47 protein-coding genes and 1 pseudogene (2 of these 48 running past the window's edge) are annotated in these 57,671 nt (G+C 71.3%); 20 read left to right on the top strand and 28 right to left on the bottom strand.

Annotation, left to right across the window (positions count from 1 at the left end):
* Positions 1–832 carry the 5' portion of a Fe-S cluster assembly protein SufB gene (gene sufB, locus KBX50_RS18915; RefSeq protein ID WP_210938466.1) on the bottom strand. It extends 599 nt beyond the left edge of the window, so only the first 832 of its 1,431 coding nucleotides appear in the window; its start codon is at positions 830–832; its stop codon lies off the left edge, out of view.
* Positions 829–1,566, bottom strand: coding sequence for an HTH domain-containing protein (locus tag KBX50_RS18920; RefSeq protein ID WP_247674008.1), 738 nt, complete (start codon positions 1,564–1,566; stop codon positions 829–831). The genes sufB and KBX50_RS18920 overlap by 4 nt, the downstream gene beginning before the upstream one ends.
* A 178-nt stretch (positions 1,567–1,744) precedes the next feature.
* Here KBX50_RS18920 and KBX50_RS18925 point away from each other — a divergent pair, with 178 nt between their 5' ends.
* Positions 1,745–2,716, top strand: a complete 972-nt coding sequence (locus tag KBX50_RS18925) for a heme A synthase (RefSeq protein WP_210938468.1) — start codon at positions 1,745–1,747, stop codon at positions 2,714–2,716.
* A gap of 60 nt (positions 2,717–2,776) precedes the next feature.
* On the opposite strand, the gene KBX50_RS18930 is transcribed toward KBX50_RS18925, so the two are convergent.
* From KBX50_RS18930 to KBX50_RS18940, 3 genes are all read right to left on the bottom strand, one after another.
* Entirely contained in the window at positions 2,777–3,712 is a 936-nt protein-coding gene (locus KBX50_RS18930; RefSeq protein ID WP_210938470.1) for a RimK family alpha-L-glutamate ligase, read from the bottom strand.
* Positions 3,713–3,718: 6 nt separating this feature from the next.
* Positions 3,719–4,054, bottom strand: a complete 336-nt coding sequence (locus KBX50_RS18935) for a hypothetical protein (protein WP_210938472.1) — start codon at positions 4,052–4,054, stop codon at positions 3,719–3,721.
* 233 nt (positions 4,055–4,287) lie between these two features.
* A complete protein-coding gene (locus KBX50_RS18940; RefSeq protein ID WP_210938474.1) occupies positions 4,288–5,244 on the bottom strand; it encodes a heme o synthase in 957 nt (318 codons plus the stop codon).
* A gap of 288 nt (positions 5,245–5,532) precedes the next feature.
* On the opposite strand from KBX50_RS18940, the gene tkt reads away from it, so the two are divergent.
* The 5 genes from tkt to pgl all read left to right on the top strand — a co-directional run bounded on the left by tkt (position 5,533) and on the right by pgl (position 12,631).
* Positions 5,533–7,671: a transketolase gene (gene tkt / locus KBX50_RS18945; protein WP_210938476.1), complete on the top strand. Its 2,139-nt coding sequence runs from the start codon at positions 5,533–5,535 to the stop codon at positions 7,669–7,671.
* 17 nt (positions 7,672–7,688) lie between these two features.
* Entirely contained in the window at positions 7,689–8,870 is a 1,182-nt protein-coding gene (gene tal / locus KBX50_RS18950) for a transaldolase (RefSeq protein WP_210938478.1), read from the top strand.
* A 248-nt stretch (positions 8,871–9,118) separates the two neighbouring features.
* Positions 9,119–10,690: a glucose-6-phosphate dehydrogenase gene (gene zwf / locus KBX50_RS18955; protein ID WP_210938480.1), complete on the top strand. Its 1,572-nt coding sequence runs from the start codon at positions 9,119–9,121 to the stop codon at positions 10,688–10,690.
* Between the two features lie 100 nt (positions 10,691–10,790).
* Positions 10,791–11,807: a glucose-6-phosphate dehydrogenase assembly protein OpcA gene (locus tag KBX50_RS18960; RefSeq protein ID WP_210938482.1), complete on the top strand. Its 1,017-nt coding sequence runs from the start codon at positions 10,791–10,793 to the stop codon at positions 11,805–11,807.
* Positions 11,808–11,866: 59 nt separating this feature from the next.
* The gene (pgl, locus tag KBX50_RS18965) at positions 11,867–12,631 is read left to right on the top strand and encodes a 6-phosphogluconolactonase (RefSeq protein ID WP_210938485.1); all 765 of its coding nucleotides are present in this window, start codon (positions 11,867–11,869) and stop codon (positions 12,629–12,631) included.
* Positions 12,632–12,652: 21 nt separating this feature from the next.
* Here pgl and KBX50_RS18970 read toward each other — a convergent pair whose 3' ends face one another.
* From KBX50_RS18970 to rapZ, 8 genes are all read right to left on the bottom strand, one after another.
* Positions 12,653–13,000, bottom strand: coding sequence for an RNA polymerase-binding protein RbpA (locus KBX50_RS18970; RefSeq protein ID WP_210938487.1), 348 nt, complete (start codon positions 12,998–13,000; stop codon positions 12,653–12,655).
* A gap of 136 nt (positions 13,001–13,136) precedes the next feature.
* Positions 13,137–13,397 carry a preprotein translocase subunit SecG gene (secG, locus tag KBX50_RS18975; RefSeq protein WP_093401450.1) on the bottom strand — a complete coding sequence of 87 codons (261 nt, stop codon included), beginning with the start codon at positions 13,395–13,397 and terminating at the stop codon, positions 13,137–13,139.
* A gap of 95 nt (positions 13,398–13,492) precedes the next feature.
* On the bottom strand, positions 13,493–14,284 hold the full coding sequence (gene tpiA, locus KBX50_RS18980; RefSeq protein ID WP_210938489.1) for a triose-phosphate isomerase: 792 nt from the start codon (positions 14,282–14,284) through the stop codon (positions 13,493–13,495).
* A complete protein-coding gene (pgk, locus tag KBX50_RS18985) occupies positions 14,284–15,483 on the bottom strand; it encodes a phosphoglycerate kinase (RefSeq protein ID WP_210938491.1) in 1,200 nt (399 codons plus the stop codon). Before pgk ends, tpiA begins: the two co-directional genes overlap by 1 nt.
* Positions 15,480–16,484 carry a type I glyceraldehyde-3-phosphate dehydrogenase gene (gene gap, locus KBX50_RS18990; RefSeq protein WP_093401453.1) on the bottom strand — a complete coding sequence of 335 codons (1,005 nt, stop codon included), beginning with the start codon at positions 16,482–16,484 and terminating at the stop codon, positions 15,480–15,482. Before gap ends, pgk begins: the two co-directional genes overlap by 4 nt.
* Positions 16,485–16,732: 248 nt before the next feature.
* Entirely contained in the window at positions 16,733–17,713 is a 981-nt protein-coding gene (gene whiA / locus KBX50_RS18995; RefSeq protein ID WP_093401454.1) for a DNA-binding protein WhiA, read from the bottom strand.
* 54 nt (positions 17,714–17,767) lie between these two features.
* On the bottom strand, positions 17,768–18,739 hold the full coding sequence (gene yvcK / locus KBX50_RS19000) for a uridine diphosphate-N-acetylglucosamine-binding protein YvcK (protein ID WP_210938493.1): 972 nt from the start codon (positions 18,737–18,739) through the stop codon (positions 17,768–17,770).
* Positions 18,736–19,608, bottom strand: a complete 873-nt coding sequence (rapZ, locus tag KBX50_RS19005) for an RNase adapter RapZ (RefSeq protein ID WP_093401610.1) — start codon at positions 19,606–19,608, stop codon at positions 18,736–18,738. The genes yvcK and rapZ overlap by 4 nt, the downstream gene beginning before the upstream one ends.
* Before the next feature lie 244 nt (positions 19,609–19,852).
* On the opposite strand from rapZ, the gene KBX50_RS19010 reads away from it, so the two are divergent.
* The 5 genes from KBX50_RS19010 (at position 19,853) to recQ (ending at position 26,143) form a co-directional block, all read left to right on the top strand.
* Complete coding sequence (locus KBX50_RS19010; RefSeq protein ID WP_210938495.1) at positions 19,853–20,506, top strand: hypothetical protein; 654 nt, start codon at positions 19,853–19,855, stop codon at positions 20,504–20,506.
* 41 nt (positions 20,507–20,547) lie between these two features.
* Positions 20,548–21,723 carry a histidine kinase gene (locus KBX50_RS19015; RefSeq protein WP_210938497.1) on the top strand — a complete coding sequence of 392 codons (1,176 nt, stop codon included), beginning with the start codon at positions 20,548–20,550 and terminating at the stop codon, positions 21,721–21,723.
* Positions 21,724–21,731: 8 nt separating this feature from the next.
* Positions 21,732–22,424, top strand: a complete 693-nt coding sequence (locus KBX50_RS19020) for a response regulator transcription factor (protein ID WP_210938538.1) — start codon at positions 21,732–21,734, stop codon at positions 22,422–22,424.
* A gap of 119 nt (positions 22,425–22,543) precedes the next feature.
* A complete protein-coding gene (locus tag KBX50_RS19025) occupies positions 22,544–24,148 on the top strand; it encodes an alpha/beta hydrolase (protein ID WP_210938499.1) in 1,605 nt (534 codons plus the stop codon).
* A gap of 114 nt (positions 24,149–24,262) precedes the next feature.
* Complete coding sequence (gene recQ / locus KBX50_RS19030) at positions 24,263–26,143, top strand: DNA helicase RecQ (protein ID WP_210938501.1); 1,881 nt, start codon at positions 24,263–24,265, stop codon at positions 26,141–26,143.
* Between the two features lie 86 nt (positions 26,144–26,229).
* On the opposite strand, the gene uvrC is transcribed toward recQ, so the two are convergent.
* A complete protein-coding gene (uvrC, locus tag KBX50_RS19035; protein ID WP_210938503.1) occupies positions 26,230–28,338 on the bottom strand; it encodes an excinuclease ABC subunit UvrC in 2,109 nt (702 codons plus the stop codon).
* Positions 28,339–28,529: 191 nt separating this feature from the next.
* Here uvrC and KBX50_RS19040 point away from each other — a divergent pair, with 191 nt between their 5' ends.
* Positions 28,530–31,781, top strand: coding sequence for a penicillin acylase family protein (locus KBX50_RS19040; protein WP_210938506.1), 3,252 nt, complete (start codon positions 28,530–28,532; stop codon positions 31,779–31,781).
* 57 nt (positions 31,782–31,838) lie between these two features.
* Here KBX50_RS19040 and KBX50_RS19045 read toward each other — a convergent pair whose 3' ends face one another.
* From KBX50_RS19045 to rsgA, 3 genes are all read right to left on the bottom strand, one after another.
* The gene (locus KBX50_RS19045) at positions 31,839–32,318 is read right to left on the bottom strand and encodes a Rieske (2Fe-2S) protein (protein ID WP_210938539.1); all 480 of its coding nucleotides are present in this window, start codon (positions 32,316–32,318) and stop codon (positions 31,839–31,841) included.
* 182 nt (positions 32,319–32,500) lie between these two features.
* The gene (gene uvrA / locus KBX50_RS19050; protein WP_210938508.1) at positions 32,501–35,443 is read right to left on the bottom strand and encodes an excinuclease ABC subunit UvrA; all 2,943 of its coding nucleotides are present in this window, start codon (positions 35,441–35,443) and stop codon (positions 32,501–32,503) included.
* Positions 35,444–35,725: 282 nt separating this feature from the next.
* Positions 35,726–36,769 (bottom strand): ribosome small subunit-dependent GTPase A, encoded by a 1,044-nt coding sequence (rsgA, locus tag KBX50_RS19055; protein ID WP_210938510.1) that lies wholly within the window; start codon positions 36,767–36,769, stop codon positions 35,726–35,728.
* A 258-nt stretch (positions 36,770–37,027) separates the two neighbouring features.
* Between rsgA and KBX50_RS19060 the strand changes: the two genes are divergently transcribed.
* Together KBX50_RS19060 and KBX50_RS19065 are read left to right on the top strand one after the other, a co-directional pair.
* The gene (locus KBX50_RS19060) at positions 37,028–37,744 is read left to right on the top strand and encodes a maleylpyruvate isomerase family mycothiol-dependent enzyme (RefSeq protein WP_210938513.1); all 717 of its coding nucleotides are present in this window, start codon (positions 37,028–37,030) and stop codon (positions 37,742–37,744) included.
* Between the two features lie 6 nt (positions 37,745–37,750).
* Positions 37,751–38,404, top strand: a complete 654-nt coding sequence (locus tag KBX50_RS19065) for an MBL fold metallo-hydrolase (RefSeq protein WP_210938514.1) — start codon at positions 37,751–37,753, stop codon at positions 38,402–38,404.
* Positions 38,405–38,416: 12 nt separating this feature from the next.
* On the opposite strand, the gene KBX50_RS19070 is transcribed toward KBX50_RS19065, so the two are convergent.
* Together KBX50_RS19070 and KBX50_RS19075 are read right to left on the bottom strand one after the other, a co-directional pair.
* On the bottom strand, positions 38,417–38,740 hold the full coding sequence (locus KBX50_RS19070) for a nuclear transport factor 2 family protein (protein WP_210938516.1): 324 nt from the start codon (positions 38,738–38,740) through the stop codon (positions 38,417–38,419).
* 128 nt (positions 38,741–38,868) lie between these two features.
* On the bottom strand, positions 38,869–39,477 hold the full coding sequence (locus KBX50_RS19075; protein ID WP_210938518.1) for a DedA family protein: 609 nt from the start codon (positions 39,475–39,477) through the stop codon (positions 38,869–38,871).
* A 237-nt stretch (positions 39,478–39,714) separates the two neighbouring features.
* On the opposite strand from KBX50_RS19075, the gene KBX50_RS19080 reads away from it, so the two are divergent.
* Positions 39,715–39,918, top strand: coding sequence for a cold-shock protein (locus KBX50_RS19080; protein ID WP_093401468.1), 204 nt, complete (start codon positions 39,715–39,717; stop codon positions 39,916–39,918).
* A 77-nt stretch (positions 39,919–39,995) separates the two neighbouring features.
* Here the strand turns inward: KBX50_RS19080 and KBX50_RS19085 are convergent, their stop codons facing one another.
* From KBX50_RS19085 to KBX50_RS19095, 3 genes are all read right to left on the bottom strand, one after another.
* Positions 39,996–40,892 carry a hypothetical protein gene (locus KBX50_RS19085; RefSeq protein ID WP_210938519.1) on the bottom strand — a complete coding sequence of 299 codons (897 nt, stop codon included), beginning with the start codon at positions 40,890–40,892 and terminating at the stop codon, positions 39,996–39,998.
* Between the two features lie 162 nt (positions 40,893–41,054).
* Complete coding sequence (locus tag KBX50_RS19090; RefSeq protein WP_210938520.1) at positions 41,055–42,731, bottom strand: CocE/NonD family hydrolase; 1,677 nt, start codon at positions 42,729–42,731, stop codon at positions 41,055–41,057.
* A gap of 3 nt (positions 42,732–42,734) precedes the next feature.
* Positions 42,735–43,250 carry a MarR family winged helix-turn-helix transcriptional regulator gene (locus tag KBX50_RS19095; RefSeq protein ID WP_210938540.1) on the bottom strand — a complete coding sequence of 172 codons (516 nt, stop codon included), beginning with the start codon at positions 43,248–43,250 and terminating at the stop codon, positions 42,735–42,737.
* Positions 43,251–43,419: 169 nt separating this feature from the next.
* Between KBX50_RS19095 and KBX50_RS19100 the strand changes: the two genes are divergently transcribed.
* Positions 43,420–45,549 (top strand): efflux RND transporter permease subunit, encoded by a 2,130-nt coding sequence (locus KBX50_RS19100; RefSeq protein ID WP_210938521.1) that lies wholly within the window; start codon positions 43,420–43,422, stop codon positions 45,547–45,549.
* Here the strand turns inward: KBX50_RS19100 and KBX50_RS19105 are convergent.
* Both KBX50_RS19105 and KBX50_RS19110 read right to left on the bottom strand, forming a co-directional pair.
* Positions 45,495–46,398 (bottom strand): annotated as a pseudogene (locus KBX50_RS19105) (transglycosylase SLT domain-containing protein). The gene KBX50_RS19100 and the pseudogene KBX50_RS19105 sit on opposite strands and share 55 nt — an antisense overlap.
* Before the next feature lie 97 nt (positions 46,399–46,495).
* Positions 46,496–47,848, bottom strand: coding sequence for a DedA family protein (locus KBX50_RS19110; RefSeq protein ID WP_210938522.1), 1,353 nt, complete (start codon positions 47,846–47,848; stop codon positions 46,496–46,498).
* A gap of 126 nt (positions 47,849–47,974) precedes the next feature.
* On the opposite strand from KBX50_RS19110, the gene typA reads away from it, so the two are divergent.
* Both typA and KBX50_RS19120 read left to right on the top strand, forming a co-directional pair.
* Positions 47,975–49,843 (top strand): translational GTPase TypA, encoded by a 1,869-nt coding sequence (typA, locus tag KBX50_RS19115; protein WP_210938523.1) that lies wholly within the window; start codon positions 47,975–47,977, stop codon positions 49,841–49,843.
* An 8-nt stretch (positions 49,844–49,851) separates the two neighbouring features.
* Positions 49,852–50,760 (top strand): serine hydrolase, encoded by a 909-nt coding sequence (locus KBX50_RS19120; protein WP_210938524.1) that lies wholly within the window; start codon positions 49,852–49,854, stop codon positions 50,758–50,760.
* On the opposite strand, the gene KBX50_RS19125 is transcribed toward KBX50_RS19120, so the two are convergent.
* Together KBX50_RS19125 and KBX50_RS19130 are read right to left on the bottom strand one after the other, a co-directional pair.
* Positions 50,714–51,526, bottom strand: coding sequence for a tyrosine-protein phosphatase (locus KBX50_RS19125; protein WP_210938525.1), 813 nt, complete (start codon positions 51,524–51,526; stop codon positions 50,714–50,716). The genes KBX50_RS19120 and KBX50_RS19125 overlap by 47 nt on opposite strands.
* A gap of 408 nt (positions 51,527–51,934) precedes the next feature.
* Positions 51,935–52,933 (bottom strand): TerC family protein, encoded by a 999-nt coding sequence (locus tag KBX50_RS19130; protein ID WP_210938526.1) that lies wholly within the window; start codon positions 52,931–52,933, stop codon positions 51,935–51,937.
* Between the two features lie 193 nt (positions 52,934–53,126).
* Between KBX50_RS19130 and KBX50_RS19135 the strand changes: the two genes are divergently transcribed.
* On the top strand, positions 53,127–53,420 hold the full coding sequence (locus KBX50_RS19135; RefSeq protein ID WP_210938527.1) for an antibiotic biosynthesis monooxygenase: 294 nt from the start codon (positions 53,127–53,129) through the stop codon (positions 53,418–53,420).
* Between the two features lie 172 nt (positions 53,421–53,592).
* Here KBX50_RS19135 and KBX50_RS19140 read toward each other — a convergent pair whose 3' ends face one another.
* Positions 53,593–54,447, bottom strand: coding sequence for a helix-turn-helix transcriptional regulator (locus KBX50_RS19140; protein ID WP_210938528.1), 855 nt, complete (start codon positions 54,445–54,447; stop codon positions 53,593–53,595).
* A 109-nt stretch (positions 54,448–54,556) separates the two neighbouring features.
* On the bottom strand, positions 54,557–56,665 hold the full coding sequence (gene uvrB, locus KBX50_RS19145) for an excinuclease ABC subunit UvrB (protein ID WP_210938529.1): 2,109 nt from the start codon (positions 56,663–56,665) through the stop codon (positions 54,557–54,559).
* Positions 56,666–57,073: 408 nt separating this feature from the next.
* Between uvrB and KBX50_RS19150 the strand changes: the two genes are divergently transcribed.
* A protein-coding gene (locus tag KBX50_RS19150; protein ID WP_210938530.1) for a hypothetical protein crosses the window boundary here: on the top strand, positions 57,074–57,671 show its beginning. It continues 992 nt past the right edge of the window; only the first 598 of its 1,590 coding nucleotides appear in the window; it begins with the start codon at positions 57,074–57,076; its stop codon lies beyond the right edge, outside the window.

Genomic DNA, 57,671 nt, shown 5'->3' on the forward strand with positions numbered 1-57,671 from the left:
TGTTCGACCAGTTCTGGATGGTCGTGTAGCGGCACCGGGCGTTCTTCTTGACGACGATCTCCACCACGGCGCTGTGCAGCGAGTCCGAGGAGTAGATCGGCGCGGTGCAGCCCTCGACGTAGTGCACGTACGCACCCTCGTCGACGATGATCAGCGTCCGCTCGAACTGGCCCATGTTCTCGGTGTTGATCCGGAAGTACGCCTGCAGCGGGATCTCCACGTGCACGCCCTTCGGCACGTAGATGAACGAGCCGCCGGACCACACGGAGGTGTTCAGGGCGGCGAACTTGTTGTCGCCGACCGGGATCACCGTGCCGAAGTACTCCTTGAAGACGTCCTCGTGCTCCTTGAGCGCGGTGTCGGTGTCGAGGAAGAGGACACCCTGCTCCTCCAGGTCCTCGCGGATCTTGTGGTAGACCACCTCGGACTCGTACTGGGCGGCGACACCGGCGACGAGGCGCTGCTTCTCCGCCTCCGGGATGCCCAGCTTGTCGTAGGTGTTCTTGATGTCCTCCGGCAGGTCCTCCCAGCTGGCGGCCTGCTTCTCGGTGGAGCGCACGAAGTACTTGATGTTGTTGAAGTCGATCCCGGTGAGGTCGGCGCCCCAGGCCGGCATCGGCTTGCGCTCGAACAGCCGCAGACCCTTCAGGCGCAGGTCGAGCATCCAGGCCGGCTCGTTCTTCTTGGCCGAGATGTCCCGCACCACCGCCTCGTTGAGGCCGCGCTGAGCCGAGGCCCCGGCGACGTCCGGGTCGGCCCAGCCGTACTCGTAGTTGCCCAGGGCGGCGAGCTGCTCCTCCTGGGTCAGGGGCTGGACGATCTGCTCGGTCATCTATCTGTCCTCACAGTGGTGACGGTCTTACCGGACTGGGCGTGCGGCGGACCCGGGATGTGCGTGGTGCACACCCCGTCGCCGTGCGCGATGGTGGCCAGGCGCTGCACGTGGGTACCGACCAGGCGGGAGATCACCGTGGTCTCGGCCTCGCACAGTTGGGGAAACTCGGCGGCCACGTGCGCCACCGGGCAGTGGTGCTGGCAGAGCTGGCCGCCGGAGGCGATCGTGGAGGCACTGGCAGCGTATCCCTCGGCGGTCAGCGCCGCGGCGAGAGCCTCGGCACGGGCCATCGGATCGTCGCCGGCGTCGGCCAGAGCGGCCTGACAGCGTGTCTCCAGGGCGGCCACCTGCTCGGCGGCGAAGCGCTCCACCGCCTGCGTGCCACCGGTGCTGGCGATCCAGCGCAGCGCGGCGGTGGCCATGTTGTCGTAGTGGTGGGTGCCACACCGGCTGCGGGCGGCATCAGTGAGCAGGAACACCTTTGCCGGCCGACCCCGCCCGCGGTGACCGCGTACGGTCTGCTCACGGGCCACGACGTCGCCGTCGGCGAGCATCGCGTCCAGGTGCCGGCGGATCGCCGCCGGGCTCAGCCCGAGCGCGTCGCCCAACTGCGCGGCGGTCGCGGCGCGGCGTTCCAGGAGCAGCAGGGTGACCCGGTCCCGGGTCGACGGCTCACTGGCGAGCGTGCCGGCCGGAGCCGGCTGCTCAGGCGTCACGTTGACACCGGGCAGCGACCGGCCGGCGACCGTAACGGTCGTCGGCTGGTGCCCGGTGAGCGCCGCCGCCTTTTTCACAACGCCCACGTTACGTAATTCGACCAGGGCCCGCAAACGTGACCCCGGTGATCCGAACCACCGCACGGGCGGAGTCACCCGATCGGCGACAACTACGTTGCGTAGGATTCGCTTCGTGAAGCGACCCGACCGCTCCCCGGTCTCCCGCACCCTGCTGCGTCGTCTGGCGTTCGCCAACATCGTCGCGAACGCCGCGATCGTCGTCACCGGCGGGGCGGTGCGGTTGACCGCGTCCGGGTTGGGCTGCCCCACCTGGCCCCGGTGCACCGACGAGTCGTACACCACCACCGCCGAGATGGGCATGCACGGGGTGATCGAGTTCGGCAACCGCCTGCTCACCTTCGTGCTGGTGCTGATCGCGGGCGCGACCCTGCTGGCCGTGCTGGCGTACCGTCCCCGGCGGCGCGGCGCGGTGCCACTGGCGCTGGCCGTCGTGCTCGGCATCGTGGCGCAGGCGGTGATCGGCGGGATCACCGTCCGCACCCAGTTGCATCCCTCGATCGTGGGCATTCACTTCGTGGTGTCGATGCTGCTGCTGCTCGTCGCGTACGCCCTGTGGCGTCGGGTGAGCGAGCCGGACGGCCGCAAGGTGCCCGTGGTGCCGCCGGCGCTGCGGTCCCTGACCTGGATCACCCTGGCGGCCAGCGCGGCGGTCATCGTTGTCGGTGTGGCGGTGACCGGCAGCGGCCCGCACGCGGGCGACGCGGACGCCGTCCGCAACGGCCTGGACCCACAGACGATCTCCCAGGTCCACGCCGACCTGGTGTTCCTGCTCGTCGGCCTGACCGTGGGGCTGTGGCTGGCGCTGCGCGCGGTCGGCGCACCAGCGCGGGCCGTACGGGCCGCGCTGACCCTGCTCCTGGTCGAGCTGGGGCAGGGGGTGATCGGCTTCGTGCAGTACGTCACCAACCTGCCGGCGCTGCTGGTCGGCCTGCACATGCTCGGCTCCTGCCTGGTCTGGCTCGCCACCCTCGCCCTGCTCTGGTCAACCCACGAACGCCACCCCACCCAACCCCCGGCCACCCCAACCTCACCCCCCGCCCCCGCTCACACCGCACCCTCCCACCCGGCCCCAACCCGCGCCTGACCTCGCCGATCATGAAGTTGTTGTCGCACCACGCCGGAGAGGGCGACAACAACTCCATGATCACGGGAGCGATGCGGGGGTGGGGTGGGACAGGTGGGTGAGGATGGCGTCGGCCAGGCGGTCGGGGGCGTGGTCGGCGTGGGCGAGGAAGAGTGAGGGCTCGGTCAGTTCGAGTTCCACAAGCACCGGGGCGCCGTCGGCACCGGGGATCAGGTCGACCCGGGCGTAGAGCAGGCGCTCGGACCCGCCGGGCACCGCCGCGAGGGCCTGCGCGGCGACGGCGAGCTGCGCCGGTTGGGCGGTGCGGCCGGTGGTCTCCTCGGCCCCGTGCAGCACGTCGTCACCCTGCTCCGGCCCGGTCAGTATCGGCCCCTTGCGGACGGCGTGGCTGAAGGTCAGCCCGGCCGGGCCGGCGAGAAAGAGCAGAGCGATCTCACCGACGGTGTCGACCGCGGTCAGGTACGGCTGGACCATGGCCACCCGACCTGCCGCGCCGAGCCGGCGTACGTGGGCCGCCGCGAGATCCCGGTGCGCCGGGTCTGCCAGGTCGTAACGGCCGGTGCCCCGACTGCCCGCGCTCACCGTCGGTTTGATGACGTACTCACCACCGTCGGCGGGCGGCTGCCACGGCTCGCCGGGCGACACCCAGCCGGTGGGGACGGTGGGCACGCCGGCCGCGGACAACTCGTCGAGGTAGCGCTTGTCGGTGTTCCAGCGCACCACGTCAGCCGGATTCATCAGCCGCGGTACCCGAGCGGCCCAGGCGAGGAACTCGTCCCGGCGGAACACGTAGTCCCAGGTTGAGCGGAGCACGGCCAGGTCGTAGCCGGCCCAGTCGACGGCTGGATCGTCCCAGACGACGGGTTCGGCGACGATCCCCCGGGCGGCCAGCGGGGCCACCACCAGACGATCGTCGTCGTGGAGGTCGGCCAGGTCGGTGCAGGTAATGAGAGCGACCCGGGGTTTCCCCCGGGTCGGCTGGTGGTGATCGGTCAATTTATCTCAACGGGCCATCGTGCGGCGGGCCATCGAACGCCAGAGGTCGTTGCTCGGGCGCATCTGGTCCATCAGTTCCCGTTCCCAGGCGTTCTCCACGGCGACCCCGGCCTGCGCGCAGGCCTCACGGGCGGTCACCGTGTCCTCGGCGAACTGGTCGCCCCACGCGCCGTCGGAGCCCACCAGGACGATGCGGGCACCGCGCTTGCCGACGTACTCGATGACCGCCTTCGCCCCGCCATGCTCGGCGGCGAACGACTTGATGCCCGCGACCAACCCGTTGGGGGTCTGCCCGGAGGCGGTCTGATCAGTCGTCAGCGTCGTATCGGAACCATCTGCCATAACGTGAAGACTAAGCAGAGATGCACTCGGACGGGCGAGAACCATCAACCTTTTGTGATACCCATTACCCGCAGGTTTAAGGAAGACCAAAGACGTTTCGCCCGTATTTATCAGCACCAAAACGGGTCAATCGGCGCCGCAAAACGTCACCAAGCGGGCTGCGAGATCCCGGCGGCCGACCGTCAGAGCGTGTTGGGGAGGCTCGCCACGGGCGAGCCTCCCCAACAACACGCTCAGAGCAGGGCGTCGAGGGCCGCGGCGGCGAAGACGATGGTCAGGTACGACGTCGACCAGTGGAACAACCGCATCGGCTTGACCGGCTCGCCCCGACGGGCCCGCCCGGCGAGCCGGTGCGCCTCGGCCAGGAAGATCGCCCCGACCACCAGCGTCGGGACGCCGTAGACCGCGCTCAGCCCCAACGCCCACACGGCCAGCGAGGTCAGCACGGTCAGCCAGGCGAACAGCACGATCTCGGCGTTGACCCGCCGGACCGAGGCGACCACCGGGAGCATCGGGATGCCGGCCCGGGCGTAGTCGTCCTTGTACTTCATGGCCAACGGGTAGAAGTGCGGCATCTGCCAGAAGAAGACCACCCCGAACAACGCCCACGCCACCGGCGACAGCGAGCCGGTCACCGCCGCCCAGCCGATCAGCACCGGCGCGGCGCCGCAGGCGCCGCCCCAGAAGGTGTTCGCCGTCGTCGTGCGCTTGAGCCACAGCGTGTAGACGACGTCGTAGTACACGATCGCCGCCAGCGTGAGCCCGGCGGCGAGCAGGTTGGTGAAGATCGCCATCAAGGCGACCGAGACCACCGCCAACACCAGCCCGAAGACCAGCGCGTTGCGGGGCGTCACGGTGTGCGCCGGCAGCGGCCGTCGCTTCGTCCGCCGCATCAACTGGTCGATGTCCCGGTCGATGTAGCAGTTGAGCACGCTGGCCGCGCCAGCCGCGAGCGAGCCGCCGACCAGCACCACCGCGACCAGCCACAGCGAGGGCAACCCGCCATCCGCGAGCATCATCGCCGGCACCGTGGTGACCAGCAGCAACTCCACGATCCGCGGCTTGGTCAGCGTCACGTACGCCGCCACCACCGCCCGCAGGTCGCGGGGGCGGGCTGGGGTCTCCCCGGCCGTACGCACCGGCGTCTGCCCGGCAGGGTTACTGACGGGGCGCTCGGTGATCATGCTCACGGATTGCCACCTTCCGGCGTCGGGAGGGGAGGTCACGGCGGCGGGACCGACTCGGGTCCAGACACCGCCCACACACTACGCGTCGTCGTTTTGGCTGCCCGGGCGACCCGGCAACGGTGCCAGTCGTCACACCGGAGGCTGATGGGCGGGCCCGCGACGAGGCTGAACCGCGCAGCGCACCCGAAACGTACAGACCAGCATGCTGAGATCCTCGGGCGCACGTTTAGCCGCGCTCGATAGGGTCACCAGTGAGGGTTCCGCCCATCTCGCCGAGGAGCACAAACCACCGTGGCTGCCAACCGACCCGCGCACCCCGCACTTGACTGGTCCGACCTCGACCGCCGTGCCGTGGACACCGTCCGCGTCCTGGCCATGGATGCCGTGGAGAAATCCGGCAACGGCCACCCGGGCACCGCGATGAGTCTCGCCCCTGCGGCGTACCTGCTGTTCAACCGGGTGATGCGGCACAACCCCGCCGATCCGAACTGGCCCGGCCGGGACCGCTTCGTGCTCTCCGCCGGACACTCCAGCCTCACGCTGTACATCCAGCTCTTCCTCGCCGGCTACCCGCTCAGCCTGGACGACCTCAAGTCGCTGCGGCAGTGGGGTTCGCTCACCCCGGGGCACCCCGAGCACGGGCACACCCCCGGTGTGGAGACCACCACCGGCCCGCTCGGACAGGGCCTGGGCAACGCCGTCGGCATGGCGATGGCGGCGCGGCGCGAACGCGGCCTGTTCGACCCGGAGGCCGAGGCCGGTGAGTCCGCCTTCGACCACCACATCTGGTGCATCGCCTCCGACGGCGACATCGAAGAGGGCATCAGCCACGAGGCCAGCGCCCTGGCCGGGCACCAGCAGCTGGGCAACCTCTGCGTGATCTACGACGACAACGAGATCTCGATCGAGGACGACACCCGCATCGCGCTGAGCGAGGACGTCGCGGCCCGCTACGCCGCGTACGGCTGGCACGTGCAGACGGTCGACTGGCGGCGCGGCGACGCCGAGAAGGGCGACTACCACGAGAACGTCGAGGAGCTGCACCAGGCGCTGCTGGCCGCCAAGGCGGAGACCGCCCGCCCGTCGTTCATCGCGCTGCGCACCATCATCGGCTGGCCGGCACCGAACAAGCAGAACACCGGCAAGATCCACGGCTCGGCGCTCGGCGCCGACGAGGTGGCCGCCACCAAGGAGATCCTCGGCTTCGACCCGGCCGGCACGTTCGAGGTCACCGAGGAGGTGCTCGGCCACACCCGGTCGGCGCTGCGGCGTGGCGAGGCCGCGCAGCAGGAGTGGACGACCACCTTCGACTCGTGGTCGAAGGCCAACCCCGAGCGCCGCGCCCTCTACGACCGGCTGGCCGGCCGGACGCTCCCCGAGGGCTGGGCGGACGCCCTGCCGGAGTTCCCCGCCGACGCCAAGGGCGTCGCCACCCGGGCCGCCTCCGGCAAGGTGCTGGCCGCGCTCGCGCCGGTGCTGCCCGAACTGTGGGGCGGCTCCGCCGACCTGGCCGAGAGCAACAACACCACGATGAAGGGCGAGCCCTCCTTCGTGCCCAGCCAGTACGCCACCAAGGAGTTCCCCGGCCACGAGTACGGCCGCACGCTGCACTTCGGCATCCGCGAGCACGCCATGGGCGCGATCCTCAACGGCATCGCCCTGCACGGCGGCACCCGCCCGTACGGCGGCACCTTCCTGGTCTTCAGCGACTACATGCGGCCCTCCGTCCGGTTGGCCGCGTTGATGAAGCTGCCGGTGGTCTACGTGTGGACGCACGACTCCATCGGTCTCGGTGAGGACGGCCCGACCCACCAGCCGGTGGAGCACCTGACCGCGCTGCGGGCCATTCCCGGCCTGGACGTGGTCCGTCCGGCCGACGCCAACGAGACCGCCTGGGCCTGGCGGCAGGCCCTGGAGCACACCGACCGGCCGACCGCGTTGGCCCTCAGCCGGCAGGCACTGCCGACCCTGAACCGCACCCAGCTGGCCAGCGCGGAGGGGGTCGCCAAGGGCGGCTACGTGCTGGCCGAGGCGTCCAACGGCAAGCCCGAGGTGATCATCATCGGTACCGGTTCGGAGGTGCAGCTCTGCCTCACCGCCCGGGAGCGGCTGGAGGCCGACGGCACCCCCACCCGGGTCGTGTCGATGCCCTGCCAGGAATGGTTCTTCGAGCAGGACGAGGCGTACCGCGAGTCGGTGCTGCCGCGTGGGGTAAAGGCCCGGGTGAGTGTGGAGGCGGGCATCGCGATGTCCTGGCGCGGCATCGTCGGCGACTGTGGCGAGACCGTCAGCCTGGAGCACTACGGCGCGAGTGCCCCGCACACCGTGCTCTTCGAGCAGTTCGGCTTCACTCCGGACCGGATCGTCGCCGCCGCGCACGCGGCGCAGACCCGGGTCGGCGACATCACCGGTTTCACGACCGGCAACTGAGGGAGGCGTTGGCGCACATGACGACCGACAGGCTGGGCGAGCTGACCGCTGCGGGAGTGGCGGTCTGGCTCGATGACCTATCCCGGGTACGGCTGAACTCCGGCGGGCTGGACCAGCTGCGCCGGGACAAGCACGTGGTCGGGGTCACCACCAACCCGACCATCTTCGCGAAGGCGTTGAGCGACGCCGACGAGTACGACTGGCAGCTCCGGGACCTGGCCGCCCGGGGCGTCGACGTGGAAGAGGCCGTCCGCATGCTCACCACGTACGACGTGCGGTGGGCCTGCGACGTGATGCGCCCGTCGTACGACGCCAGCGCGGGCGTCGACGGCCGGGTCTCCATCGAGGTGGATCCGCGACTGGCCCACGACTCGCAACGCACCGTGGCCGAGGCCCGGGCGCTGTGGTGGCTGGTCGACCGGCCGAACCTGTTCATCAAGATCCCGGCGACCGAGGCCGGTCTGCCGGCGATCACCGCGGCGCTGGCCGAGGGGATCAGCGTCAACGTCACGCTCATCTTCGGCCTGGACCGCTACTCCCAGGTGATGGAGGCGTTCGTGGCCGGCCTGGAGCAGGCCAAGGCGAACGGCCACGACCTGAGCACCATCGGCTCGGTCGCCTCGTTCTTCGTCTCCCGGGTCGACACCGAGGTCGACGCCCGGCTGGAGAAGATCGGCTCCACCGAGGCCAAGGCGCTGCGTGGCAAGGCGGCGGTGGCCAACGCCCGGTTGGCGTTCGAGCGCTACAGCGAGGTCTTCTCCACTGACCGGTGGCGGGCGTTGGCTGACGCCGGCGCCCACCCGCAGCGCCCGCTGTGGGCCTCCACCTCGACCAAGAACCCGGACTACCGGGACGTCATCTACGTCGAGGAGCTGATCGCGCCCGGCACGGTCAACACCATGCCGGAGCCGGTCATCCACGCCTACGCCGAGCACGGCGAGACCCACCCGGACACCGTCACCGGCGCGTACGACGACGCCCGGGGCGTCTTCGCCGCCCTGGAGTCGGTGGGCGTGGACCTGGCCGACGTGATCACCACCCTGGAGCGGGAAGGGGTGGAGAAGTTCGAGGCGAGTTGGCAGGAACTGCTCGACGGCGTCCGCAAGTCGCTGGCCGCCGCCGGTCAGGGCAGCAGCAGTCCCGGCGACGCCGCCCGGGGCAACGCCGACGCCGCCGCGCGCGCCGGAGGAAATGCGTGACGGTGCCGTCCGGCAGCACCCACGCCGCCACCTGCACCGGGAGGCGGCGTGGGTGCGTGGCGCTACGCGAACGGTCCGCAGGTGGGTAGCTTTCTTCAGACAACCGGTACGGTCGACGTTGATCTACCGGTGCCCGGTAACCCGTACTCCTGTCGGGGAGTCGCCGGCGGTGGCCGGCCTCCCTGGCCGGTCGGGGACGTCCGCTGCCGCACCGGCATCCGGCCGATCGGGCGGCGGACCTTGGCGCGATGGGTCGCTACGGGCATGACGATGGACGACGTGGACGAGCGGAGCGAGGAGGCGGCGTGAACCCGCTGCGCGACCCGCAGGATCGGCGCTTGCCCCGAATCCCGGAGCCGTGCGCTCTGGTGATCTTCGGGGTGACCGGTGACCTGGCTCAGAAGAAACTGCTACCTGCGGTCTACGACCTGGCCAACCGGGGACTGCTGCCGCCCGGCTTCGTGGTCGTCGGGTTCGCCCGGCGGGACTGGGGCGACGGCGATTTCGCGTCGCTGGCCCGCGAGGCGGCAATGGCCCACGCCCGGACCCCGTGGCGGGAGGAGGTGTGGTCGCGACTCGAACACAACATCAAGTTCGTCGGCGGGTCGTTCGACGACGACACCGCCTTCGACAACCTCGCCCGCTGCCTGGACGGTCTGCGTGACAGCCACGGCATCCACGGCAACGCGGCCTTCTACTTCTCCATCCCACCAGCGGCGTTCCCGGTGGTGCTCAAGCAGCTGGCCCGCACCAGCATGGCCGACAACGAGAAGTGCGGCGGCTGGCGGCGGGTGGTGGTGGAGAAGCCGTTCGGCAACGACCTGCCCTCGGCCAAGGCGCTCAACGACCTGGTCGACGACGTCTTCACCCGGCAGGACGTCTTCCGCATCGACCACTACCTGGGCAAGGAGACGGTCCAGAACATCCTCGCCCTGCGCTTCGCCAACAGCCTCTTCGAGCCGCTGTGGAACTCGCAGTACGTCGACTCGGTGCAGATCACCATGGCCGAGGACGTGGGTATCGGTAGCCGGGCGGGGTTCTACGACTCGGTCGGCACCGCCCGCGACGTGTTGCAGAACCACCTGCTGCAACTGCTCGCCCTGGTGGCGATGGAGGAGCCGACCAGCTTCGACGCCGACGAGATCCGGGCCGAGAAGCTCAAGGTGCTCAAGGCCATCACGTTGCCGAAGGACGTCACCCAGGGCACGGTACGCGGTCAGTACCTGCCCGGCTGGGTCGGCGGGCAGCGGGCCAAGGGCTACCTGGAGGAGGACGGCGTCCCGTCGACGTCGACCACCGAGACGTACGTGGCGGTGCGGCTGGGCATTCAGAACCGCCGGTGGGCGGAGGTGCCGTTCTACATCCGGGCCGGCAAGCGGCTACCACGGCGGGTCACCGAGGTCGCGGTGATGTTCAAGCAGGCACCGCACCTGCCGTTCACCGCTGCCGACATGGAGATGCTCGGCAACAACCAGCTGGTGATCCGGGTCCAGCCGGACGAGGGCGTGGTGCTCAAGTTCGGTTCGAAGGTGCCCGGCACCACGATGGAGGTCCGCGACATCGCGATGGACTTCCAGTACGGCGAGGCGTTCACCGAGTCCAGCCCGGAGGCGTACGAGCGGCTGGTGCTGGATGTGCTGATCGGCGACCGGACGCTGTTCCCGGACGCCGCCGAGGTCGAGCAGAGCTGGGCCGTGGTGGACCCGCTGGAGCACGCCTGGGAGGGCACCAAGCCCGAGCCCTACCGGTCCGGCGAGTGGGGCCCCCGGGCCGCCGACGAGATGCTGGCCCGCGAGGGCCGGGCCTGGCGGCGGGCGTGAGCGAGCGAGGCGAGCGAACCATCGGGCTCAGCAGCGCGGCGCCTCGCGCCGCCGGTGAGCGGAGCGAGGCGACGCGAGGCGAGCGAAGCAGGAGGCTGCGGTGATCGGACTGTGGGACACCACCGGCAACGAGGTGGTCAAGGCGCTCGCCGCGGAACGACGCAGCGCGGGCGGGGTGGCCAGCGGCATGGCGCTGACCCTGATCGTGGTGGTCGACGAGAAGCGGGTCCGCGAGGCGGAGGCGGCGGCCACCATCGCCGCCGCCGCGCACCCGTGCCGGCTGCTGGTGGTGGTTCGCTCCGACGTGGACCGCGACCGCAACCGGCTGGACGCCGAGATCGTGGTCGGCGGGCGGCTCGGCCCCTGCGAGGCCGTGGTGATGCGGATGTACGGGCGGTTGGCGCTGCACGCCGAGTCCGTGGTCATGCCGCTGCTGGTGCCGGACGTACCGGTGGTCACCTGGTGGCACGGTGAGCCGCCGGAGGAGATCGCCACCGACTTCCTCGGTGTGGTAGCCGACCGGCGGATCACCGACTCCGCGCAGGCCGCCGACCCGATCGCGGCACTGCGGCAGCGGGCCCGCGACTACTTCTCCGGCGACACCGACCTCGCCTGGACCAGGATCACCCCGTGGCGCACCCTGGTGGCAGGCGCGTTCGACACCACGGACGCGCAGCTCACCGAGGCGGCGGTGGTCGCGCCACCCACCGACCCGACCGCCGCGCTGATGCGGGGTTGGCTGCGCAGCCGGCTCGGCATCAAGCCGCGCTGGGACCGGACCCGGGAGTTTCCCCGGATGCGTGAGGTCCAGTTGCGCTGCGCCAACGGCGACGAGTTGACGCTGACCCGCGAGGACAGCGTGGCCACGTTCCGGCGTACCGGCCAGGAGGATCGGATCCTGCCGCTGGTGCGCCGGCCGCTCGGCGACGAACTGGCCGAAGAGCTGCGCCGGCTCGGCACCGACCAGGTGTACGCGGAGGCGCTGGGCGCTTTCGCCGGGCTCAACAATTTGGATCGACGGCCCAGTCAGCGGGTGCACGTCTGGAAGGATCCGGCCACCGCCCAGCGGGCCGAGGCCGGCGTCACCGCCCACGCCACGACGAACGCCGGCTCCTGACCCTCCCACCCCTCCGGTACGCACGACACCGACCGCTTCGGCGGTCGCGGAAGGACACCATGAGTGAGGCGAGTGTCGCCGTCCACGCCGACGCCGACCTGCTGGCGCAGGCGGTCGCGGCCCGACTGGTGGTGCGACTGCTCGACGCCCAGGCCGAACGCGGCCAGGCGTCGGTGGTGCTCACCGGCGGTCGGATCGCCGCGGCCGTCTACCGGGCGGTGGGCGTGCTGCCCGCCCGGGACGCGGTCGACTGGTCCCGGGTCGACTTCTGGTGGGGCGATGAGCGGTTCCTGCCCTCCGGAGACCCGGAGCGTAACGAGACTCAGGCCCGTGCGGCGCTGCTCGACGCGTTGCCGGTGGACCCGGCCCGGATCCACGCCATGCCGGCCTCGGACGGCGGTGCCGACCCGGAGGAGGCCGCCGCCCGGTACGCGGCAGAACTCGCCCAGGCGGCTCGGCCCGGCACCGCCCTGCTGCCCCACTTCGACGTGCTGATGCTCGGTGTCGGCGAGGACGGGCACGTCGCCTCGGTCTTCCCGGAGCACCCGGTCCACTACGAGAGCCGGCCGGTCAGCGCGGTGCGGGGCAGCCCGAAGCCGCCGCCGGTACGCATCACCCTCACCCTTCCGGCGATCAACACCGCCGAGGAGGTGTGGCTGGTGGCCGGTGGCAGCGACAAGGCGCACGCGGTCGGCATGGCGCTGTCCGGTGCCGGTCCGGTGCAGGTGCCGGCGGCCGGCGTGCAGGGCACCGGGCGTACCCTCTGGCTGCTGGACCGGGCCGCGGCGGCCGACCTGCCGGCCCGCTTCCGCAGCCTGCGCTGACGCAGACGGCAGGCGACCGGGCTAGCCCGGGGTGCCGCGACGCTGGCGTAGCGCGGCGAGAGCCTCGGCGAGGATCGCCTCCCCCTCGGCGTCGGTACGACGTTCCTTCACGTACGCCAGGTGGGTCTTGTACGGCTCGGCCCGGGCCCGGCCCGGCGGATCCTGAGCGTCCTGACCGGCGGGCAGCCCGCAACGGGGGCAGTCCCAGACGGTCGGGGCCGCCACGTCGGCGACGATCCGGATGTCGGTGCGGTGCCCGTTGCGACACCAGTAGCTGACCGACCGGCACGGGACCGGCTGGTGGCGTTCGGGGGGACGTGGGGGCGCGGACCCGACGCGGGCGCCCCGGATGACGTGGCCGTTCGGCACGGCGCTGACTCCTGTCGTCGGAGGGGACCGCCGTCGGGGGGTGGACGGCGGGCGACGCGGTGCAGCGGGTGAAACGGACTGCGCGCGGCCCGTCGGGTGACGGACCGCGCGCAGATTGTACGCCTCGGGGGTCGAATCAGACGCCCGTACCCACCTCAAGCCGGAGCCAGAGGCCGAGACCGATGATGCAGGCGAACCAGACGATGCCCACCAGCACGGTGTAGCGGTCCAGGTTCTTCTCGGCCACCGACGAGCCGGCCAGGCTGGAGCTGACGCCACCGCCGAACATGCTGGACATCCCACCGCCCTTGCCTCGGTGCAGCAGGATCAGCAGGGTGAGCAGGACGCTCGTGATGACCAGCAACACGATCAACGTGTAGGCGAACCAGATCGGCATGGCGGGGGTCAGTCCTCTCGTTACGATCCTCGCCCGGGCAGTTCGGGCACGGCGGCACCGACCGGCGGACGGGCGGAGTCAAGGATAGCGAGCGATCAGCCGGAGATGTGCTCCGGGAACCGGCAGATCTTCGCGAACTCCTCGGCGTCCAGGCTGGCACCGCCGACCAGGGCACCGTCCACGTCCGGCTGGGCCATGATCGAGGCGACGTTCGACGACTTCACCGAGCCGCCGTAGAGGATGCGTACGCCGTCGGCGGTGGCCTGGTCCACGGTCTCGGCCAGCCGGGCCCGCAGCGCGCCGCACACCTCCTGGGCGTCCTCCGGGGTGGCCGTCTTGCCGGTGCCGATCGCCCAGACCGGCTCGTACGCGACCACCACCCGGAGAACCTGCTCCGGGCTGAGCCCCTTGAGGGCAGCGTCGAGTTGGTCGGTGCAGTGCGCCACGTGGGTGCCCTGCTCCCGGACGTCCAGCCCCTCCCCCACGCAGAGGATCGGGGTGAGCCCGTGGGTCAGCGCCGCCTGCACCTTGGCGCCCACCAACGCGTCGTCCTCACGGTGGTACTGCCGGCGTTCGGAGTGCCCGACCACCGCGTACGTGCAGCCGAGCTTGGCCAGCATCGCGCCGCAGATCTCCCCGGTGTACGCACCGGAGGCGTGCGGTGACAGGTCCTGTCCGCCGTAGCCGATGAGCAGCTTGTCGCCCTCCACGACGGTCTGCACCGTGCGCAGGTCGGTGAACGGCGGCAGCACCACCGTCTCCACCTCGGTCAGCTGCTTCTCGGTGAGGCTGGCGGCCAGCTTCTGCACCAGCAGGTTCGCCTCGAGGTGGTTGAGGTTCATCTTCCAGTTGCCGGCCATCAGCGGCCGGCGGGGGGCGCTCGCCATCAGTTCTCCAGAGCCGCGATGCCGGGGAGGGTCTTGCCCTCCAGGTACTCCAGGGACGCGCCACCGCCGGTCGAGATGTGCCCGAAGGACTTCTCGTCCAGACCCAGGGCCCGCACCGCGGCGGCGGAGTCACCACCACCGACCACGCTGAACGCGTCCGAGCCGGCGATCGCCTCGGCCACCCCACGGGTGCCGTGCGCGAAGGCGGGCATCTCGAACACGCCCATCGGGCCGTTCCAGAAGATCGTCCGGGCGCCCTTGAGCGCGGCGGCGAAGCCCGCCACCGTCTTCGGGCCGACGTCCAGCCCCACCCGCTTGCTGGGGATGCCGTCGGCCGGCACGGTGTCGTGCGCGGCGTCCGGGGCGAACGCGTCGGCGGCCACCACGTCGACCGGAAGCATGATCTTGCCCTCGGAACGCTCCAGCAGGTTGCGGCAGGTCTCCACCATCTCGGCCTCCAGCAGGGAGGAGCCGACCTCGTGGCCCTGGGCCTTGAGGAAGGTGAAGCACATGCCACCACCGATGAGCAGCCGGTCGACCTTCGGCAGCAGCGCCTCGATCACCGCGAGCTTGTCGGAGACCTTCGACCCACCGAGCACCACCACGTACGGCCGCTCGGGGTCGCCGGTGAGCTGCGAGAGCACCTCCACCTCGCGCAGCACCAGCCGGCCGGCGAAGTGCGGCAGCCGGGCGGGCACGTCGTGGACGCTGGCGTGCTTGCGGTGCACCGCGCCGAAGGCGTCGTCGACGTACACGTCACCGAGGGCGGCGAGCTGGTCGGCGAAGGCACCCCGCTCGGCGTCGTCCTTGCTGGTCTCCCCCTTGTTGAAGCGGAGGTTCTCCAGCAGCGCCACCTCGCCGTCGGCGAGCGCCGCCACCGTCGCCCGGGCGGACTCACCGACCGTGTCGGTGGCGGCGTGCACCGGCGTGCCGAGCAGCTCACCGAGCCGCCCGGCGACCGGGGCGAGGCTGAACTGCGGGTCCGGCGCACCCTTCGGCCGACCCAGGTGGGAGCAGACGACCACCTTGGCGCCGGCCTCGGTCAGCGCGCCGAGGGTCGGCAGCACCGCCCGGATCCGGCCGTCGTCACTGATGTCGCCGGTCTGCTTGTCGAGCGGGACGTTCAGGTCGGCGCGCACCAGCACGCGCCGACCCGAGACCCCCTCGGCGAGCAGGTCGTCGAGGTTACGGATGCTCACAGCGACGAACCAACCAGCTTCACCAGGTCGACCAGGCGGTTGGAGTAGCCCCACTCGTTGTCGTACCAGCCGACGACCTTGACCTGGTTGCCGATGACCTTGGTCAGCGGCGCGTCGAAGATGCACGACGCCGGGTCGGTGACGATGTCGGCGGAGACGATCGGGTCCTCGTTGTAGGTCAGGATGCCCCGCAGCGGGCCCTCGGCGGCGGCCTTCAGCGCGGCGTTGACCTCGTCCACCGAGGTCTCCCGACCGACGGTGACGGTGAGGTCGGTGGCGGAGCCGGTCGGGATCGGCACCCGCAGCGCGTACCCGTCGAGCTTGCCCTTGAGGTCCGGCAGCACCAGGCCGATGGCCTTCGCCGCGCCGGTCGAGGTCGGCACGATGTTCAGCGCGGCGGCCCGGGCCCGGCGCAGGTCCTTGTGCGGCGCGTCCTGGAGGTTCTGGTCCTGGGTGTACGCGTGGATGGTGGTCATCAGACCCTGCTGGATGCCGAACGTGTCGTGCAGGACCTTCGCCATTGGGGCCAGGCAGTTGGTGGTGCAGGAGGCGTTCGAGATGATGTTGTGCTTGGCCGGGTCGTACTGGCCGTCGTTGACGCCCATCACGACCGTGACGTCCTCGTTCTTCGCCGGAGCGGAGATGATGACCTTCTTGGCCCCGCCGTCGATGTGCGCCTTGGCCTTGGTGGCGTCGGTGAAGAAGCCGGTCGACTCGATGACCACGTCCGCGCCGACGTCGCCCCACGGCAGCGCCGCCGGGTCCTTCTCGGCGTACGCCTTGATGGACTTGCCACCGACGGTGATCTCGTCGGCGGTGGCCTTGACCTCCTGCGGGAGGCGGCCCAGGATGCTGTCGTACTTGAGCAGGTGGGCGAGCGTCGCGTTGTCGGTCAGGTCGTTGACGGCCACGACCTCGACGTCAGCGCCGGACGCCAGCACTGCCCGGAAGAAGTTACGGCCGATCCGGCCGAAGCCGTTGATGCCAACCCGGATGGTCACAGGTCCCATCTCCTCGCGTTCTGGTCCGCCGGCGTGGAGACCCTCGGCCGGCGAAGTGGTGTGCGCCGACCGTTGGAGCCGGCCGTTGACGGTTCATCCCGGCCACCCCGCCGCGGTCCGAGGGACCTGACCGCCGTCGAGGCGGTGGATACGGCGGGGAGCACCGGTGCCGGCCCCCTTGCCGTACGCAGCGACCTTATCCGAGCGCGCTGAGCCACGCTGCGCCGGGTGGTCGCCCCACCGTCCTATCAGACCACGAGCATGTCGGGCGTGACGGCCGCTTCGGTATCCGGGATGCCGAGGTCGCGGGCCCGCTTGTCGGCCAACGCCAGCAACCGGCGGATCCGCCCGGCGATGGCGTCCTTGGTCAGCGGCGGGTCGGCCAGCGCGCCCAGCTCCTCCAGAGAGGCCTGCCGGTGCTCCAGGCGCAGCCGGCCGGCCGAGGTCAGGTGCTCCGGCGCGTCGTCGGCGAGGATCTCCAGCGCCCGGGTCACCCGGGCCGCGGCGGCGACCGCCGCGCGGGCCGAACGCCGCAGGTTGGCGTCGTCGAAGTTCGCCAGCCGGTTGGCCGTCGCCCGCACCTCCCGCCGGACCCGGCGCTCCTCCCAGGCCAGCACACTGGAGTGGGCACCGATGCGGGTGAGCAGCGCGGCGATCGCGTCGCCGTCCTTGACCACCACCCGGTCGACGCCGCGTACCTCGCGGTTCTTGGCGGTGATGCCCAACCGCCGGGCCGCGCCGACAAGCGCCAGCGCCGACTCCGGCCCGGGGCAGGTGATCTCCAGGGCGCTGGACCGGCCCGGCTCGGTCAACGAGCCGTGCGCCATGAACGCGCCCCGCCAGGCGGACACCGCGCAGCAGACGCTGGCGGCGACGACGTGCGGCGGCAGCCCGCGTACCGGCCGGCCGCGCACGTCGAGCAGCCCGGTCTGCCGGGCCAGGGCCTCGCCGTCCTTGACGACCCGGACGATGAAGTGGCTCCCCTTGCGCAGCCCACCGGAGGCGAGCACGTGGATCTCGCTCGGATAGCCGTAGACCTCGGCGATCTCGCGCCGTAGCCGCCGGGCCACCGCGCCGGTGTCGAGCTCGGCCTCCACCACCACCCGCCCGGACACGATGTGCAGCCCACCGGCGAACCGCAGCAGCGCCGCCATCTCCGCCCGCCGGCAGCAGGGCTTGGGCACGTCGACCCGACTCAGCTCGTCCTTGACCGCAGCCGTCATCGCCATTGTGCGTCCCCTCACGGACCGGTTCCGGCGTGTCGCCGGAGATTACGTACGTGTCTAACGATCGGCGCCCAGTACAGGCACCAGGGCGGCGCCCAGAGCAGCCGGATCATGACGGGGCGTGCCGTCGTCGACCGCGACGGGAGCGAGGACCAGTCGGGCTCCCAGGGATTCTGCCGCACCGTGGACCGGTTCGGGGTCACCGACCGCCTTGGCGTCGGCGAGCACGAAGTCGACTGTCAGCTCCGGCAGATACCAACGCAGCGCCGCCAGGTGGTCGGCGACAGAGAGACCGAGGGTCTCCTTCTCGGCGGCGAGGTTGAGGGTGACCAGCCGCCGGGCCGGGCTGGCCAGGATCGCCGCGGCCAGCTGCGGCACCAGCAGGTGCGGCAGCACGCTGGTGTACCAACTGCCCGGTCCGAAGATCAGCCAGTCGGCGGCGCCGATCGCGGCGACCGCCTCGACACACGCCGCCGGCGCCTGCGGGGTGAGCCGCAGCGACTCGACCCGGCCCGTGGTGACCGCGACCTGATGCTGTCCGCGTACGGTGCACACCTCGTCGGGACGTCCCGGGTCGGCACCGCGGACCCGGGCCTCGATGTCGACCGGTTGGCGGGACATCGGCAGCACCCGGCCGACCGAGCCGAGCATCGCTCCCGCGTGCTCCAGGGCGGCCACCGGGTCGCCGAGCAGCTCCATCAGGCCGCAGAGCACCAGGTTGCCCACCGCGTGCCCGGCCAGCCCGTCGCCCCGGCCGCCCGTGGTGGTGTCCGCGAAGCGGTGCTGGAACAGCCCCGCGCTGCGTCGGGTGGCGGGGTGGTCGCCGGCCAACGCCACAAGCGCCTGCCGCAGGTCACCGGGGGGCAGTCCGCCCCGTTCGGCGCGCAGCCGGCCGCTGGAGCCGCCGTCGTCGCCGACGGTCACCACCGCCGTGATGTCCAGGTCAAGCTCGGGCGCGCAGCGCCGCAACGCCCGCAGCGAGGCGGACAGGCCGTGCCCGCCGCCGAACGCCACCACCCGGATCGTCATTCCCGCCCCAGGTCGCGGTGTTGGGCGTTGGCGGCCAGCCCGGCGCGCCGCAGTCGGGCCGCCAACTCCTCGGCGATCGCCACGCTGCGGTGCTTGCCACCGGTGCAACCGACCGCCACGGTCAGGTACCGCTTGCCCTCCCGCTCGAAGCCGGCCGTGGTGGCGTTCACCAGGTCCGCGTACGCGTCGACGAAGGCGTTCGCGCCCTCCTGCCCCAGCACGTACGCGCTGACCGCCTCCTCACGCCCGGTGTGCTCGCGCAGCTCAGGCACCCAGTACGGGTTGGGCAGGAACCGGGCGTCCATCACGAAGTCGGCGTCCGGTGGCAGGCCGTACTTGAAGCCGAAGGAGATCACCGTCAGCCGCAACCGGCGGGCGTCCTCCCCGCCGAACAACTCCTCGACCCGGCGGCGCAACTGGTTCACGTTGAGGTGGCTGGTGTCGATGATCACGTCGGCCTGGTCGCGGGCCTCTTCCAGCAGTCCCCGCTCGACGGCGATGCCGTCGGCGAGCCGGCCGTCACCCTGCAACGGATGCGAGCGTCGCACGCTCTCGAACCGGCGGATCAGCACCTCGTCGTCGGCGTCGACGAAGACCACCCGGGGGGCGTAGCCCCGCTCCTTCAGCTCCCGGATCGCCTCGGCCAGATCGGTGGAGAAGGCCCGGGAGCGCACGTCCAGCACCATCGCGGTACGCCGGGCCGCCCCACCCGCCTTCACGGCCAGCTCGGCCATGTCCAGCAGCAGCGCCTGCGGCAGATTGTCGACGACGTAGAAGCCGACGTTCTCCAGCGCCCGGGCCACGGTGCTGCGGCCACCACCGGAGAGACCGGTGACCACGACCAGGGTGGTGTCCGTTTCGGCGGGCACCGCGGTCTGCTCACCGGGTACGCCCGCACGGTGACCGGTCGTGTGCGCCTCGCCCACCCGTCTGCCCCTCCAACCGTGCTGCCCCGGCCGATCCGGCCGGGCATGGTCAAGCAGCGACTCTAGCTCGCCGGTGTCCGGCTCCGGGGGGACGCACCGCCGCCACGCCGCAGGGCCATCGGAAGCGCGTACCCGTCGTGTCGGCTGACTGACGGCGCGCGACGCGCGACGCGGCTATCCTCCGGCCATGGGCAGGCACGGGGCGCGGCTGCGCTGGGTGGTTGCCCTGGTGTCGGTCACGATCGCCGTGCTGGCCACGGTGGACCGATACGTCGACCGCGAACGCGAGTGGGCCCGCGGCGGCGACCAGGTGGCGGTCTCCGTCGAGGCCGTGCTGCCGGAGCCGGACCAGGTGGCGGACGCGGTCGTCGCGTTCGGCCGACCCGAGCCGGTGGACAACGTCATCGGCGGGGAGGACCGGCAGTCGGTGGTGTTGCGGCTGCGCTGGTCCGGGCCGCCGCGCAAGGGCCACTACCAGGTCATCCTGCTCGACGGCCGGGTGGAACCCGCGAGGGTGGTCCAGCCGTACGCCGGCTGGGACGACGACGGCGACACCGGTTCCAACTGGGCCGGGGCGTACGACGTGCTGGCCGAGCGGTACCGCTGGCTCGCCGACACCGCCACCCGCGAAGACCCCGAGGGCACCTTCACCACCCCGGACAACGTCGGCGCGGTGGGCACCCGCGCGACCGCCGACGGCAGCCTGATCGCCGTCTTCCGACTGCTGCCCGGCACCCTCCCGATGACCGACCCGTCGCGCCTGGTGGTCGCGTTCTGCTACGTCGATCCCGACGGTGACGTGCGTTGGGCCAAGCAGGTGCCCGTCCCGCCCGCCCCATGACCCGCGTTCGATCGAGATCGAGCCGCTCTAAGCTCGGGGCGATGGCCGGAGCGAGGCAACTCCCGGGGCGGACCTTCCGCGAGGCGGTGGGCGACCGGAAGGTCGACGTCGCCCTGATCGTGCTGGCCGCCACGGTGGGACTGATCACGGTGGTCGACCAGATGAACGACCCGGTGCCGGTTTCCGCCTGGGTCCGGTACGCGGACTGGGTCACGGGGGCGCTCGGCTACCTCGCGCTGTGGTGGCGACGTCGGTTCCCGGTCGTGCTCGGCGTCGCCCTGGCCGTGGCGAGTTCGTTCTCCGAGACGGTCGCCCCGGCCGCGATCGTCGCGTTGTTCACCGTCGCGGTGCACCGCTCGATCAGGGCGACGGTCGTGGTGTGCGCGATCAGTCTTGCCGCCCTCGGCACGTATCAGCTGCAGTGGCCCGAGACGACGGCTCCACCGTTGACGGTGTTCATCATCATCGGGCTGGGGCACCTCGCCACCGTGGCGTGGGGACTGTCGGTGCGCAGCCGTCGGGCGCTTGTCGCATCCCTGCGGGAGCGGGCGGCAGCAGCCGAGGTCGAGGCGCTGCTGCGGGCCGAGCACGCCGCGCGGGAGGCCCGGGAGGCGCTCGCGCGGGAGATGCACGACGTCCTCGGACACCGGCTCTCGTTGCTCAGCGTGCATGCGGGCGCCCTCACCTACTCCCGCGACGCGCCGGCCGAGGACCGGGCGCGGGCGGCCGAGGTGGTCCGCGAGAACGCGCACCGCGCTCTGCAGGATCTCCGCGAGGTGATCGGGGTGCTCCGGGCCCCCGTGGGCGAGCTGCCGCTGCCGGGCGTCGTGGACGTCCTGGAGCTGATCGACGAGGCCCGCCAGGCCGGCACGCCGGTCGAGTTGCGGGACGAGGCCGGGGTGACGACCGATGACCGGATCCTCCCGGCGACGCAGGGTCGCACGCTCTACCGCCTCGTGCAGGAGGGCCTGACCAACGTGCGCAAGCACGCCCCGGGTACGCCGGTGGTGGTCCGGATCACCGGGCGGCCCGACGACCACGTGACCGCCGAGGTGGTGAACGCGCGGCCGACCGGCCCACGCTCGCGCCCCGACGGTTCCGGGGCGGGGTTGCGCGGGCTTGGTGAGCGCGCCCGGCTCGTGGGCGGGCAGCTCGACCACGGGCCGACGGACTCGGGCGGCTGGCGGGTCCGGCTCCGGTTACCCTGGCCGTCGTGACCCACCCGATGTCTGCCGACGACGCGGCCGGCGGCCAACCAGTCATCGACATACTGGTGGTCGACGACGACCCGGTGGTCCGGTTCGGGCTGAAGATGATGCTGAGCGGAGCTCCCGATCTGCGGGTGGTGGCTGAGGCGGGCGACGGCGCGGAGGCGGTGGAACTGGCCCGACGCCACCGGCCCGACGTGGTGTTGATGGACATCCGGATGCCCGGCACCGATGGGCTCACCGCCACGGAAACGCTGCGCGGCGAATCGTCCGCGCCGCAGGTCATCGTGTTCACCACCTTCGACGCCGATGCCCGCGTGCTGCGTGCCCTGCGGGCGGGCGCGGCCGGGTTCCTGCTGAAGGACACGCCGCCGGACGAACTCGTCGTCGCGATCCGGCACGCGGCACAGGGGCGTCCCGTGCTCTCGCCCGAGGTGACGCGTCGGCTCATCGCGCGGGTCGCGGAGTCGGGGCAGGACGGCCGGCAGCACACCGCCCGACGCCGTCTCGACGTGCTCGCCGACCGCGAGCGGACGGTCGCGGTCGAGATCGGCGCTGGGCGCACCAACGCGGAGATCGCCGCGCGGCACCACCTGGGCCTGACCACGGTCAAGACCCACGTGTCGGCGATCCTCACCAAGCTGGATCTCAACAATCGCGTGCAGGTCGCGCTCCTCGTGCAGGAGGCGGGGCTCGTTCCCCCGGACTGACCGGACAGCGCCGGGCACGTTCCTACTTTGGTTTGTGGATCCGGAGCCTTGGACGGAGAACGCAGCCAGCCGGCCCGCCTAGCGTCGATGTCATGCCACTTTCACTCCGACATACCCGCGTGTCGCCGGTACCCCGACGGACCGCCGCGGTGCTGGCCGCCGCCGTGCTTGCCCTGACCGGTTGCACCGGTGGGGTCGGTACGGCGGCAGCGGACCGACCTTCCTCCGGCCCGACCGTGCCCGCCCCGATCCCGGACCCGGTGCAGTGGGAGGAGTGCGGGCAGGGCCTCGACTGCGCCACCGTCGAGGTGCCGCTGGAGTACACCGAGCCCGACGGGGAGCAGATCAGCCTTGCCGTGACCCGGCACCGGGCCACCGATCCGGACCGGCGCATCGGCAGCCTGTTCATCAATCCCGGGGGTCCGGGGGTGCCGGCCACCGAGACGGTCGCGTCCATCGACGCCGCCAACGACAAGGGCCCCTACTCGCCCGAGGTCGTCGCCCGGTTCGATGTTGTCGGCATGGACCCGCGCGGTGTCGGTCAGTCCGGTGCCGTGCGCTGCCTCACCGACGAGCAGCGGGCCGAGCAGGCGACCGAGAACCGCGACCCGCGCATCCCGGGTGGGAAGCCGTTCGGCAAGTTGCTCATCGACGCCCGCACCTTCACGAAGGGTTGCCTGGACCAGCAGAACCCCGAGTTCCTGGCGAGCCTGTCCACCGACAACGTGGCCCGCGACCTGGACCAGGTGCGTGCCGCGCTCGGCGAGGAGAAGATCACCTTCTACGGTGCCTCGTACGGCACGGTGGTGGGTCCGATGTACGCCACACTCTTTCCTGACCGCGTACGCCAGATGGTGATCGACGCCCCGGTCGACACCGACCTGTGGCAGAACGACCCGCTGCGACTCCTGGACGACGTCGCCCGTTCCAACGAAGAGACGCTCGACGCCTGGTTCGACACCTGCCGCGCCGAGGGCGTGCAGGTGTGCGCCTTCGGCGCGGGCGATCCGCGGGCCGCCTTCGACGCCCTGATCACCAAGCTGGAGGCGAAGCCGCTGGTGGTCCCCCCGGTCGAGGGCCTCACACCGGGCGGCACGCTCGACGGGGCGATGGCCCTGGAGGCCGCACGGGCCGCCGCAGGCAACCGGGCACTCTGGCCCGTACTCACCGCGGGCCTCCTTGCCGCGCAGCAGGGCGATGGCACGGGACTGCACTTCGTGGTCTCATTCGTCACCGTTGCGCCGTTCGGTGGCCCGTTCGCGATCCTCCAGGAACCGCACACCGCCGTGCGGTGCGTCGACTGGCCGAAGCTGGACAAACTTTCCGAGCACCACGCCGCGGCCAAGAAAATCACCGAACGCGGCGAACGGCTCGGCAGTCGGGCCGCCTACAGCGCGCTCAACTGCGCGCTGTGGCCCGTCGAGAACGAGGACCGGGTCACCCGGGAACTCACCGGCGCGGGCGCCCCGCCGATCCTGGTGGTCGGCGGCCGGTTGGACAACGTGTCCCCGCACCACTGGGCCGAGGCGATGGCGGAGCGGCTGGAGGACGCCGTCCTGCTCACCCGCGAGGGCGTCGGCCACACCTCCTACCGCACCAGCGGCCCGTGCGTCGACGCAGCCATCGATGCAGCACTGATCGACGGAGTGCTGCCCGCTGAGGGCACCGTGTGCGACGCCGTGCCACCGGCCACCACCCGGCCGCTGACGGCACCGGCGGGGTAACCGCGTCATCGACCTACCCGGTACGCGAGATGCGGCATGTCGTGGCTTCCGCCAGCGCGGATACCGCGACATGCCGCAACCCGTGTCGCCCAGGGTGGCTCGTAGAATCCACGGATGGTCTCTCCCGCCGACGTGAGCGTCACCGACCTGGCCGCCTCCGACGCGCCCACCGCCGAGAAGGTGACAGCGACGCTGGAGGTGCTGCGGCGGGTATTCGGGTACGACTCGTTCCGGGGCTTCCAGCGGGAGGTCATCGACCACGTGGTGGCCGGCGGGGACGCGCTGGTGCTGATGCCCACCGGCGGCGGCAAGTCGTTGTGCTACCAGATTCCCGCGCTGGTCCGGGACGGCGTCGCCGTGGTGATCTCGCCGCTGATCGCGCTGATGCAGGACCAGGTCGACGCGTTGACCGCGGTCGGGGTGCGGGCCGGCTTCCTCAACTCCACCCTCGACCCGGACACCCGCCGGCTGGTCGAGGCGGAGTTCGTCGCCGGCGAGATCGACCTGCTCTACCTCGCGCCGGAGGCGCTGGCCAGCCGGGCCACACTGAGCCTGCTCGACCGGGGGCGGATCTCCCTGTTCGCCATCGACGAGGCGCACTGCGTGTCGCAGTGGGGCCACGACTTCCGGCCCGACTACCTCAACCTGTCGATGCTGCACGAACGCTGGCCGGGCGTACCCCGCATCGCGTTGACCGCCACCGCGACCAGCGCCACCCGGGCCGAGATCGCCACCCGGCTCAGCCTCACCGAGGCGCGGCACTTCGTGGCCAGCTTCGACCGGCCCAACATCCAGTACCGGATCGTGCCGAAGCGGGAGCCGCGCAAGCAGCTGCTGGCCCTGCTGCGCGACGAACATCCCGGCGACGCGGGCATCGTCTACTGCCTGTCCCGCGCCTCGGTGGAGAAGACCGCCGAGTTTCTGGTCGCCAACGGCATCGACGCGCTGCCGTACCACGCCGGTCTGGACGCGGCCACCCGCGCCGCCAACCAGCAGCGCTTCCTGCGCGCCGACGGCGTGGTGATGGTGGCGACGATCGCCTTCGGGATGGGTATCGACAAGCCCGACGTGCGGTTCGTCGCCCACCTCGACCTACCGAAGTCGGTCGAGGGCTACTACCAGGAGACCGGTCGCGCCGGCCGCGACGGCCTGCCGTCGACCGCCTGGCTGGCGTACGGGCTTCAGGACGTGGTCCAGCAGCGAAAGATGATCGACACCTCCGAGGGTGACCTGGCGCACCGGCGCAATCTCGCCGCCCATCTCGACGCGATGCTGGCGCTCTGCGAGACGGTCCGCTGCCGCCGGGCGCAGTTGCTGGAGTACTTCGGCGAGCCGGCCACCGGCGGCTGCGGCAACTGCGACACCTGCCTGGAGCCGCCCGAGTCCTGGGACGGCACGGTGGCCGCGCAGAAGCTGCTCTCCACCGTCTTTCGGCTGGACCGGGAGCGCAACCAACGGTTCGGCGCCGGGCACTGCGTCGACATCCTGCTCGGTCGTACCACCGACAAGATCAGCCAGCATCGGCACGACTCGCTCACCGTGTTCGGCATCGGCGGGGAGCTGAGCGAGGCGGAGTGGCGCGGCGTGGTCCGACAACTGCTCGCCGAGGGACTGCTCGCCGTCGAGGGCGACTACGGCACCCTGACGCTCACCGACGCCAGCGCCGAGGTGCTCGGCCGGCGTCGTACCGTGATGCTGCGTCGCGAGGCGGCACGCCCGGCGAAGGCGGCCAAGCCCCGGGGCGCGGCCACCGTGGTCGCCGAGCTGCCGGCGGAGGCGGCCGGCACGTTCGAGCGGCTGCGGGCCTGGCGGGCGGCCACCGCGAAGGAGCAGGGCGTACCCGCGTACGTCATCTTCCACGACGCGACGCTGCGCCAGATCGCCGCCGACGCGCCGTCGTCGCTGGCCGAGCTGTCCCGGATCAGCGGCGTCGGCGAGAACAAGCTGGCCAAGTACGGCGAGCAACTTCTCGGAGTGCTCGCCGACGCCACCTGAGGTACCGCACTCCCCATCAAGATCCGCGCGACTTCAGGGTTGTTGCTGTCTCAGGCGCCGTGGAAACTGCAACGTCCCCGAAGTTGTCAGCTTGCGGGAGGTTCGGTGGTGGAGGTAGGCGTGCCGAGGGCGGTGAGGATGGCCTCGGCGGTACGGCGGCCGACGCCGGGGACCTCGGTGATCTCCTCGACGGTGGCGGCCGAGAGGCGTTTCAGCGAGCCGAAGTGACGCAGCAGCGCCTTGCGGCGGACCTCGCCCAGGCCGGGGACGTTGTCCAACGCCGAGGTGGTCATCCGCTTGGAGCGGCGCTGCCGGTGGAAGGTGATGGCGAAGCGGTGCGCCTCGTCGCGTACCCGTTGCAGCAGGTAGAGCCCCTCGGAGGCGCGCGGCAGGATGACCGGGAAGTCGTCGTCGGGCAGCCAGACCTCCTCCAGCCGCTTGGCCAGCCCGCAGAGCGCCACATCGTCGATGCCCAGCTCGGCGAGGGCCTGCGCGGCGGCGGCGACCTGCGGCGCTCCGCCGTCGACGACCACCAGCTGCGGCGGGTACGCGAACCGGCGTGGCCGGCCGGTCGTCGGGTCGACCAACGTTCCGATCCGCGGCTCGTCGCTGCCGTCGGCGACGCCTGCGTCACCACCGTCGGCGGCGACCGGCGCGCCGCCGGGGTCGTCGGCGGCGACCGTGGCCGACTCACGGGCAGCGGCGTCAGCGGCAGCGGTGTCCCCGGCGGTGCGGTCCATGGCGGTGGCCGGGAGGGCGAGGTCGGCGGCGGATTCGACTCCTGCCTCGCCCGTCTCGGCGCGGGCGTCGAGGTAGCGGGCGAAGCGGCGGCGCAGCACCTCGGACATCGCCGAGAGGTCGTCGGTGGACCCCCGGATGATGAACCGGCGGTACTCGCTCTTGCGGGGCAGCCCGTCCTCGAAGACGACCATGCTCGCCACCACGTCGGTGCCCTGGATCTGCGAGATGTCGAAACACTCGATGCGCAGCGGCGCCGTCCGCAGACCGAGCGCCTCGGTGATCTCGTCGAGGGCCCTGCTGCGGGTGGTGAGATCACCGGCCCGCTTGAGTTTGTGCCGGGCCAGGGCGTCCTTCGCGTTGCGTTCCACCGTCTCCATCAGGGCCCGCTTGTCGCCGCGCTGCGGCACCCGCAGCGTCACCCGGCCGCCCCGGTGGGTGGAGAGCCAGTCGGCCAACGCGTCGGCGTCGGCGGGCAGCTCGGGCACCAGCAGCTCACGCGGCACATCGGCCTCGCCGTGCTCGCCGCCGTAGACCTGGGTGCAGAAGTGGTGCACGAGGTCGCCCATGGTCAGCTCCTCGGTCTTCTCCACCACCCAGCCGCGCTGGCCGCGTACCCGGCCGCCCCGCACGTGGAAGACCTGGACCGCGGCTTCGAGCGGGTCGTCAGCGAAGGCCACCACGTCGGCGTCGGTGCCGTCGCCGAGCACCACTGTCTGCTTCTCCATCGCCCGGCGCAGCGCGGCGACGTCGTCGCGCAGCCGGGCCGCCCGCTCGAACTCCAACTGCTCGCTGGCCTCGGCCATCTCGCGTTCCAGTTTGCGGACCATGGTGTCGGTACGCCCGGCCATGAAGTCGCAGAAGTCGTCGACGATCTCGCGGTGCCGCTCGGCGGAGACGGTGCCGACACAGGGGGCCGAGCACTTGCCGATGTAGCCCAACAGGCAGGGGCGGCCGACCTGGCCGGCCCGCTTGAACACCCCGGCGGAGCAGGTCCGGGCCGGGAAGACGCGCAGCAGCAGATCGAGTGTCTCGCGGATCGCCCAGGCGTGTGAGTACGGCCCGAAGTAGCGCACCCCCTTGCGCTTGGCGCCGCGCATCACCTGGAGCCGTGGGTACTCCTCGTCGAGGGTCACCGCCAGGTAGGGGTACGACTTGTCGTCGCGGTACCGGACGTTGAACCTCGGGTCGTGCTGCTTGATCCAGAGGTATTCGAGCTGGAGCGCCTCGACCTCGGTGGCCACGGTGACCCAGTCGACCGCCTCGGCGGTGGTGACCATCTGCTGGGTGCGCTGGTGCAGCCCCCACAGGTCGGCGAAGTAGGAGTTGAGTCGACTGCGCAGGTTCTTCGCCTTGCCTACGTAGATCACCCGGCCGGTGCCGTCGTAGAAGCGGTAGACCCCTGGTGCCTCGGGAATCGTGCCCGGCGCGGGACGGTAGGTCGACGGATCAGCCACACTCCGAGATTAGTCGCCGCCCCCGACAGCCCGGATCATCCCCTGATGCCCGTTCTTCTCGCGGCGGGGTGGCAGCACGCGAGGCACCTATCGACTCCTTCCAATATCGAGCGTGGCGGCCTACCATCCAGTAACCGAATGTTCTTCATGTAATGATCCCGTCCGATGGCCCCCGTCCACAGAGGATCGCCATGACCGGTCACACCACCGCCCGCCGGCTGCTCGCCGGCACCACGGCCGCCGCCGTCGCCGCCCTCCTCGTCGCCGCCCCGACCACCCCCACCGCAGCCAGCACCCCGACCGAGAGCACCCTCGCGACGAACGTCGCCAACGCCTTCGCCGCCAACGACTACTGCCTCGGGGAATGCTCGGAGATCCTGCCACCGGGTCAGAACGGCAACGCCACCCTCGTCGAGATCCTGGGCAACCAGGCTCTCGGCACCCTGCCCCGGCACTCCGCCGACCAGCTCGACAGGTACGCCGACCTCGTCTACGGCTACGCCGGGCTGCGCGAGGACCAGATCGACACCTTCTTCAACGACGCCTCCTTCGGCGTCGCGCCCAGCCAGGTCGAACGCGACTACTCACCCCGCTCGGACGTCCGCATCCTGCGGGACCGGGCCACCGGCGTCCCGCACATCACCGGCACCACCCGCGCCGGCACCATGTTCGGCGCCGGCTACGCCGGGGCCGAGGACCGGCTGTTCACCATGGATCTGCTGCGGCACGTCGGGCGGGGAACGCTGACCCCGTTCGCGGGCGGCGCCCCGGGCAACCGGGCGCTGGAGCAGAGCGTCTGGCGGACCTCCCCGTACACCGAGGCCGACCTGGAGGCGCAGGTGACGGCACTGCGGCAGAAGGGCGGCGGACGCGGTGAGCAGCTCTACACCGACGTGCAGGAGTACATCGCCGGGATCAACGCCTACATCCGTACCTGCATGGCCAACCGCAACTGCCCCGGCGAGTACGTGCTCACCGGGCACCTGGACGCGATCACCAACGCCGGTGGGCCCGAGCCGTTCGTGATGACCGACCTGGTCGCCATCGCCGGCGTGGTCGGTGGCCTGTTCGGCGGCGGGGGCGGCACCGAGATGCAGTCCGCGCTGGTCCGCATCGCCGCCCGGGCCAAGTTCGGCCCGGTCGAGGGCGACCGGGTGTGGAACGGCTTCCGGGGCCAGAACGACCCGGAGACCGTGCTGACCCTGCACGACGGGCAGAGCTTCCCGTACGGCGACGCCTCCCCCGACGCGCCCAGCGTGGTGCTGCCGGACGCCGGCTCGGCCCGGGTCGAACCGGTCTTCACCGACCCGACCGGCTCCGCGACCGCCGCCGCGACCTCGAACAGCGGCTCCGAGTTGGCCGCCGCGCTGTCCGGGCTGACCATCGACCCGGCGCACCGGGGCATGTCGAACGCGGCGGTGATCTCGGCCGAGCACTCCACCAGCGGGCACCCGGTGGCGGTGTTCGGGCCGCAGACCGGCTACTTCTCGCCCCAACTGCTGATGGTCCAGGAGTTGCAGGGGCCGGGCATCAGCGCCCGAGGCGCCGCCTTCGCCGGGCTGAACCTGTACGTCCTGCTCGGCCGGGGCCAGGACTACGCCTGGAGCGCCACCTCCTCCGTGCACGACATCACCGACACCTACGCGCTGCCGCTCTGCGTACCCGGCGGTGGCACGCCGACGCTGGGCAGCAACCACTACCTGTTCCGGGGGCAGTGCCTGGCGATGGAGGAGTTGTCGCACGTCAACCGGTGGAGCCCGACCGTCGCCGACGGCACCGCGGCCGGGTCGTACAAGCTGGTCGCCTGGCGTACCAAGCTCGGCCTGGTGGCGTGGCGGGGCACCGTTGGCGGGGTGCCGCACGCCTTCACCCACCTGCGGTCCACCTACGGTCGGGAGGCCGACTCCGCGATCGGCTTCCAGATGTACAACGACCCGACCCAGATGGGCTCCGCGGCGGCCTTCCGCGCCTCGGCGAACAACGTCGAGTACGCGTTCAACTGGTTCTACGTCAACTCCACCGAGTCGGCGTACTTCAACTCCGGACTGAACCCGCTACGGGCGTCCGGCAGCAATCCGAGCCTGCCGATGAAGGCCGAACGGGCGTACGAGTGGCAGGACTTCGACCCGGAGACCGGCACCGCCCGGTACGCGCCGGCGTCGGCCCACCCGCAGTCGGTGAACCAGGACTACTACGTCAGCTGGAACAACAAGCAGGCCAAGGACTTCGGTGCCGCCGACGGCAACTTCAGCTTCGGTGCCGTACACCGTGGTGACCTGCTGGACAAGCCGGTGCAGGCGGCGCTCGCGGCGGGCCGCACCTTCGACCGGGCCTCGCTGACCGAGCTGGTGCAGCGGGCCGGGCTGACCGATCTGCGCGGCGCCGAAGTGCTCGGCGAGCTGATCCGGGTACTGGAGAGCCAACCGGTCACCGACACCGCCCTGGCCAGCGAGATCGCGCGGCTGAAGGCGTGGCGGCAGGCCGGCGCGCTGCGGGTGGAGACGGCCGAGGGCAGCAAGGTCTACCAGCACGCCGAGGCGATCCGGACCCTCGACGCCTGGTGGCCGCTGCTGGTCCGGGGCATGTTCCGGGAACCGCTCGGCGCGCAGCTGTACCAGTCCCTGGTCAACACCCTCCAGGTCAACGAGTCACCCTCCGGCCACCAGCAGGGCGACGTGTCGAACCTGCCGTCGTCGGCGAACAGCGCCCAGACCCACAAGGGCTCGGCGTTCCAGTACGGGTGGTGGGGTTGGGTCGACAAGGATCTGCGGGCCGTGCTGGGTGACCCGGTGGCCGGTGGGCCTGGGCGTACCTTCTGCGGCGACGGCGACCTCGCCGGCTGCCGGCAGATCCTGCTGGACACCCTGCGGACGGCGGCGACGACGCCGGCCACGCAGACCTATCCGGGTGACTCGACGTGCGCCGCCGGTGACCAGTGGTGCGCCGACGCCATCGTCCAGTCACCGCTGGGCGGCATCAAACACGCCACCATCTCCTGGCAGAACCGTCCCACCTATCAGCAGGTGGTCTCGTTCCCCGCCCGCCGTGGCGACGACCTGACCAACCTGGCCGCCGGCCGCCCGGTCGCCGCGTCCAGCAGTCAACTCTTCAACGGTGCCGGCCGCGCCGTCGACGGCGACCTGGGCACCCGGTGGGCCAGTTCCTGGTCGGACAACCAGTGGCTGCGGGTGGACCTCGGATCCGTACGACAGGTCGGTCGGGTGGTCCTGGCCTGGGAGGCGGCCTACGCCCGGTCGTACCGGGTGGAGGTCTCCGCCGACGGCGCCACCTGGCGGCCGGCCTGGTCGACCACCGCCGGGAACGGCGGAACCGACGTGGTCACCTTCGCCCCGCAGCAGGCCCGGTACGTGCGGATGTACGGGCTGACCCGGGGCACCTCCTACGGCTTCTCGCTGTGGGAGATGTCGGTCTACGCCCAGTGACGCCGACGGTCGCGGCCGGGACGGCACCGTCCCGGCCGCGACCGCCCTTCGGCCGGCTCAGGCCAGCGCGATCTGGTCGCCGTCGACCTTGATGTTCTTGGCCGGCAGCGGCGCGGTCGCCGGGCCGGCCGTGACGGAACCGTCCTCGATGGAGAACTTGCTGCCGTGGCAGGTGCAGTTGATGGTGCCGCCGTCGACGTTCGACACCGGGCAGCCCTGATGGGTGCAGACCGGATCGAAACCCTTGAAGTCACCTGCGGTGGGCTGAGTGATCACCACACCCTGGGCGGCGAAGACCGCGCCGCCGCCGACCGGGATGTCGGTCGTCCGGGCCAGTGACTGGGCACCCTCACGATCCCCGCCGCCAGCGTCGCCGGTGTTGGTGACCTGCGGTCCAGGACTCGGTGCCGCGCCGCCGTCGTCGTCCTCACCGCCGCAGGCGGCCAACACCACCGCCGCGCCGACCGCCCCCGCGCCCGTGAGCACGGCCCGGCGGGTACGCACTCCAGGCCCGGCCGGCACCTGATCGTCGCTCATGCCAGCGCTGCCCTGCGGCTCGCTCATGCCTCGCCCCTCCGTCGGTCATTCCCGGTGCATGATGTGTCGCTACTCTCCCTGCACGCACCACTCTGCCCGGCGGTTCACCCGATCGGCCACCCGGGCACGCCGTTCGCCGGCAGCCGCCCGCTGGTCGGCTTGCCGCCGGCCGGATCGGCCCGTCAGCGCGCGGCGGCGGTGGCCTTGCGGCCGCCGCGGGCCCGGCCACCGTTGGCCTTCGCCGCCCGGGCGGTGGCCGCCACGGCGCCCTTCGCCGTGCCGTCGAGCTTGAGGACGGTACGCAGGAACTGCCCGGTGTGGCTCTCGACGACCTCGGCGACCTCCTCCGGGCTGCCGGTGGCGAGCACGGTGCCGCCCCGGTGGCCGCCCTCCGGGCCCATGTCGATCAACCAGTCGGCACTCTTGATCACGTCCAGGTTGTGCTCGATCGTGATCACCGTGTTGCCCTTGTCGACCAGGCCCTCCAGCACCAGCAGCAGCTTGCGGATGTCCTCGAAGTGCAGACCGGTGGTCGGCTCGTCGAGCACGTAGACCGTCCGCCCGGTCGAGCGCTTCTGCAACTCCGAGGCGAGCTTGACCCGCTGCGCCTCACCGCCGGAGAGGGTCGGCGCGGGCTGCCCCAGCCGTACGTAGCCCAGACCCACGTCGACGAGCGTCTTGAGGTGCCGGTGGATGGCCGGGATGGCGGAGAAGAACTCGGCCGCCTCCTCGATCGGCATCTCCAGCACGTCGGAGACGGTCTTGCCCTTGTAGTGCACCTCAAGGGTCTCCCGGTTGTACCGGGCGCCCTTGCAGACCTCGCACGGCACGTACACGTCGGGCAGGAAGTTCATCTCGATCTTGATCGTGCCATCGCCGGAGCACGCCTCGCAGCGGCCGCCCTTGACGTTGAAGGAGAACCGTCCGGGGCCGTACCCCCGGACCTTGGCCTCGGTGGTCTCGGCGAACAGCTTGCGCACGTGGTCCCAGACGCCGGTGTAGGTGGCCGGGTTGGAGCGCGGGGTACGGCCGATCGGCGACTGGTCGACGCCGACGACCTTGTCGACGTGTTCCAGGCCGGAGACCCGGGTGTGCCGGCCGGGCACCAGCCGGGCACCGTTGATCTGGTTGGCCAGCACCGCGTAGAGGATGTCGTTGACCAGCGTCGACTTGCCCGAGCCGCTGACGCCCGTGACGGCGATCAGCTGACCGAGCGGGAAGCTCACGGTCAGGTTGCGCAGGTTGTGCTCGCGGGCCCCGTGCACCACCAGCTCCCGCCCGGGGGTCTGCGGGCGGCGTCCCTTGGGTGTCGGGATCTCCCGCCGACCGGAGAGGTACGCCCCGGTCAGCGACTCGGGATTCTCCAGCAGCGCCGGCACCGAGCCGCTGTGCACGATCCGACCGCCGTGCTCCCCCGCGCCGGGACCGATGTCGACGATCCAGTCGGCGGTGCGGATGGTGTCCTCATCGTGCTCGACCACGATCAGCGTGTTGCCCAGGCCGCGCAGCCGCACCAGCGTCTCGATCAGCCGGTGGTTGTCCCGCTGGTGCAGGCCGATCGACGGCTCGTCGAGCACGTAGAGCACCCCGACCAGCCCGGATCCGATCTGGGTGGCCAACCGGATGCGCTGCGCCTCACCGCCGGAGAGGGTGCCGGCCGGGCGGTCCAGGGAGAGGTAGTCCAGCCCGACGTCGAGCAGGAACCGCAGCCGGGCGTTGATCTCCTTGAGCACCCGCTCGGCGATCAACTTCTGCCGGTCGGTCAGCTCGATGCCGGCCAGCAGGTCGGCGCACTCACCGACCGACAGGTTGCACACCTCGGCGATGCTGCGCCCAGCCAGGGTGACCGCGAGCACCTCGGGCTTGAGCCGCGCACCGCCGCAGGCGGCGCACGGCACGTCGCGCATGTAGCCCTCGTACTTCTCCCGCGACCACTCGCTCTCGGTGTCGGAGTGCCGGCGCTCGATCCACTGCACCACCCCCTCGAAGCCGGTGTAGTACGAGCGCTCCCGGCCGTACTTGTTGCGGTAGCGCACGTGCACCTGGTCGTCGGAGCCGTGCAGGATCGTCTTCTGCGCCCGCGACGGCAACGCCCGCCACGGGGTGTCGACGTCGAAGTGCTCGGCCTCGCCGAGCGCCTCCAGCAGCCGCAGGAAGTACTCCAGGTTGTGCCCGGTCGCCCAGGGCTGGATCGCACCCTCGCGCAGGCTGCGCTCCGGGTCGGGGACGACCAGCTCCGGGTCGACCTCCTTCTTGGTGCCGAGTCCGGTGCACTCCGGGCAGGCGCCGTAGGGCGCGTTGAAGGAGAAGACCCGGGGTTCCAGGTCCTCGATCGCGAGGGGGTGGTCGTTGGGGCAGGCCAGGTGCTCGGAATAGCGCCGCTCCCGGTCGGGGTCGTCCTCGGCCAGATCGACGAAGTCGAGCAGGACCAGACCACCGGAGAGGCCCAGGGCCGCCTCGACCGAGTCGGTCAGCCGCTGCTTGGCGCTGGGCTTCACGCTGAGCCGGTCGATCACCACCTCGATGGTGTGCTTCTCCTGCTTCTTCAGCTTCGGCGGGTCGGTGAGCTGGTGCACCACACCGTCGACCCGGGCCCGCGCGTACCCCTTTGCCTGGAGTTCGGCGAACAGGTCGACGTACTCGCCCTTGCGCCCCCGCACCACCGGGGCGAGCACCATGAACCGGGTGCCCTCGGCCATCGCGAGGACCCGGTCGACGATCTGCTGGGGGCTCTGCTTGGAGATCCGCTCGCCGCAGACCGGGCAGTGCGGTTCGCCGACGCGGGCGAAGAGCAACCGCAGGTAGTCGTAGACCTCGGTGATCGTGCCGACGGTGGAGCGGGGGTTGCGGGAGGTGGACTTCTGGTCGATGGAGACGGCCGGGCTCAGGCCCTCGATGAAGTCGACGTCCGGCTTGTCCATCTGGCCGAGGAACTGCCGGGCGTACGACGACAGCGACTCGACGTAGCGTCGCTGCCCCTCGGCGAAGATCGTGTCGAAGGCCAGGCTCGACTTACCCGACCCGGACAGCCCGGTGAACACGATCAGGGCGTCCCGGGGCAGGTCGAGGCTGACGTCACGCAGGTTGTGCTCGCGCGCGCCACGAATGATCAAACGGTCGGCCACGGTCCGTGTACTCCCGGGTGAGAATGAAGAGGAAGATCTGTCCGCTTTTGAGGTGACCCCAGCGGTTGTGTCAGCGCGGAGAGTGCGCCCCGGCAACTGTAGACCCGACCCCCGACAACTTCCCCCACCCACACATCCCACCCCTCCCCACCTCACCCGCTCCCCCGGCCCAACTGCGCGCCGATCATGCAGTTGTGGCCCGCAACAAAGCAGTCAAATCGCCCGTACCGACGACCACAACTGCATGATCGCGGGATACACGGGTGGGGTGGGGTGGGGCTGTTAGTGGGGGTGGGGGGTGCGGCGGGTGGCGCGGGACACACGGGTGGGGCGGGTGGAGCGGCGACGGGTCTCGTGGACGACCTCCCGTTGCAGCCGGCGCCAGCTCTCGTAGCGGCGGGCGGTCAGCGCGCCGGCCTCCAGCGCCGCCCGCACCGCGCAGCCGGGTTCGGCCTCGTGCCCGCAGTCGCCGTAGCGGCAGCCGGCGGCCAGGTCGGCGATGTCGGCGAAGGCGCGGTCGAGCCCGGTGGCACCGTCGAGCAGGCCGACGGCCCGGACCCCGGGCGTGTCCACCACGGCGCCGCCGCCCGGCAGCGGGACCAGTGCCCGCCAGGCGGTGGTGTGCCGACCCTTGCCGTCGACCCGACGGATCGCCTGCGTCGGCATCACCACCGCCGAGACGAGCGCGTTGACCAGGCTGGACTTGCCAGCGCCGGAGGGTCCAAGCAGCCCGAGGGTGCGGCCGGGGCCGACCTCGGCGCGCAGCGCCGCCAGTCCGGTGCCGTGCTCGGCGCTGACCGGCAGCACCGGCACGCCCGGGGCCAGGGCCGCCAGTTGACGCGCCACCGCCGCCGGATCGGCCGCCAGGTCGGTCTTGGTCAGCACCACCAACGGTCGGGCGCCGGACTCGTGGACCAGGGAGAGCAGCCGCTCGATTCGGGCGGCGTCCGGTGCCGGGTGCACCGGCTCCACCACGGCGGCCACGTCCAGGTTGGCGGCCAGCAGTTGACCGCTGGCGTCCTTACCGGCGGTGCGCCGGATCAACGCGGTACGCCGCGGCAGCACCACCTCCACCGTCACCCGCCCATCGGGCCAGGCGCACAGCAGCACCCAGTCGCCGACCCCGGGCAGCCGGGTCGCGTCGCGTACGGCCGCCGCCAGCACGGCCCCGCCGGTGGAGGCGCGCACCGGCCCGTTCTCGGTGAGCACGGTGCAGACGCCGCGGTCGACCCGGGCCACCCGGCCGGGGCGCTGATCGGTGCGGATACGCCGCAGATGGGCCGCCCGGTCGGTGTCCCAGCCCAGGGCGGTCAGCGAGATGGTCATGGCTCCTCGTTCAGTGTCGGTGCGGGTGATACACGGGTGCGGTGACCGGCATGACCACCACCTCCTCCGCTCCGGCGCCGCGCACGAACCTGGTCGACCTCCCTCGGTGGTGACCGGGCCGCGAGGCAGCAGACGAGGCGTCCGCGTCGGGTGACCCGGTCGAGGGGGTCGCTGGCACAGACGGTAGGTCGGGCCACGCCACGCCGGAAGTGAATTCCCCGGCGACGCGGGTGGGCGCGGGCCGCTAGGGTCAGCAGCGTGACGATGGATCCGTTGCTGCTGACCGGCGACGTGGACGAGGCCACGGCTCGCCTGTTGCGCACGGCGGCCAGCTTCGACGCCGCCGATCTCGCCGCGCCGTCTCTGCTGCCCGGCTGGACCCGAGGGCACGTGATCGCCCATGTCTGCCGCAATGCCGACGGCTTCGTCAACCTGCTCACCTCGGCCCGAACCGGCGAACCGATCCCGATGTACGCCAGCGCCGCCGCCCGGACCGCCGACATCGAGGCGGGGGCCGCGCGTACGCCGGAGGAGCAGCTGGACGACCTGCGGCGCAGCGCGGACCGGTTCACCGAGGCCGTGGCCGCGATGCCGGTGCCGGCATGGGGTGCCACCGTCGAGGCCCGGCACGGCTCGCAGCCGGCGGCCCTGCTCGTCTGGGGTCGGCTGCGGGAGCTGGAGATCCACCACGTCGACCTGGCGGCCGGCTACCGGCCCACGGACTGGTCACCGGACTTCGGTCACCGGCTGTTGCACGAGGTGACCAGCGGCTTCGCCGACCGGGGCGACGTACCAGCGATGGTGCTCCGCTTCGACGGCAGCAGTCACGAACTGGTGCTCGGCGACCGGGCAGCGGCGCCGGTCGTCGCCGGTTCGGCGGCCGAACTCGCCGCGTGGTTGACCGGCCGCGACCCCGGCGCCACGCTGACCGTCACCCCCGACGGGCAGCTGCCCCACCCGCCCGAATGGATCTAGGGAGCCATGGCCTACAGCGGAGAAGTCACCCCCGGCGGCCCGCCGGGGGTACGCGAACTCGACCGGCTGACCATCACCAAGGTGTCGGTCGGCCCGATGGACAACAACGCGTACCTGCTGCGCTGCGGCGGCACCGGTGAACAGGTGCTGATCGACGCCGCGAACGAGGCGCCCCGCCTGCTGGAGCTGATCGGCGACGCGGGGCTCACCGCCGTGGTGACCACCCATCAGCACATGGACCACTGGGTGGGCCTGGAAGAGGTGGTGGCCAAGACCGGCGCCCGTGCGCTGGTGCACGCCGACGACGCCGACGGGCTGCCGATCGAGGCGCAGACCCTCACCGAGGGCGACGTCGTGCCGGTCGGCGACTGCGCCCTGGAGGTCATCCACCTGCGGGGGCACACCCCGGGTTCGGTGGCGCTGCTCTACCGCGACCCCGGTGGCGTGCCGCACCTCTTCACCGGGGACAGTCTCTTCCCTGGTGGAGTGGGTAACACCGACCGGGATCCGCAGCGGTTCGCCGCCCTCATCGACGACGTCGAGCACAAGCTGTTCGACCGGCTGCCCGACGAGACCTGGTTCTACCCCGGGCACGGTCGGGACTCGACGCTCGGCGCGGAACGCCCCCAACTGGCCGAGTGGCGCGCCCGCGGCTGGTGACAGCCGCGCTGGTCAGGGAGCGATGCGCAGCCGTCGGATCTGGTTGTCGTCGTAGTCCTCAAAGCGGTACCGCAGGCCGGCGAAGGGGCTGCCGGGAAAGTCACCGGTGATGGTGGCGGTGACCACGGTCCCTTCCGGCGTCTGCGTCACGTCGGTGATCTCGTACGACACCAGCGGCACCTCCCGCCGCCAGGCCCGGATCGCGGCGATGCCCTCGTGGGTCCTGCCCTCGTCCTCGACAACAGCGTCGGGGGCGAAGAGCGCGAAGTAGGCGTCGCTGTCGGCTTCGCCGGCGAGCGCGAAGTAACGACGGATCAGTGGCGGTGCGGCATTCATGGCAGGGTCCTCCCCGAAGGGCGTCACTCAGGTGCGGCTGGACGCTGCTGATCCTGCCCGACGGGTGCGACAGCCACCCCCGGTTCGATCAGACCCGAGGTTGTCGTCGAGCTCCGGGACCGGCCGGTTCAGCGGGTGACCGCGCGCAACCGCCGGCGGGTGCCGAGCAGCACCAGGGCCGCCAGCAGCAGTCCGCCCAGCATGGTGACCAGTAGCGGACTCGCTCCGGCGGGCAGGAGCCCGGCCAGCATCCGCGACGCCGTACCCACCACCAGGTAGAGACCGGCCCATCCGGCCGCGCCGAGCGCCGCGAACCCGAGAAACCGTCGGTACGACATGTGCAGCCCGCCCGCGGCCAGGGGCAGCAGGGCGTTGAACACCGGCAGGAAGGGCGCGATCAGCACCAGCCGACCGCCGTCGCGGCGCAGGATGGTCTCCGCTGCCACCCACCGCGGCTCGCCGACCCAACCGCCGAAGCGGCTGCGCCGCAGCCGGTCGCCCCACCGCCGGCCGACGAGGAAGCTCAGCGACCAACCGGTGAGACAGCCGGTGACGACGGCGACGAAGGTCGCCAACCCGGTGGCGGGGCTGCCGACCGCCACGGCGGCGAGCACCGCCACGTCACCGGGCACGAGGACGCCGAACAGCGGCACCGCGTCGAAGAGCATGACCACCCCGAGCACCGCCATCAGCACCACTACGGGAAGCTCACCGACCTGGGCCAACTGGTCCGCCATGCCTCGTACGCTAAGACCTGCTCGCCACCGTGGACATCGGGTTTCCTCCCCATCCTCCGGGTGGCGCCCCTGAGGGTGATCCCTGATCGCGCCGGTCGCGTCGGAGCCCATCCGCCGCAACGCCTGAGGCGCTTCGCCCGGCAAATCCGCTATTCACCGGTTACTGTCGGGAAGGTATTGGGCGATCACCGGCGCGCAAGCCAGCGGTCGCCCGCATGGAACAGGGAGAGAGTACGCATGGCAACCGGCACCGTGAAGTGGTTCAACTCCGAAAAGGGCTTCGGCTTCATCGAGCAGGACGGCGGAGGGCCTGACGTCTTCGTCCACTACTCGGCCATCCAGTCCGGCGGTTACCGCGAACTGACCGAAGGCCAGAAGGTCGAGTTCGACGTGACCCAGGGGCAGAAGGGCCCGCAGGCGGACAACGTCCGTCCGCTCTGACTCGTACGGTCCGGCGGGGCTGATCGCACGGCGGCGGGTGGCGGCCGGTACTGGCCGCCACCCGTCGGAGCGTCGCCTCAGGCCGCCAGTCGGCGGCTCAACTCGCTGACGACCTGTTGCGCGACCGTGGGCGGGATCGCCGCCGCGATCTCCTGCGGGGTGAGACCGGCCAGCACTCCGGTGACGATCGCCTGCTCGTCGGTGAAGTCCCGGTTCATCAGCGAGTCCACCGTGTTCTGTAGTGCGGTGAGTTGCGCGCCGATGGTGCGCAGTGTCGGGTGGGAGACCCGGAAGTCGGGATCTTTGTGATCCTCGCCCATCGCCATCCGGGTGTAGGTCTGCCCGACCGGGTTGCGTCCGTCCAGGACGGTGAGGTTGCGGTGGACCGTCTTGAGCCAGTTGTGTTCCTCGGGTGTCATGTCGTTCTCCCCCTCCTCGGAGTTCAGCAGTCCGATGGCGGTCAGGTAGCGGCGGAACAGCGGCCGCTGGTCGCGGTTCGCCTTGATCGAGTCCCGGAAGAAACTGAAATGGGTGTGCCACAGGTGGGACCGGTCGCCGGTGCTGCGGCGACCGAGCCGGTCCCAGCGCCGGACCACCTTGCCGTCGGGCGAGTAGATGATCTCGCGGATGTCGCGGGTGTCCGGGGCGTTGGCGACGCACTGCGCCACGCACCAGGCCGAGAACGTGAACAGGTTGTGGGTACGGCCGTTGGAACTGAGCTGGAACGTCCCGACGTCCAGGGCGGCGGCGTCGAGGGTCAGGCCGTTGCGGTCGCGGGGCGACTCGACCACCGAGTAGTCGTTGGTGACGACCCGGTCCGACCCGCAGTGGTAGCCCCCTCGGTGGTTGGCGTCGCCGACGATGCCGACCTCGTTGGGTTCGAGGTCGGCGTCGCGACTGCGGTCGGGGTCACGGTTGAGATGCTCAAGCAGCAGACTACGAACGGCGAGCAGATTTGCCGGGGCCCGCGTCATGGATCCCCCTTCGCATAATCGTTGGGGACCAGGCGCGACGGTGACACCGCGTACGCGGTGGAGAGGCTCACCGGCGGCCCGGCCAATCAGGTGCACGGCGCCGGGCGTATCACCACGATAGCTCGGGTTGTAAGAGAATGCCCAGCTCAGAGGCGCTTTGATTCAGCTTGGAGAAGGCTGAGAGGCAGAGTGGACGACCGGTAGGACCACTGCGGACGGATGATCTGGGTCGTGCAGGATCTCCCGGAATCCACCACGGAGTGTGACAGCCGCGCCGAGCGGTTCGCCGGTGCCGGGGTTACGCGCGTAGCGGGGATGGGCCCCGCCGGAGACCTGCAGCCGCAGTCGGTGCCCCGCGGCGAAGCGGTGGGCGGTGGGCCACATCTCGACCGGCACCACGACGGCGCCGGTGTCGTCAGCGGGGAACCGCTGCGGGTCGAGCCGGACCAGACCGTCGCAGATGTTCCACGACCGTCCCCGACCATCCACGTCGCACAGTCGCACGAAAACGTCCAGGTGGGTCAGCTCGCTGCGCAGGTGGATCTCGGCGCGCACCGGCCCGATCACCTCGAGTCCGGCGGCCAACGGCTCGCTGGTCCAGGTCAACACGTCGGGCCGGGCCTCGACCGGGCGGTTGTCGAACGGTCCGGCCCGCTGAGCCACCAGCAGTGGACCACCCAGCGACGGTGTCGGGTCGGCCGGGTCGTACCAGAATCCGTCCGGCGGTGACGGCACCGGGTCCGACGGGCTCAGGGCCGCCCCCGGGTGCAGGTGCCACCGCACGACGTCGGCGGGTGGCGGCCAGTCGGGCAGGTCACGCCAGCCCCCGCCGGCACCACCGACGTGCACCCGCACCGGAGCGTCGGGCGGATCGGCGACCTCGCCGGCCCGATCGTCGGACAGGTGGGTGCCGAGCCAGCGCAGACCCTCGCGCAGAGCGGCGACGAACAGCCCGGGGCTGCCGTGCGTCCACGGCCCGACCACCAGGCGTGGACGGGCACCGGTGGCCCGCAGCGCCGTGTAGTCGCGCAGTTGGGCCGGCAGGAAGATGTCGTGCCAGCCGCTGACCATCGCCACCGGGGAGCTGACCAGGTGCAGTCGGTCGTCGAAAACCCGACTGCGCCAGTAGTCGGCCTGTGGGGTGTGGTGCCGCAGCCATTCCTGGAAGAACGGCACGGTCACCCCGGTGGCGACCCGGTCCGCCTCGATCAACGGAAGGTGGGACAGGGCGGCGGTCAGCTTCGGCTGGCCGCGCTTGAGTTCCCACTGGCGGGCCAGCCACGGCACGGTCTGCGCCTGGAGCAGCTCGGCCCAGGTCAGCACCGTGTCCAGGGCGAACGACTCGCCCGCGTACGTGGAGTCACGGGTGGTGGAGGCGGTGGCGACCGCGACCATCGCGCGCAGCTGCGGGCCCGCGTCCGCCGCGAGCGCCCACTGCACGAATCCCTGGTAGCTGGCGCCGAACATGCCGAACGCGCCGATCCACCACGACTGCCGACGCAGCCAGTCGAGCGTGTCCAGGCCGTCGTCGCGCTCGTGCACGAACGGCTCGAACTCGCCGCCGGAGCCGCCCGTGCCCCGGCAGGACTGGATGACCACGTGGAATCCCTGCTCGGCGGCGAGTCGGCAGAGCAGCCGCATCGGTCCGGCCCGACCGTACGGGGTGCGGATCAGCACGGTGGGCGCGGCGGGCAGGTCGGGAGCGTAGTGGTCGGTGCGCAGAATCACTCCGTCGCGTACCCGCAGCGCGATGTCCCGGGTGACGGTGACCCGTCGGGTCCGCGCCGGTGGCAGTCGCAGGGCGGCAGCGGCGAGTCCGGCCGCCAGACGATCAAGCACGACTCACTCCGACCGGCGTCGGTGCGGCTCGGTCCGGGCGGCACGGACCTCGTCCCGGTGCTCCCGCAGTGAGGCTCCCATCGCCGTCATGAACCGGTACACCACTTCCAGTTCGTCGTCACGGAAGCCGGCCATCACCCGGTCGGTGCGCTCGCCCAGCGGCCGGAAGAAGCCCATCGCCAGTTCGGCGCCGCGTTCGGCGTAGCGCAGCAGCACCTTGCGTCGGTCCGTGGTGTCCCGGTCCCGGCGCAGATGCCCGGCGCGTTCCAGCCGGTCGATCAGGGCGGTGACCGAGCCGGAGGAGAGCCCGAGATGCTCGCCGAGCCGGCCCGGCGTGATCGGGTCGCCGAGCAGCTCGGCGTCCATCACGGCGATCAGCGCCTGCAGGTCGGTGGCGTTGAGGCCGTGCTGGCCGGCGAAGGCGTGCCCGACGTGCTGCGCGTCCACGCCGTAGCGCCGCAGCTCGGCCGTGATCTCGGCGATCAACACGTCCCGGCGCGTGTCGCGCCTGCGGTACATACCGTGAGCTGCCACGTCCCGCCGCTTCCTCCCGACGTCCCGGGTTCGCAGCATAGCCGAGAGAGACCCTCGTCTCGTTTGCCGAGATTCTCCACGTCCGAGCTGTTGCAGCATCTCTCTTGATAGGCGAAAATCTCGTCTGTCTAGATACTTTTGCCTGGGGGTCTTGATGTCCGTGTTCACCCGCGTGGCAGGCGGTCGGCTGAACGCCTGGTTCACCATCCTCGCGGCGCTCGCCGTGGGCGCGGCCGTCTTCTGGTTGCCGACCCCCGACAACCCGGCACCCGTCTCCGCCACCGGCCTGTCCGACCGCTGGCAATCCACCCAGGTCGAGCGGTTGCAGGACGAACTGCCGGCCAGCGACGTCCAGCCGGCCATCGTCGTGGTCACCCGGGACGACCGCGCGCCGTTGACCGACGCCGACCGCACCGCCGTCACCACCGGCACCGGCGCCCTCGGCGGGTTCACCGTCGGCGGTCAGGTCGCGCCGCCGCAACTCTCCCCTGACGGCACCGTCGCCCTGGTTGCCGTGCCGTTGAGCACCGAGGGTGGTCAGGAAGCGGTGGCCGCCACCGTCGCCGACGTCCGCGAAGCGCTGAGGGCGCTGCCGGCCGAACTGACCGTCGAGGTGACCGGCCCGCCGGCCTTCACCGCCGACCTCACCAAGGTCTTCGAGGGCGCCGACACCACCCTGCTCGCCGTCACCGCCGCCGTGGTCGCGCTGCTGCTGCTCGTCACCTACCGCAGCCCGCTGCTGTGGATGGTGCCCCTGGCCGTCGTGGCCGCCACCGAACAGGTCGCCCTGCGGGCCCTCGACACGGTGATCCCCGCCGTCGGCATCAACTTCGCCGGCGGCGCCGTCTCCGGCATCGCCAGCGTCCTCGTCTTCGGCGCCGCCACCAACTACGCCCTGCTGTTGATCGCCCGCTACCGGGAGGAACTGCGCCGCGAGGCGGACCGCTTCGCCGCCATGCGCGCCGCGCTGCGCCGCACCGCCGAACCGATCCTCGCCAGCGGCGGCACCGTCATGCTCGGGGTGCTCACCCTGCTGCTCAGCGAGCGGGAACTCAACCGTGCCCTCGCCGTCGCCTGCGCCACCGGCATCCTCCTGGCCATGGCATCGGCTCTGCTCGTGCTGCCGGCCGCGCTGGTGCTGCTCGGGCGGCGCCTGTTCTGGCCGTTCGTACCGCACGTCGGCAGCGAAGGTCGGGAAGGCCGGGTCTGGGGCCGGCTCGGCACCGCGGTGATCCGCCGACCGGTGCCCGTCGCGGCCCTGGCCACGCTGCTGCTGGTCGCGCTCGCCCTGGGCGGCCTCGGCCTGCGGACCGGGCTGTCGGAGACCGAGCAGTTCCGGGTAAAGCCCGAAGCGGTGGCCGGGGCAGAGACCCTTGCCCGCGCCTTCCCCGCCGGCACGACCCAGCCGGTCGCGGTGATGACCCGACCCGACGCCGTCCCGGCGGTCACCGCGGCCGCCGCCGAGGTGCCCGGGGTCGCCTCCGCCCGTCCCGGCACCGCCGGCCCCACCGTCGCCCAGGTCGATGTGGTCCTCGAGGCCGAGCCGGGCACCACCGCCTCCGACCGGACGCTGGAGGCCCTGCGGGACGCGGTCGCCGCCGTACCCGACTCCGCGCCGCCCGCCCCAACAGGCGGCGACACCCCGGCCGGCGCCATCGTCGGCGGCAGCGTGGCTGGCACGTACGACGCGTCGGCGGCCGACGCCGAGGACCTACGCGTCATCCTGCCGCTGATCCTGCTGCTGGTCGGTGCCGTGCTGGTCCTGCTGCTACGCGGCCTGCTCGCCCCGGTGCTGCTCGTGGTCACCGTCGTCGCGTCGTACTTCGCCAGCCTCGGCGGTGCCTGGCTGCTCTTCGACCACGTGCTCGGTTTCCCCGCGCTGGACACCACCGTGCCGCTGTTGGCGTTCGTCTTCCTGGTGGCGCTCGGCGTGGACTACAACATCTTCCTGGTCACCCGTGCCCGCGAGGACGCCCGCACCGCCGGCACCCGCGAGGGCATGCTCTCCGCGCTGCGAGTGACCGGCGGCGTGATCACCAGCGCCGGCATCCTGCTCGCCGCCGTCTTCGCCGTCCTCGGCGTGCTACCGCTGATCACCCTGACCCAGATCGGAATCATCGTCTGCCTCGGTGTGCTGCTGGACACCCTGCTGGTCCGCACAGTCGTCGTCCCGGCCCTGGCGTTCCTGCTCGGGGAACGCTTCTGGTGGCCCGGCCGGGTCACCGCCGATCAGAACCCGAGGCAGACGCACTCCGTCATCAACGCCCGGACGTTGCGCACGTAGTTCGGGTTGGCAATGTCCAGTGGCTTCCCGTCGGGGGCCACCCTCCCGTGCCCGTAGTTGTACGCGGCGATGACCGCGTTCAACAGGCACGAATCCAACTCTGAGGTGCACAGATCGGCGTCGAGCCGGTAGTCGGCGTCGAAGTACCTGTCGCCGATGTCCTTGGTCAGCCAGGCCAGGTAGGTGCCGCCGAGGTAGGCGTTGTCCCGGTAGTCCCAGACGTCGTAGCTCTGCCCGAAACGCTGGTTCATCCAGGACGCGGTGTCCGGCATCACCTGCATCAGGCCGATGCCCTCGTCGCAGGCCACGATGTTGGACTGCCAGCCGCTCTCCTGCCACGCCGTCGCCTTGATCAGATTCAGCGGGACGCGGATGCTCGGCGCCGACGTCGGCCAGTACGTGCGCCCGGCCGCGTCGGTCAACGCCGCCTTGACCTGCGCACGGCTGGCCTGATCACCCTTGTAGCTGGGCTTGCAGTCGCTTGCGGGCGGCTTCGGCGGATCCGGCGGCACCTCCGTCTCCGTCGGCGGCTTCGGCACCGCCCGGGGGGGCGGTGGCCGTGGCTCGCTTCGGCTTCGGGCTCCGCTTCGCCGCCGACGGTGACGCGCTGGCGCTGGGCGTGGTCTTCGGCGCGGCGCCCATCGCCTCCACCGCCGACGGTGTCGCCGACGCGTCCTCCGGTGCCGTAGAGCCGGTGGAAGCCCCCGAGGCGTCCGGCAACTCATCCGGGAGCGCCACCGGGGCCGGCACATCCGCCGCCGGAGTGTCCACCTTGGCACACCCACCGCCGGTCAGCAGCAGCATCGCGGCGACCACCGCGACACCCCACCGTGCGACGTTGCGTCCCATGTCGACCTCCTCCGGCCATGACGAACCCGCCGCACACTAACAGCTACCGCCCGTCGCGCGTGGCCCCGTGACCGCCGCCGGGATCCCGGCACCGGCCTCACCCGATGGCGGACCTACCGCCCGTCACCGCACGGTCCCGGGTGGCCCAGGCGACCATGAACACCGCCGTCCAGGCGGCACCGAGCAGCACCGCGCCGACCGTGCCGCTGGCCGTGCTCAACCCCAGATACAGCCGGGCGCCGCCGATGGTGACCACACCGGCCGCCGCCACGGTCCACGCGGCCACCGCCACCGGCCATCGAGCGCCCCGCGACAACAGCCACGCCAGCGTGCACAGGCTCGCCGTCACCACCACGCTCTGCGTGGAGAACAGCACCACCCGCCCACCGGCGGCCAAATCCGCCACGGCCGCCAGCACCACCAGCGGCACGAAGGCACCGACCGTGCCGACCACACTGAGCAGGTCCGCCCGCCAGGGCCGCTGCCGCCAGGCCTGGATCAGGGCGACCACCGCCACCATCACGATCAGCGACGAGCCACGCAGCAGCGACACCGCCGCCTGGGTCGCCTCCACCGCATCGGGCGTACGCCGCGCCGCGAACCAGCTCGCGATCGCCCCGTCGACAAGAGCCAACCCACTGTGCCGGACCACCACCCGCAGGACCCAGGCGATCACCAACGCCACCACGAACAGCAGCACCACCCCGACGGCCAGGTTCGCCAGCAACGCCCAGGCCGGCCCAAGACGCAGGCTCAGCAGGAAGAACAGCAGCCCGTAGCGGGCCGACAACCACCGCAGCGGCGGCAACCGGGCCGCCCGGGTCAGCAACGCCCGGGCCGGATCGGGGTTTCGGCCCAGCCAGCGACCGGCCAGCACCACCGCGACCAGCGCCGCCACCAGCACCAGCACCGCTCCGGTGGCCCGACCCAGCAGCCGGGAGACCGTCTCGTACGACTCCCCGGCCAGATGCCCGACGAGCACCGAGGCACCCACCCAGGTGCTCACCCCGGCGAAGTTCCACGGCGCGAACCGGCGGTACGGCATACCGGCCGCACCGGCCAGCCGGGGCACCAGGGTGCGGGCGAACGCCACCCAACGGGCGGTCAGCACACCTCGCCCACCCATCCGGTCGAGCATCGCGTCGGCGCGGGCCCACCGCTCCGGCCCCACCCGGGCACCCCACCTGCTGGCCCGCAGCCGAGGCCCGTAACGCCGGCCGGCGCGGAACGCCAACGCGTCCCCCAGCGCGGCGGCGGCGATCATCACCAGCAACGCCGGTCCGAACCGCAACGTGCCGGTGTACGTGAGAAAGCCCACCAGCAGCAGGGTCGCCTCACCGGGCGCGACCAGCCCGATGATCAGTGCCGTCTCGGCGGCCACGATCAGCGCCGCCACCACGTAGATCAGCCACGGCGGCAGGCTCTGCACCGAACTGAGCAGATCGTGCACGGCGCCCCCGGATCACCTCGGCAGAACTGCCCTGCAAGTGTGACAGTGCCCTCCGTCACCGCGCGGCCCCACTCTCCGGTGACCCCGACGCCACGCGGCTACCGCGCAGGCGGGAGGATGGAGCTCATGCAGCTTCGCACGGACCTCCGCAACGTCGCCATCATCGCCCACGTCGACCACGGCAAGACCACCCTGGTCGACGCCATGCTGCGGCAGGCCGGCGCCTACGGCGCCCGGGGCGAGGTGACCGAGCGGGTGATGGACTCGATGGACCTGGAACGGGAAAAGGGCATCACCATCCTGGCCAAGAACACCGGCGTGCGCTACCTGCCCGCCGACGGCTCGGACCCGGTCACCATCAACATCATCGACACCCCCGGGCACGCCGACTTCGGCGGCGAGGTCGAGCGTGGCCTGACCATGGTCGACGGGGTGGTGCTCCTGGTCGACGCCAGCGAAGGGCCGCTGCCGCAGACCCGGTTCGTGCTCCGCAAGGCCCTCAAGGCCCGGATGCCGATCATCCTCGTGATCAACAAGGTGGACCGCCCGGACGCCCGGATCAAAGAGGTCGTCGACGACACCTACGAACTCTTCCTCGACCTGGACGCCGACGAGGAGCAGATCGACTTCCCGATCGTCTACGCCTGCGCCCGCGACGGCATCGCCTCGCTGACCCAGCCCGCCGACGGTTCGGTGCCGGACGACAGCCACAGCCTGGAGCCGCTGTTCCGCACGCTGCTGGACACCATCCCACCGCCCGCCTACGACGAGAGCGCCCCGCTGCAGGCGCACGTCACCAACCTGGACGCCTCCCCGTTCCTCGGCCGCCTCGCGCTGTGCCGGGTGCGGCAGGGCACCATCGCCAAGGGCCAGTCGGTGGCCTGGTGCCGCACCGACGGCAGCACCCAGCGGGTCCGCATCTCCGAGCTGCTGATGACCGAGGGGCTGGAGCGCAAGCCCGCGGACAGTGCCGGCCCCGGCGACATCATCGCGGTCGCCGGCATCCCCGAGATCATGATCGGCGAGACCCTCGCCGACGCCGAGAACCCGGTCCCGCTGCCGCTGATCACCGTCGACGAGCCGGCGATCTCGATGACCATCGGCACCAACAACTCGCCCCTGGTCGGCCGGGTCAAGGGCGCCAAGGTGACCGCCCGGATGGTCAAGGACCGCCTGGACAAGGAACTCGTCGGCAACGTGTCGCTGCGGGTGCTGCCCACCGAGCGACCGGACGCCTGGGAGGTGCAGGGCCGGGGCGAGCTGGCCCTGGCCATCCTGGTGGAGCAGATGCGCCGTGAGTCCTACGAGCTGACCGTGGGCAAGCCCCAGGTGGTCACCCGGGAGATCGACGGGCGCACCTGCGAACCGGTGGAACGGCTCACCATCGACGCGCCCGACGAGTACCTCGGCGCGATCACCCAGCTGCTGGCCACCCGCAAGGGTCGGATGGAGCAGCTGGTCAACCACGGCACCGGCTGGATCCGGATGGAGTGGCTGGTACCGGCGCGCGGTCTGATCGGCTTCCGTACCGAGTTCCTCACCGAGACCCGGGGCACCGGCATCCTGCACCACGTCTTCGAGTCGTACGAGCCGTGGTTCGGCGAGCTGCGGACCCGCAACAACGGCTCGCTGGTCGCCGACCGCTCCGGCGCCGCCACCGCGTTCGCCATGATGAACCTTCAGGAGCGCGGCACGCTCTTCGTCGAGCCCGGCACCGAGGTGTACGAGGGCATGATCGTCGGGGAGAACTCCCGCTCCGACGACATGGACGTCAACATCACCAAGGAGAAGAAGCTCACCAACATGCGCTCCTCCACCTCGGAGGAGACCGAGAAGCTGATCCCGCCGCGCAAGCTCTCGCTGGAACAGGCACTGGAGTTCTGCCGCGAGGACGAGTGCGTCGAGGTGACCCCGGCCGCCGTCCGCATCCGCAAGGTCGTACTCGACCAGACCCAGCGGGCCCGCACCGCCGCCCGCCGCAAGCACGCCGGCTGAGACGCGCGATGGCCGCAGGCCACCTCCACGCGCGGCTGGACCGGGAGCCCGGCACGATCTCGGTGTACGTGGGGCACCTCGGTGCCCCACCCACCTGGACCCGGCATGCCGAGGCCACCCACTACGCGGCGAGCACGATGAAACTCGCCGTGCTCGCCGCGCTGCACCGCGCTGCCGAGGCCGGTCACCTCGACCCGGACGCCCCGGTCGAGGTCGTCAACCGGTTCACCTCCGCCCGGCCGGACGCCCCGCCGTACTCCTGCCGTCGCGCATACGACAACGACGAGGCCGTGTGGGACCGGCTGGACGGGCGGGCGTCGCTGCGCTGGCTCGCCGAGCGGATGATCGTCCGCTCCAGCAACCTCGCCACCAACCTGGTCATCGAACACGTCGGGCTGCCCGCGGTGGCCGAGGTCTGGCGACTGGCCGGTGCCCGGCACAGCGTCACCGGGCGGGGCATCGAGGACTTCGCCGCCCGCGAGGCCCAGATCACCAACCTGGTCACCGCCGCCGACCTGGCCGCACTGCTCGGTGCCGTCGCCACCGGCGCCAACCGCCCCGGCCCGATCGCCTCACCCGCCGGCTGCGCCGCCATGCTGGACGTACTCTGCGCCCAGCAGATCCGCCAGGATGTCGCCGAAGGGCTGCCCGCCGGCATCCGGCTCGCCCACAAGAACGGGTGGGTACGCGGTGTACGGCACGGCGCGGCGGTGGTCTACCCCGACGACGCCGACGCCTACCTGCTCGTCGTCTGCACCACAGTCGAAGACGACCAGACCAACGCTCACGCCGACGCCGACGCCGACGCCAACCAGTTGGTGGCCGACATCTCCCGCGAGGTGTGGCAGGCCCGCCACCACCTCACCGCGCTCACTCCAGCAGGTTCGCCCGCAACGCCGCCACCATCTCCTCGGTGATCCCCAGGCCGTCACTCAGGTACGCCCCGAACGACCCGTGCGCCTGCCGCACCTGCTCGTACGCGGCGTCGAGGTATTCCGGGCGGACCTCCAGCACCGGCCGGACCGCCGTCTCGTCGAGCCCCGGGTGACGCTGCCGCATCGCGTCGACGAGCACCTCGCGCAGGCTCTCCGTCAACGGGTTGTGGGCCAGGTAGTCGGCTCGGATCGCGGCCTCGTCCACCCCGAGGGCGTGCAGCAGCACCACGGTCAGCCAACCGGTGCGGTCCTTGCCCGCCGAGCAGTGGTACACCAGCGGAAGGTTGCGTTCGTCGGCCACCAGCCGAACCGCCGCGGCGAAGCCCTCCCGGGCCGAGGCTCCGGTGACGAACCAGCGGTAGATCGCGGCCATCGCCGCCGGTGTCCCCTGCCGCGCCAGCTCCGCGTACTCGCTCAGGTCGTGGCCGAGCAGCACGGCCGAGACGTACGTGAAGACCGGATGCGCCGGGTCGTGCACCGGCAGGTGCACCACGGTCGGCTCGCCGGTCAGCCGGTCCGGTGGCGCCACCGACACCTCGGACTCGGCTCGGAGGTCCACCACGCAGGCCGGTCCGAGCTTCGCCAGCACCGGCAGGTCCTCGTCGGTCAGCCGCCCCAACGCCGGGGTACGGATCAGCCGTCCGGGTCGTACCCGCCGGCCTCCGGCACCGATCAGTCCACCGAGATCCCGTGCGTTGGGTGCACCGACGAGTGTCCAGCCCGATGCCGTCGCTCGCTCACCAATCATGTCGCCCCCTCGCGTACAGGGTGCCGTACCCGATGATCGTCGCGACAGGCACCCGTCACACGATCGCGGAGTGGCTACAGCCCGCTGGCACCGGTCCGTGGCGCGGCGGCACCGGGACGGTTGCCGTAAAAATCCAGACTGACGAATTGATGGGCGGGGTGGTTCGCCCTATGGTCCGAGCAACGGGGGTGCGACCGACCGGGGTGATCGTGCAGCCGGGCACCGAGGCGGTGATCCGAGTCGCCGTCGCCGCCCGGTGGCGTTCCCCGACGCGGTCCGGCCGGTGGACGCCCCGGCGCTCGGCTCACCCGCCGACGTCGGGGCGCGGGTCGCCAGCCTGGCCGCCGCTCGGCAGTCCGGTGACGCGGCCCTCAGACGCCACCCTGCCCGGTGCGGCTCGAAGCCGGCTCAGCGGCGGGACGCGGCCAACTCGCGTCGCCGGTCCCGCGAGGACTTGACCAGGCTCGCCGCCGTGGCCACCGCCAGGGTGCCCAGGATGATCAGCAGGGACAGCCAGATCGGGATGTGTGGTGCCCAGCCGACGTGTTCACCACCGTTGATGAACGGCAGATTGTTCTCCGCCAGCGCCTCCAGGATCAGCTTGACCCCGATGAATCCGAGCACCACCGCGAGTCCGTGGCTCAGATAGATCAACCGGTCGAGCAGCCCACCGAGCAGGAAGTAGAGCTGCCGCAGCCCCATCAGCGCGAACACGTTGGCGGTGAAGACGAGGTACGGCTCCTGGGTGATCCCGAAGATCGCCGGAATCGAGTCGAGCGCGAAGATCAGGTCGGTGGTGCCGATGGCGATCATGACGATGAGCATCGGCGTGAACATCCGCCGGCCGTTCTCCCGTACGGTCAGCCGGGCGCCGTGGTAGCCCCGAGAGATGGGCAGCGCCCGCCGGCTCCAGCGGATGAGGACGTTCTCGGTGAACTCCTCCTCGCTCGACTCGCCCTGCCGGGCCAGGTTGATCGCGGTGTAGATCAGGAACGCCCCGAAGACGTAGAAGACCCAGGTGAACTGCGAGATCAACGCCGCCCCCGCGGCGATGAAACCACCCCGCATGACGAGCGCGAGGACGATGCCGACGAGCAGCACCTTCTGCTGGTACTGCCGGGGAACCCCGAAGCGGGCCATGATGATCACAAATACGAAGAGGTTGTCCACCGAGAGGCTGTACTCGGTCAGCCAGCCGGTGTAGAACTGCCCCGCCACGCTCGCCCCGGCGGTGAGCCACAGTCCGCCACCGAACAGCAGGGCCAGTCCGACGTAGAAGGCGACCCAGAGGCTCGACTCCCGCACGCTCGGCTCGTGCGGTCGGCGCCCGATGATGAGCAGGTCCACCACGAGGACCGTGGTCAGGGCCGCGAGCGTCCCCGCCCACACCAGTCCGGACACGTTCACAGTCTCATTCCTCCGGTCGCCACTCAGCAACCGGGACACGGTACGCCCTGCCGGGTGCGGCGGCCGCCCCACCCCCTTTGGGCATCCTAGGAGGATGGGTTACCGGGGTGGGTGCCGGCATGGGCAGGAGACGGTGCACGGGAGATGCCGGCCAGCCGACATGGATCCGGCAGCGATGTGGCAGGCTGCCGGCATGGTCCTTGAGGTTGCGCTCATCGATGTCATCCCCGGCCACGAGGAGGCGTTCGCCGCCGCGTACGCCCAGGGGCGCCCGTTGCTTGCCGACACGCCCGGCTGCCGCTCGGTACGCATGACCCGGGGCCTGGAGTCACCCTCCCGTTTCGTGCTGCTGGTCGAGTGGGACATGGTCGAGGCGCACGAGCAGAACTTCCGGGCGACGGAGCGTTTCGTCGGTTGGCGGGAGTTGATCGGTCCGCACTTCGCCGCGCCGCCGCGTGTCGAACACTTCGTCGACGTACCCGCCTGACCGACACCGGATCGTCACCACGCACCGAACCGAGAAAGTGTCACACCGTCCATCTATCGTGCGTCTCGCGTCGGCACCGGCCCCGACGGCTTCGGGGGCGCCGGGTCCGGTCCCGACGCCACGACCGTGCGTGCACCTGCCGCCCCTTTGATGGGTGGCAGGTTGCAGTTCGTCATCCGTCGAGTCGGCGGGACAGCAGCCGCACCGTCTCCTCCTCCGGCAACGCCGTCTCCAACAGGCAGTCGGTCATCCGTTCGTACCGGTCGACGTCGATCGCGGTGGTCAGCCGCACATCGGTGGTCAACGCCTCCAGCATGACCGTGCGCGGGTCCGCCGGGTCCGGGAAGGAATAGCAGGAAAACGGGGTCAGCGGCAACGGGCGCCGGCCCGCACCGACCTGCAGCAGCCGGATCGTCACATGGGGCAGGGCGGCCAGTTCGAGCAGGTGTCCCACCTGGTCGCGCCATACCTCCACCGGGTCGTCGCCCGGCTCGCAGGCCACCTCGGTGACCAGCGCCGTGTAGCGGGGCGGTTCGGCGCGGCGCAGCACTGCCTGCCGGGCGGCCCGGGCCCGCAGGTCGGCCTCCACGTCCACCGTCGGGTCGATGAGCTGACCGGCGACGATGCGCAGCCGGGCGTACGCCGGCGTCTGCAGCAGCCCGGGCACGATCACCGGCTGGTACTCCACGATGCCCGCCGCCCCGGCCTCGAGCTCGGCGTACGTGCGCTGCCGCTCACTCATCTCGCCCAGGGACTTCCACCAGCCCCGACTGGTCGCCGCGTCCCGGGCGATCACGATCAGGGCGTCGCGCTGCAACGACGGCACCTCATAGACGTCGAGCAGGTCGAGCACGTCGGCCAGGTCGGGCCGGCTCTGCCCCAGCTCGATGCGGGACAGCTTGGAGGTGGACGCCCAACCGAGTCGCTCACACACCTGTTCCAGCGTCAGCGCCTCCCGTCGGCGTAGCTGACGCAACTCGGCGCCCAGTCGCGCACGTCGAATGACCGGACTTGTTGGCAACGGCATCCCTGCCTCCCCACCGAGGGAGAGTACGCAGGGCGATCACTTAGCGCAATAGGACGCTCGCATTCCGCTATTGCCCCACCGTAGGATGTGGATTGCCCGGCTGGCGCACCTACCGCACGCCGGCGGCGTCCATCCCCCGCAACTCCTTCTTGAGGTCGGCGACCTCGTCGCGAATCCGGGCGGCCAACTCGAACTGCAAGTCCCGCGCGGCGGCCAGCATCTGGTCGTTGAGCTCCTGGATGAGCTGCGCCAACTCGGCCCGCGCCATGCCCTCGCGGGCCGGGGTGGCCGCGCCGCCCCGAGCCCGGCTGCGGGTCTCCTTGACCGGTGCCTTGCCGCGCGACAGCTGCCGCACCGCACCGCCGACCCGGGTCGCCTCGGTGTCCTCCGCCTCACGGTAGATGTCGTCGAGAATGTCGTGGATCTTCTTGCGCAGCGGCTCCGGGCTGATGCCGTGCGCCTCGTTGTGGGCGATCTGCTTGGCCCGCCGCCGGTTCGTCTCCTCGATCGCGTCCGCCATCGACGGAGTGATCTTGTCGGCGTACATGTGCACCTGGCCGGAGACGTTACGGGCCGCCCGGCCGATGGTCTGGATCAACGACCGGCCGCTGCGCAGGAAGCCTTCCTTGTCCGCGTCGAGGATCGCCACCAGCGACACCTCGGGCAGGTCGAGGCCCTCGCGCAGCAGGTTGATGCCGACCAGCACGTCGTAGTCGCCCCGACGCAACTCGCGCAGCAGCTCGACCCGGCGCAGCGTGTCGACCTCGGAGTGCAGGTAACGCACCCGGATGCCGTTCTCCAGCAGATAGTCGGACAGATCCTCGGCCATCTTCTTGGTCAGCGTGGTGACCAGTACCCGTTCGTCGCGCTCGGTCCGCAGCTTGATCTCGTGCATCAGGTCGTCGATCTGGCCCTTCGTGGGCTTGACGACCACCTCCGGGTCGACCAGACCCGTTGGGCGGATCACCTGCTCCACGAACTCGCCCTGGGCGTGTTCCAGCTCCCATGGGCCGGGGGTCGCCGACAGGAAGACCATCTGGCCGACCCGCTCCAGGAACTCGTCGAACCGCAGCGGCCGGTTGTCGGCGGCGCTGGGCAGTCGGAACCCGTGATCGATCAGCATCCGCTTGCGCGAGGCGTCCCCTTCGTACATGCCGCCGATCTGCGGGATCGTCACGTGCGACTCGTCGACCACTGTGAGGAAGTCGTCGGGGAAGTAGTCCAGCAGGCAGTGCGGCGGGCTGCCGGGCAGCCGGCCGTCGATGTGCATCGAGTAGTTCTCGATGCCCGAGCAGAAGCCCACCTGCCGCATCATCTCGATGTCGTAGGTGGTGCGCATCCGTAGCCGCTGCGCCTCCAGCAGCTTGCCCTGCCGTTCCAGCTCGGCCAGCCGCTCGCCCAGCTCCGCCTCGATGTCGCGGACCGCCCGTTCCATCCGCTCCGGGCCGGCCGCGTAGTGCGTGGCCGGGAAGATCAGCAGATGGTCCACCTCACGCACCACGTCACCGGTCAACGGGTTGAGGTAGTAGAGCTTCTCCACCTCGTCACCGAAGAGCTCGATGCGCACGGCGAGTTCCTCGTACGCCGGAATGATCTCCAGGGTGTCGCCGCGGACCCGGAAGGTGCCGCGCTGGAAGGCCATGTCGTTGCGGGTGTACTGGATGTCGACCAGGCGGCGCAACAGTTGGTCCCGGTCGAGTTCCTGGCCCACGGCGACCCGCACCGCGCGGTCGAGGTATTCCTCCGGGGTGCCCAACCCGTAGATCGCCGAGACGGTCGCGACCACCACCACGTCGCGCCGGGTGAGCAGCGACATCGTCGCCGAGTGCCGCAGCCGCTCGACCTCCTCGTTGATCGAGGAGTCCTTCTCGATGTAGGTGTCGGTCTGCGGGATGTACGCCTCGGGCTGGTAGTAGTCGTAGTAGGAGACGAAGTACTCCACCGCGTTGTCCGGCAGCAGCTCGCTGAACTCCTTCGCCAGCTGGGCGCAGAGCGTCTTGTTGGGTGCCAGCACCAGCGTGGGGCGTTGCAGCCGCTCGATCAGCCAGGCGGTCGTGGCGCTCTTGCCGGTGCCGGTCGCGCCGAGCAGCACCGTGTGCCGGTCGCCGCGACGCACCCGCCGCTCCAGGTCGTCGATCGCCGCCGGCTGGTCACCGGCCGGCTGGAAATCACTGATGACCTGGAAACGGCCGTCGAGTCGGGGTATGTCGAGCGCCATGACGTCAACGGTACGCCGGGGCTACGACAGCCAACCCCCTTCCGGCCCCCGGCGACCCGACGGACCGCCAGGTCGACACCGGTGGGGCGCTGTTCGGCTCGCCGCGGCCGGCGGGCCGCGTCGACGGACCCGCCCCACCTCTCGGACGACTACGTGCGGCACGTGATCGGCTTCGATATTCGCATTGTGTGGTTCTTCTCACCCGGCTACGCTTTTCCTGTAGGCCGCTCGCGGCGGCCGACCGGGCCGGCGGCGGGCCGCACAGGCTACGCCGCCCCCGGCACTGAGGGTCGCAGCACCCGGCATGCCTGGCGTGCGCACCGGACGTGGTCGCGCGGATCGCGCTGACCGGCCGCCGCGAGCGCCCCTGCTCGTCACCCCGGCAGGCCCCGGGCCGTTCATCCTCCCGTGGAGAACAGCTCACAACCGCCGTCCGACCGCCGCCGCCGCGCGGCCAACCGCCGCCACCGCGCCGGCATCGTGCCACCCGCGGTCCTCCACCTGGTCAGCACCGAGACGGCCAGCCGGACACCGCAGTCACGGCCGGGCATCCGCCGGGCAGTGGTCTCCGGCGGGCTGCTCGACCTGGCCGCCGGCAACCGCGCCGACGAGGAGGACCTGGCCGGGGCGGCCACCGGGGCCGACGGCCCGCGGCGCGCGGCCGCCCGCCGACGTCGTCTCGCCCTCGCCGGACTGACCCTCACCGCGGTGCTCTCCGCCGTGATGCTGGTGGCCACGTTGGTCAACTGGGCGCCGGACGGACCGCCGCCACGGGACCTGACCACGGCCGAACGGGACCGCCTGGCCGTCATGCGGGTGACCAACTATCGCGAGCTGCGCGCCGGGTTGCACGTCACCGCCGGCACTGGTGCCGCCCGCACCGACCTGCTCGGCTGGGTCGACTGGTCCCGGGGGCTGGCCTATCTCGACGTGGGTGGCCCCGGCGCGGGCCCGGCGCGCGGTCTGGCCCAGGCCACGCCCACCGTGCTGGTGATCAGACCCGACC

Origin of the sequence: Micromonospora sp. C51 (genome assembly GCF_018070435.1) — a bacterium.
GTDB lineage: Bacteria > Actinomycetota > Actinomycetes > Mycobacteriales > Micromonosporaceae > Micromonospora > Micromonospora sediminimaris.

Coding starts and splice junctions, on each gene's coding strand:
- KBX50_RS18935 (WP_210938472.1), bottom strand. CDS start 4,054: ATGGCAGATGGTTCCGATACGACGCTGACGACTGATCAGACCGCCTCC.
- tal (WP_210938478.1), top strand. CDS start 7,689: ATGACGACCGACAGGCTGGGCGAGCTGACCGCTGCGGGAGTGGCGGTC.
- zwf (WP_210938480.1), top strand. CDS start 9,119: ATGGGTCGCTACGGGCATGACGATGGACGACGTGGACGAGCGGAGCGA.
- pgl (WP_210938485.1), top strand. CDS start 11,867: ATGAGTGAGGCGAGTGTCGCCGTCCACGCCGACGCCGACCTGCTGGCG.
- secG (WP_093401450.1), bottom strand. CDS start 13,397: ATGCCGATCTGGTTCGCCTACACGTTGATCGTGTTGCTGGTCATCACG.
- tpiA (WP_210938489.1), bottom strand. CDS start 14,284: ATGGCGAGCGCCCCCCGCCGGCCGCTGATGGCCGGCAACTGGAAGATG.
- whiA (WP_093401454.1), bottom strand. CDS start 17,713: ATGGCGATGACGGCTGCGGTCAAGGACGAGCTGAGTCGGGTCGACGTG.
- yvcK (WP_210938493.1), bottom strand. CDS start 18,739: ATGACGATCCGGGTGGTGGCGTTCGGCGGCGGGCACGGCCTGTCCGCC.
- KBX50_RS19010 (WP_210938495.1), top strand. CDS start 19,853: ATGGGCAGGCACGGGGCGCGGCTGCGCTGGGTGGTTGCCCTGGTGTCG.
- KBX50_RS19015 (WP_210938497.1), top strand. CDS start 20,548: ATGGCCGGAGCGAGGCAACTCCCGGGGCGGACCTTCCGCGAGGCGGTG.
- KBX50_RS19020 (WP_210938538.1), top strand. CDS start 21,732: ATGTCTGCCGACGACGCGGCCGGCGGCCAACCAGTCATCGACATACTG.
- recQ (WP_210938501.1), top strand. CDS start 24,263: ATGGTCTCTCCCGCCGACGTGAGCGTCACCGACCTGGCCGCCTCCGAC.
- KBX50_RS19040 (WP_210938506.1), top strand. CDS start 28,530: ATGACCGGTCACACCACCGCCCGCCGGCTGCTCGCCGGCACCACGGCC.
- KBX50_RS19045 (WP_210938539.1), bottom strand. CDS start 32,318: ATGAGCGACGATCAGGTGCCGGCCGGGCCTGGAGTGCGTACCCGCCGG.
- rsgA (WP_210938510.1), bottom strand. CDS start 36,769: ATGACCATCTCGCTGACCGCCCTGGGCTGGGACACCGACCGGGCGGCC.
- KBX50_RS19065 (WP_210938514.1), top strand. CDS start 37,751: ATGGCCTACAGCGGAGAAGTCACCCCCGGCGGCCCGCCGGGGGTACGC.
- KBX50_RS19070 (WP_210938516.1), bottom strand. CDS start 38,740: ATGAATGCCGCACCGCCACTGATCCGTCGTTACTTCGCGCTCGCCGGC.
- KBX50_RS19075 (WP_210938518.1), bottom strand. CDS start 39,477: ATGGCGGACCAGTTGGCCCAGGTCGGTGAGCTTCCCGTAGTGGTGCTG.
- KBX50_RS19080 (WP_093401468.1), top strand. CDS start 39,715: ATGGCAACCGGCACCGTGAAGTGGTTCAACTCCGAAAAGGGCTTCGGC.
- KBX50_RS19085 (WP_210938519.1), bottom strand. CDS start 40,892: ATGACGCGGGCCCCGGCAAATCTGCTCGCCGTTCGTAGTCTGCTGCTT.
- KBX50_RS19095 (WP_210938540.1), bottom strand. CDS start 43,250: ATGTACCGCAGGCGCGACACGCGCCGGGACGTGTTGATCGCCGAGATC.
- KBX50_RS19100 (WP_210938521.1), top strand. CDS start 43,420: ATGTCCGTGTTCACCCGCGTGGCAGGCGGTCGGCTGAACGCCTGGTTC.
- typA (WP_210938523.1), top strand. CDS start 47,975: ATGCAGCTTCGCACGGACCTCCGCAACGTCGCCATCATCGCCCACGTC.
- KBX50_RS19120 (WP_210938524.1), top strand. CDS start 49,852: ATGGCCGCAGGCCACCTCCACGCGCGGCTGGACCGGGAGCCCGGCACG.
- KBX50_RS19125 (WP_210938525.1), bottom strand. CDS start 51,526: ATGATTGGTGAGCGAGCGACGGCATCGGGCTGGACACTCGTCGGTGCA.
- KBX50_RS19135 (WP_210938527.1), top strand. CDS start 53,127: ATGGTCCTTGAGGTTGCGCTCATCGATGTCATCCCCGGCCACGAGGAG.
- KBX50_RS19140 (WP_210938528.1), bottom strand. CDS start 54,447: ATGCCGTTGCCAACAAGTCCGGTCATTCGACGTGCGCGACTGGGCGCC.
- uvrB (WP_210938529.1), bottom strand. CDS start 56,665: ATGGCGCTCGACATACCCCGACTCGACGGCCGTTTCCAGGTCATCAGT.